Genomic DNA, 56297 nt, shown 5'->3' on the forward strand with positions numbered 1-56297 from the left:
GCTCGACGACGGCAGCCGCCAGATCCTCCGCTTCCTCTATGCCGGCGACATGCTGGCGGTCTCGGCGCTGGTCTATCGCGATTCGCCCGAGACGGTGGTCGCGCTGACCGACTGCACGGTGTGTTCGTTCGATCGCTCGGCGATGACCGGGCTGGTCACCGATCATCCGCGGCTGTCGGCGCTCATCATGGTGATGAACCAGATGGAGAAGGTCGCGCTGACCGACCGTCTCGCCGCACTCGGCCGGACCTCGGCCAAGGCGCGGATCGCGGCGTTGCTGCTCGAAATGCGCAACCGCCTGCGGATGCGCGATCGCGCGATGGGCAACAGCTTCACGCTCGGGCTGACGCAGGAGGAGATCGGCGACGCCACCGGGCTCACCGCGGTCCACGTCAACCGCATGCTGCGCCAGTTGGAAGAGGACGGCCTGATCCGCCGCGAAATGGGCCGCGTCACGCTGCTCAACGAGGTGCAGTTGGCGCAGGCGGCGAACTACATCGACCGTTTCGAAGGGCTCGACCTGCGCTGGCTGCCCCCAGCGCGGTAACTCTCAATCCTTCCCGCCAGAGGGAGACGGCTGGCTCTTGCCAGACGGAGGGGAGGATACGAAGCAGAGGTGGCGCGTGCCTCCCCCTCCGTCACCTTCGGTGCCACCTCCCCCTCGCGGTGGAGGATTAGCTCAAAGTCTTAGGCTCAAGCCTTCTCCAGCGTGCACTGTAGCGGATGCTGGTTCTGCTTGGCGAAATCCATCACCTGGCTGACCTTGGTCTCCGCCACCTCGTAGCTGAAGGTCCCACATACCCCGACACCCTTCTGGTGGACGTGCAGCATCACGCGAGTCGCGGCCTCCATGTCCATGCGGAAGAAGCGCTGGAGACACAGCACGACGAACTCCATCGGGGTATAGTCGTCGTTGAGCATCAGCACGCGGTACGGCGTCGGCTGCTTTGTCTTCGCGCGCGTCTTGGTCGCGATGCCGGCGCCGGTACCGCCCCCGGTGCCATCATGGCCGTCCTCGCCATTATCGTCGCGGCGCTCGGCCATCTGCTCGCCCGTCCGCTGGGGAGTCGTCATTTCGTGGGTCAAAAGCATGCTGCCAAAATATGGCATGCCGGGGGGCAAGGGCAAGGGGGCGCCGGCAAACGTCGCGCGAAAACCGCAAACGCAAAAGGGGCGACCGTCTCGTGACGGCCGCCCCTTTCGTAACGCACTGCCCGAAGGCGGCGCGCTGTCGACTTAGGCCGAGATCTTCATCTTGTCGGTCGCGACCGCAACGCGGTTCGAGATCGGCTGTGCGAACTCGCCGAACATCTTGAGCATCCGCTCGGTCGAGCGCGAACCCTCGGCGATCATCGTGTCGAACGCGGTGCGCGCATAATCGCCCTGGAGCTTCATGAACTCGGTTGGCGACTTGGCGGCTGCGAGCGTCTTGGCGGCTTCGGTCGCGCTCTCGAACGAGGTCTTGGCGTAGTCGGCCGCTTCCTGGCCGAGCGCCTCGACGTTCTTCGCGGCGATCTTCGACGACTCGACGAGCGCCTCGATGTTGCCCTTGCCGAATGCGACGAAATCTTCCGCCATCTTCGCGGACTTCTCCATCGCGCCCTTGGCCTGCTCGTTGAACTCGGCGGTGTTCGAACCGCTGAAGAGGGCCTTGGTCTTCTCGGTGATGCTCTGGATCGTGTCCATCGTGGCGTCCTTTGTTTCGCTGGCAGGGATCCCCGTTGGCGCAACGGCCTGGATCGGGGCGGGAATGTCCGTGTGCGGCGATACAAAAGCAGCCGCGAGAGGTTGAGGTGCCGGCGTCTTGGCGATCGGCTCAGGTGCCGGTTTCGCCGGCTTGGCGACGGTCCGAGGAGCCTTCGCGGTGGCGGCAGGCTTCGAAACGACCTTGGCCGTTCGTTTCACGATATCCACCATCCACGCACCTCTCTTCGGAGTTATGTCGCGGTCTTCATACACCAATTCTCGCGCCGCACAATAAAATTGTGCACTGCACCATGACGCGTACGTAAGGTAGCGCTATCGGCTCTTCACATACTCGCCCGGCGCCTCGCCGAGCGCCTTCAGAGCCCCCTCACCCGGCAGCCGCGCACCGTCCGCGGCCACCGTCTCGGCACCAAGCGCGCGCAACCATTCGACCCAATCCGGCCACCAGCTGCCCTTTGTCTCCGTCGCCCCGGAAACGAAGTCGTCGAGCGACGTATGCGCGCCCGGATTGGTCCAGTATTGATACTTCCCCGCAGCCGGCGGGTTGACCACACCAGCGATATGCCCCGACCCGGCCAGTACGAACTTCAGCGGCCCGGCAAACAATTGCGTGAGTTTCCAGACGCTTTCGGCCGGCGCGATATGATCCTCGCGCCCCGCCTGGACATAGCTCGGCGTCACGACCTTAGTGAGGTCGATCGGTGTCCCGTCCACCGTCATCGTGCCCGTCACCAGCAGATTGTCGCGGTACAGGTCGGTCAGATAGCTCAGATGCCATTTCGCCGGCAGGTTGGTGGTGTCGCCGTTCCAGTGCAGCAGGTCGAACGGCACGTAATCCTGCCCCAGCAGGTAATTCTGCGTGACGTAGTTCCAGATCAGATCGCGCCCACGCAACAGGTTGAACGTCGTCGCCATGTACCGCCCGTCGAGGAACCCCTCGGGTGACAACGACGCGACCATCTTCAGCTGCTCATCATCAATGAAATGCTGCAGTTCGCCAGCCTGCGCGAAATCGACCTGCGCGGTGAAAAACGTTGCGCTTGCCACCTTTGCGGCCTCACCCCGCGCCACCAGCAGCGCCAGCGTCGCAGCCAGCGTCGTCCCCGCCACGCAATATCCGATCGTATGCACCGCCGGCACCTCGAGCGCAGCGCGAACCGTGTCGATCGCGTCGACCTGCGCCCCGACATAGTCGTCCCAGACCACGTCCTTCATGCTCGAATCGGCCGACTTCCACGAAACCATGAACACGGTGATACCCTGCTCGACCGCCCAGCGGATGAAGCTCTTCTCGGGCGTCAGGTCGAGGATGTAGAACCGGTTGATCCAAGGCGGGAAGATCAGGAGCGGCGTCGCCAGCACCTTGTCGGTGGTCGGGCTGTACTGGATCAGTTCGTAGAGCGGCGTGCGTTTCACCACCTTGCCCGGCGTCATCGCCAGGTTGCGCCCGAGTTCGAACGCGCCATCGGGCGTATGCGTCACCTGCCCGCGGGCAAGATCCGCCATCATGTTCTGGAGACCTTTGAGTAAATTCTCGCCGCGCGTCTCGATCGTCTTCTCGATCACCTGCGGGTTGGTCAGCGCAAAATTGGTCGGGCTCATCGCATCGACGAGACCCTTGGTGGCGAAGCGCAATTGCTGCTTCTGCTTCGGGTCGAGACCGTCGACCGCCTCGACGCCGCGGAGCATGTGGTCTCCGATCAGTTGATAACTCTGCCGGATCAGGTCGAACACCGGCTCGCGCCATTGCGGCGCCTTGAAGCGCTTGTCAGTGACGGGCGCGGCCTCGGGCGCCTTGGCCGGATCGAGAAACCGCTGCCACAAAGTCAGGCTCTCGGCCCAGAAATCGCGCGCGCGCTCCAGTGTCGCGGGGTCGGTGAAGCCGGGGATCGCGGGAATACCCTCGGGCTTGGCCTGCATCGCCGCGAGCCCCTGCTCCATCATCATCTGCTGCGCGCGGCCCATCACCCAGGTCCAATGCTGGAGATCGGGGAGGGTCGGCGTGGAGGCGTCGGGAGGAGTATCGGCCATGGCATCCTCTGCTTTTTCGGGAGCTTAACGCAGGCGCGGACCAAGCGGAAGCGTCACCGCATTGACAGTATCGACACCGAGACCTGACGATCCTCCCCCGCCAGGGGAGGTGGCTGGCCCTTGCCAGACGGAGGGGGAGGACATGGAGCAGAGGTTGCGCCTGCCTCCCCCTCCGTCACCTTCGGTGCCACCTCCCCCTTGCGGGGGAGGATAGACTGAATACCCCAGCTTTCGCCCCCGCGACGAATGAGGCGGATGACGCCTCCCCTCACCTGCGGTACAGCACCCGCTCCTCCAGCTTGAGGCTGATCATGTCCGAAGACTTCTACCGCATCAAACGCTTACCCCCCTATGTCATCGCCGAAGTAAACGCGATGCGGGCGGCGGCGCGCGCGGGCGGGGAGGACATCATCGATCTCGGCATGGGCAACCCCGACCTGCCGCCCCCCGAGCACGTCATCGAGAAGCTCGTCGAAGTCGCGCGCAAGCCCAGCGCGCACGGCTATTCGCAGTCGAAGGGCATCCCCGGGCTCCGGAAAGCCCAGGCGAATTATTACGGCCGCCGCTTCGGAGTTGATGTCGATCCCGAGACCGAGGTCGTCGTCACGATGGGCTCGAAGGAAGGCCTCGCCAGCCTCGCCACCGCGATCACCGCGCCCGGCGACGTCGTGCTCGCGCCCAACCCGTCCTATCCGATCCACACCTTCGGGTTCATCATCGCCGGCGCGACGATCCGCGCGGTGCCGACCACGCCCAACGAGGCGTATTTCGAGAGCCTCGAGCGCGCGATGGCGTTCACCGTCCCCGCGCCGTCGGTGCTGGTGATGGGCTATCCGTCGAACCCGACCGCCGAAGTCGTCGACCTCGCCTTCTACGAGCGCGTCGTCGAATTCGCGAAGAAGCACAAGCTGTGGGTAATCTCCGATCTCGCCTATTCGGAACTGTATTTCGACGGCAAGCCAACCCCCTCGATTCTCCAGGTGCCCGGCGCGAAGGACGTCGCGATCGAGTTCACCTCGCTCAGCAAGACCTATTCGATGGCCGGCTGGAGGATGGGCTTCGGGGTCGGCAACAAGACGCTGATCGCGGCGATGACGCGCGTGAAGTCGTACCTTGATTACGGCGCGTTCACGCCGATCCAGGCCGCCGCCTGCGCCGCGCTGAACGGCCCGCAGGACATCGTCGAGCGAAACCGCCAGCTCTACCACAAGCGCCGCGACGTTCTGGTCGAGAGCTTCGGTCGCGCCGGCTGGGACATACCGAGCCCCCGCGCGAGCATGTTCGCCTGGGCACCGCTGCCGCCCGCGCTCGCGCACTTAGGTAGCCTTGAGTTTACCAAACAATTGCTGACTCACGCGCACGTCGCAGTGGCCCCAGGGGTTGGCTACGGCGAAAACGGCGAGGGTTATGTGAGGATCGCGATGGTCGAGAACGAACAGCGACTCCGCCAGGCGGCGCGCAACGTGAAGAAATATCTCCAGTCGATGGGCGTCAACACGCCCGCGCGTGGCGCCGGCTAACCCGCCAGCGTGGATATCAATCCGTTATATTCGGTGGCCGGCGTGCTCGTCGGCCTCATCGTCGGGCTGACGGGTGTCGGCGGCGGGTCGCTGATGACGCCGCTGCTGGTGCTCGTCTTCGGCTTCCACCCCGCCACTGCGGTCGGCACCGACCTGCTCTACGCGTCCGCGACCAAGACGGTCGGGACGACGGTGCATGGCTGGCGCGGCACGGTCGACTGGCAGGTCGTACGTCGGCTCGCGACCGGCAGCGTCCCCGCGGCGATCACGACGTTGCTCGTGCTCAACCATCTCGGCGAGAAATCGTCCGACACCGGCCACGCGATCACCGCCGTGCTCGGCGTCACGCTGATCCTCTCGGCAGTCGCGACCTTCTTCCGCGGCAAGATCGTCGCGTGGCTGACCCCGCGCATCGGCACGGTCGGCGGCGAGCGCCAGGCGATGCTCACGATCCTGCTCGGCGCGGTCCTCGGCGTGCTCGTCTCGCTGACCTCGGTCGGCGCCGGCGCGCTGGGCATGACTGCGCTGCTGATCCTGTACCCGACGCTGCCGATCAACCGGCTGGTCGGCTCCGACATCGCTCACGCGGTGCCGCTGACTCTGCTCGGCGGGATCGGCCACTGGATCCTCGGCTCGGTCGACGTAGACCTACTGGTGTCGCTGCTGATCGGCTCGATTCCCGGCATCATCGTAGGCAGCCTTATCGCCACGCGCGTCTCCGACCGCGTGCTGGTCCCCGTGCTCGCGACCGTGCTGGCGCTGGTCGGCGTGAAGCTGATTCTCTGACATGCGGCCAGGCTTTGCCTTCTCGACCAGGTTCCGCGTGCGCTATGCCGAGATCGACGGCCAGCGCATCGTCTTCAACTCGCGCTATCTCGAATATGCCGACGTCGCGGTGACCGAGTTCTGGGAATGGACCGGGATCGCGGAGGCTCTGCCAGACCTCTGGCCGACCACCGAGTTCAACGTCCGCCGTACCGAGATCGATTACCTCAAGCCGTTCCGCCTCGGGGATACGGTCGAGGCGTTCGTGCGGATCGATAAGCTCGGTACGACGAGCCTGACGAAGCGGTTCGAACTTGCACATGCGGAGACGGGGGAATTGCACACGGCGATCACGATGGTCAGCGTGCACGTCGACCTAGAGACGGGGCGGCCGGTGGCGCTTCCGGATGCCATCCGAGCGGTGCTGGAGTCGCTACCCAACGGCTAACGCAACGGTCCCCCCTCCCTGGAAGGGAGGGGTAGGAGCGTCTCCGCGGTCATCACTTCGGCAACGGGTCCGAAGGCGACGACCTCCGCCGCCTCGGCCTCAGCCTCAACCCCATCCCCAGCGACCTCCCCAGGCAGCGCCCAGATAAGATCCCCCTTCCCCAGCACGCGCCCGTCATGCGACCGCACCGACACCGGCTGCAACGGCCGCCGATCGCGTTCGTCCACCAGGATCGGAAACGCCGGCACGCACGTCTCCCATCGCTCGCCCCATTGCCGCAGCGCGATCATCGTCGGCAGCAGCGCGAATCCCTTGTCGGTCAGACCGTAGGCGATCTTGCGCCGATCCTCCGGGATAGGTTGCCGCTCCAGGATCCCATGCTCGACCAGCCGCGCCAGCCGGTTCGCCAGGATATTACGCGCAATCCCCAGTTCCGACTGGAACTCCTCGAAATGATGCAGGCCGTTGAACGACGCGCGCAGGATCAGGAACGACCAGCGTTCGCCCATCGCCTCCAGTGCGGCGGGCAGGCTGCATTCGAGCAGGGGTTCGCGCAATTTTCCCACGGCGTCTTCCTTATTGGACAGCAACGGTACCGCATAAAAGGCCGAAGCGAAATGCTCCTCCGATTTCAGTTGCAACTCGCAACTAATCGGAATAGGTCTCGATTAGAAACCTTTTAGGAGTCTACCGATGTCCGTCATCACCCGCGCGCTTCTGACCGCCGTTCCCGCCCTGACGACGGGGTTCGCCGCACTGGTCGCGACACCGGCATCGGCCCAGACGCCCATCAATTATTATGTAGCCGTCCCTGCCGCCGCGCCCACTTCCACCCGGCTGATCACCAACGGCACGCCGTGGCGCTGGGAGAATGCGGCGTTCGTCTCCAGCAAGGCACCGCAACGCGACGTGATCCTCTGTGCCGCGGTCGCCAAGCGCGTCGGGCCGCTCGCCAGTTTCACGGTCGCGGGCAAGGCCTATGACGCCGACGCGCTGGCCGCGTGCAACAACCACGCGAAATAACGAGGAATTTGTTGCAATGCATCGCAACCCGGCCCCATCTATAAGCCGTGTTGCGCCAATATGAACTGGTCGATCGCGTCCTCGACTACGATCCCGATGCCGATGAGGCGCTGCTGAACCGCGCCTATGTCTTCTCGATGCAGGCCCACGGGAGCCAGAAGCGCGCGAGCGGCGATCCGTATTTCAGTCACCCGATCGAGGTGGCGGGTATTCTCACCGACCTCCACCTCGATGCGGAGACGATCGCCACCGCGATTCTCCACGACACGATCGAGGATACCGTCGCCACCCCCGAGGAGATCGAGCGGCTGTTCGGCGCCTCCGTCGCGCGTCTGGTCGACGGCGTGACGAAGCTCAGCAAGATCGAAGCGCAGACCGAGAACGAACGCGCCGCCGAGAATCTGCGCAAATTCCTCCTCGCGATGTCCGACGACATCCGCGTGCTGCTGGTCAAGCTCGCCGACCGGCTGCACAACATGCGGACGCTCCACCACATCGCCAAGCCGGAGAAGCGCCGTCGCATCGCCAAGGAGACGATGGACATCTACGCGCCGCTTGCCGAGCGGATCGGCATGTACGAGTTCATGCGCGAGATGCAGTCGCTTGCGTTCGAACAGCTCGAGCCCGAGGCCTCCGAATCGATCAACCGCCGCCTAGAACAACTGAAGAAGGGCGACGGCGACCGCATCGCCAAGATCGCCTCCGGGCTCAAACTGGTCCTGTCGCGCGCCGGGGTCGAGGCGGATATCTCGGGCCGCGAAAAGCACCCCTATTCGATCTTCCGCAAGATGTCCGAACGCCACATCAGCTTCGAACAACTCTCCGATGTAATGGCCTTCCGCGCGATCGTCCCGACCGAGGAGGATTGCTACCGGGTGCTCGGGATCATCCACCAGCGCTGGCCGATGGTGCCGGGCCGGTTCAAGGATTACATCTCGACGCCCAAGCGCAACGGCTATCGCTCGCTGCACACCTCGGTGATCCACGCCGACAGCGCGCGGATCGAGATCCAGATCCGTACCGCCGACATGCACGCACAGGCAGAGTTCGGGCTGGCGGCGCACTGGGCGTACAAGCAGCAGATCAACGGCAGCGACCGCCAGGTCAGCTGGATCCGCGACCTGGTCGAGATCCTCGATACCGCCGAGAGCCCTGAAGAGCTGCTCGAACACACGCGGATGGCGATGTACACCGATCGCATCTTCGCGTTCACGCCGAAGGGCGAGCTGATCCAGCTCCCCAAGGGCGCGACCTCGATCGATTTCGCGTACGCGGTGCACACAGATCTCGGTGACCAGGCGGTCGGCGCCAAGGTCAACGGCCGCGTGGTGCCGCTGTCGACGGTGATCGAGAATGGCGACCAGGTGCAGATCCTCCGCTCGAAGGGCCAGTCGCCGCAGCCGCAATGGCTCAACGTCGCGACCACTGGCAAGGCGCTCGCCGCGATCCGCCGGCACCTGCGCCAGAAGGAGCGCGTCGAGCAGATAGCGCTCGGCCGCACGCTGTACGACGACATCGTCACGCGGTTGCCTGCGCAGATCGGGACGGATGCATTGAGCCACGCGCTGAAGCGGCTGAAGCTCCCCGACGATTCGTCGCTGATGGTCGCGATCGCGCGGCGAACGCTGTCTGATGCTGCGGTGATGGAGGCGCTGATGCCCGGCTCGGCCGGCGCCGACGTCACGCATGCGCTGGCGCCGCAATCAAGCGCGATCTCGATCAAGGGGCTGACCCCGGGCGTGGCGTACGATCTCGCGACATGCTGCCATCCAGTGCCGGGCGACCGGATCGTCGGGTTGCGCCGGCCGGATGCGGGGATCGAGGTCCATGCGATCGACTGCCGCGTGCTGGGCGAACTCGCCGAACGCTCGGAGAACGAGACCGACTGGGTCGATGTCGCCTGGGGGGACGAGACCGAGGGTGCCGTCGCGCGCATATCCGTGATGGTGAAGAACGAGCCAGGCTCGCTAGGCATCGTCTCGTCGATCATCGGCGGCCACAAGGCGAACATCATCAACCTGCGGCTCGATACGCGCGACAAGAGCTTCCACACCAACGAGATCGACGTCGAGGTGCACGACGTGCAGCAGTTGATGCGGCTGATGGCGGGGCTGCGCGCAGCCGATGCGGTGCACACCGTAGAGCGGGTGTAGCATTTGATGATTATTGCTGCCTACAACTCCCATTGACGCTAAACGGCGCGGATGAACCGTCCCGCGTTATCGATCGTCGTCCCCTGCTATAACGAGGCGGCGTGCCTCGACATCCTGCACGCGCGCATTTCCGGCGCCGCGAAGGTCGCGGTCGGCGACGATTACGAGATCGTCCTGATCAACGACGGCTCGCGTGACGACAGCTGGCCGGTGATGCATCGCCTCGCCGCCGCCGACCCGCGGCTGGTCGCGATCAACCTGTCGCGCAACCACGGCCACCAGCTGGCGTTGACCGCCGGTCTCGATCTTTGCGCAGGCGAACAGATCCTGATCATCGACGCCGACCTTCAGGATCCGCCCGAGCTGCTGTCCGACATGCGCGCGGCGATGGCGGCAAGCCAGGCCGACGTCGTCTATGCCGTCCGCCGCCAGCGCGCCGGCGAAACCGTCTTCAAGAAAGCCACCGCCGCCGCCTTCTACCGCCTGCTGACGCGGATGACCGAGACGCCGATCCCGCTCGATACCGGCGACTTTCGCCTGATGAGCCGGCGGGCATTGGACGCGTTCCTGTCGCTCCCCGAACAGGCCCGCTTCATCCGCGGCATGGTCGCCTGGATCGGCTTCAAGCAGGTCCCCTTCCCCTACGACCGCGCCGAGCGGCTCGCTGGAGAGACGAACTACCCGCTGGCGAAGATGATCCGCCTCGCGTTCGACGCCGTCACCGGCTTCTCGACCGCGCCGTTGCGCTTTGCCAGCCACGCCGGGCTCGCGCTGACAGGCGTATCGCTGCTCCTGTTCGTCTACATCGCGATCGGCTGGCTCTCGGGCAGCGCGGTGCAAGGCTGGACCTCGACGATGCTCGTCACGGTGTTCCTGGGTGCGGTGCAGATGTTCGTGCTGGGGATGATCGGCGAGTATCTCGGACGGCTGTACGTCGAGTCCAAGCGGCGGCCATTGTATATCGTCGCCGACGTTGCGGGGCCGATCCAGGGGAAGGCCACCTTGGGGTTCCGTGCGGAGCCGGTCGAAGTGGTGCGGTTGCCTGACGGCTCCCTTCCCTTCCACCCCGAATAACGAACGCGCCTGCCGATCGCAACACCACCCCGGCGGAGGCCGGGGCCCAGTTGGAAAGGTCGCAGTAACGAAGCGCACCCGAAGTTATCGACGTTCCCCAACTGGGCCCCGGCCTTCGCCGGGGTGGTAGTTGCTTGATGCTTGCTGGCCAATTCGAGAAGGTGCGCCGCCCCCTACGCCGTTCGTGCCGAGTAGAGACCGAGTAGCTCCGTAAGGAGCGTATCGAGGGCTCGTATCGAGGTATGGGCCCCGCGCGCCAACCTATCCCTCGATACGCCATCTCGATACGTGGCTTCGCCACTACTCGACGGCTACTCGGGACGAACGGAAGTAGGCCGCGCAGATACCTCGATCGTTACCGCGGCACCGCCAGCGTCACGATCGAAACCCCCGGCGTCATCGGCACGCGCCCGACCAGATGCCGTTCCAGCCGAAAGATCTTCTCGAACAGCGCATTCACTAGCTTAGGCGGCGGCGAATCGTCGCTGTCGTCACGCCCGGTCATCCGCCCGGCGATCCGCGCCGCCGCCGCCAGTGGAAACAGCAGCGAGTTGAAATACCCCAGCTTCTCCGGCTTCAGCCCGGCCGTCTTGATCGCCGACTGCAACGTCGCCTTCGAGTACCGCCGATGGTGATGGTTCACCACGTCGTGCGCGCTCCACAGCCACGCATGCGCCGGCACCGCGATCAGGATCTTGCCACCCGGAGCAAGGCAATCCGCCATCGCCTTCAGCGCGGCGACGTCGTCCTCGATATGCTCGACCACATCAAGCACCGCGATCAGGTCGTAATGCGCGCGGGGAACGCCCGGCAGTTCGGGTAAAGGCGCGCCCCCCACCGGCTTGCCGAGCCGCTCGCTCGCGATCTCTCGCGCGGCGGGGTCGATCTCGATCGCGTCGATCTCGCCGAACTCGGCCAACATCGGCAGATTATGCCCGGTGCCGCAACCGATCTCGAGGATCTTCGCATCCTTCGGCAATGCGCCGTAGCGTGTCAGGTAATCCGCCAGGATGTCGCGGCGGGCGCGGTACCACCAGTGCGTGGAATCGTGGGCGGCCATCCGGTCGTAGACGATGCGGTCCATTACTTGTCGACCCTGCGGTTGAAATTCATGTCAGTTGAAAACCCAGAAACGGTTGAGCACGAACGTCACGATCGCGGCAAGAAAGACGGCGGGGATCAGCGGGATCCAAGGATGCAGATGGAGCAGCGCGGTACCGATCCAGGTGATGACCGCATTGAGCGCGAGCCCCGAGCCCTGGACGATCACGAACTTCACATGCCGCCCCGCCCCCGGTTCCTTCGCATGCCCCTTGAAGCTCCAGCGGCTGTGCAGGAAGAACCCGACCACCACCGCGACGGCAAACGCGAACGGCACCGCCGCCACCGCCTGGCGTGGCGGGAAGACGTAGGCGGTCAGCGGCAGGTAGACGAGCGAATAGACGACGCTGGAAATCCCGCCGGCGATGCCGAAGCGCACGAGCTGGCCGAGCACGCCGCTCGCCCGCATCTGCTCCACCTGTCGCCAAATCGCCTGCATGCCCGCCTTGTTCTTTACCCGCACCGCGATAGAGCGGCCGCGAAGACAAGCCCGCGCATCTAGAGTGCGTGCGGGCCGGAGGAAAGCGTTTTGGATCAGGCACCACTTCAGCGGCGGACGTTGCTGGACGAACTCGATCGGCATTGGATCGCGCTGACGTTGCTCGCCTGGGTAGCGGTGGCGGCGTGGTCAATGGTTGATCGCTGGGGCCAGATCCGCTGGCTGTCGCTCGGCGATACCGACGACAACATGCGCCTGATGCAGGTCCGCGCGCTGCTCGACGGGCAGGGTTGGTACGATCTACGCAACTACCGGATGAACCCGCCGGTCGGCTTCGATATCCACTGGAGCCGGATCGTCGACCTGCCGATCGCCGGCCTTATCCTGTTCTTCCGCCTGTTCACCAGCAACAGCTGGGCCGAACGGCTCGCCTGCGGGATCGCGCCGTTGCTGCCGTTGTCGATTGCGATGCTCGGCATTGGCGCGACCGTGCGACGACTGATCAGCCCATATGCATGGCCGCTTGCGGTTGTGTTCATGGTCGGCGCTACGGCCACGATGCTGATGTTCATGCCCGAGCGGATCGATCACCACGGCTGGCAGCTGGCTATGCTGAGCCTGACAGTCGCGGGGCTGTGCGATACGAACGGGCGTCGTGGCGGCGCGATGGTGGGGATCGCGAGCGCGGTGTCGCTGTCGATCGGGCTCGAACTGTTGCCCTACGCGGCGATGGCGGGCGCGATCATCGCGCTGCGCTGGGTGTGGGACCGGTCGGAAGCCGAGCGGCTGTCGATCTACGCGCTGACGTTGGGTGGTGGCAGCACGCTCGGGTTCGCGCTGTTCGCGTCGAACGCCAACCAGGCGATGCGCTGCGACGCGCTGACGCCGGTATGGCTGAGCGTGATGATCGCGGCGGGGATGCTGCTGTTCCTGCTGGCGCGGTTTGGGCCGGCGTCGCGGGGGGCTCGGCTGGCTCTGGCAGTGGTGGCGGGCGCGGCGATCGTTGCCGGATTCGCGCTGGTGTTCCCGCAGTGCCTGGGGCGGCCCGAGGGCATCTCACCCGAGCTGCAGCGCAACTGGCTGGACAATGTCCGCGAGGCCAAGCCGATCTACAAGCATAGTTTCCGCGTCGGGTTCGCGCTCGCGACGCTACCGATCATCGGCTTGATCGGGGCGGCGATCGCAGCGTGGCGTGCGCGTCGCGAACCGAGCGCAGTCGGCTGGGCGGCGGTCGCGCTGTTCACCGCGTTCGCCTGCGCGATGCTGTTGTGGCAGGTCCGCGCCGGACCCGCCGCGCAGATGCTGGCGATCCCTGGAGCGACCGCGCTGGCCTGGCTGATCATCCCCCGATTGCTCGGCAACCGATCGATCGCGGTGCGCGTGCTGGGGACGACTGCTGCGTTCCTGATCGTGTCGGGCATGTTCGCCGGGATGGTGCTCAAATACCTGCCGATCGACCGGCCGAAGCCGTATGAAAAGCGCGTCAACATGGCGACCGGCGACTGCCTGCGCACGACCGTACTCCTCGCGCTCAACAAATACCCCGCGCAGACGATCTTCACCTTCGTCGACATGGGCCCGCGGCTGATCACGATCACGCATCACGACGCGATCGCAGGGCCTTATCATCGGAACGGCGACGCGATCCTCGACGTGCAGCACGCGTTCGGACGGTCTGCGGACGAGGCGCATGCGATCATCAAGCGCCACGGCGCGACGATGCTGCTGCTCTGTCCGAACGCGGCGGAATCGACTAACTACAAGGCGCGTAGTCCGAAGGGGTTCTACGCCGAACTCGCGAAGAATGAGGTCCCCACGTGGCTGACCCCGCTCCCGCTACCCGCGATGTCGCCGCTTCGGTTGTTCAAGGTCGACTGACCACCACCCTCCGGTTCTCCTGCGAGCGCAGGAGCCCAGGGTAACGAAAGACAACGTCTGTAATCCCGGTTCTCCTGCGTTCGCAGGAGAACCGGGATTAGCGCAGCACTACCGACAAACCATCGAGCACGAACTGCACCGCCAGCGCGGCGAGCAGCACGCCGAGCAACCGGGTAATCACCGCCTCGATCTTCGCGCCGAGGATTCGCATGATCGGCCCCGCCGCGAGCAGCGCGACTAGCGTCAGCAGCAGGATCGTCACCATCGCGCCGAGCACCACAAGCGAGCGTTCGATCCCGCTGTTGCGGCTCATCAACAGCATCACCGATGCGATCGAGCCGGGGCCGGCGATCATCGGCATTGCCATCGGGAAGATCGAGACGTCCTCGACCTCGGGATCGCTCGCCACCTTGGCGGCACGGTCCTCGCGGCGTTCGGTGCGCTTTTCGAACACCATTTCGAGCGCGATCAAGAACAGCATGATGCCGCCGGCAATGCGGAAGCTCGCCAGGCTGATGCCGAGCCCCTTCAACAACGCCTCGCCGAACAGCGCGAACACGAACAGGATCGCCGCCGCGACACCGACAGCGCGCATCGCCATCGCACGCTTCTGCAGCGTCGACGCGCCCGCAGACAGCCCGGCATAGATCGGCGCGCAACCGGGCGGATCGATTACGACGAAGAACGTGATCAGCGACGAGATGTAGAGTTCGATCACAGGCTTGCCTCATCGATCGCGACGCCTTCGCGACGTCCTGCCGAGACCAAGGTGTTGCGCAAGAGGCAGGCGATCGTCATCGGCCCGACGCCCCCCGGCACCGGCGTGATCGCACCCGCGACCTCGACTGCGCTGGCGAAATCGACGTCGCCGACGAGGCCGGCATCGGTACGGTTGATGCCGACGTCGATGACGGTCGCGCCGGGCTTGAGCCAGTCGCCCTTTATCATCTGCGGAATACCGACCGCAGCAACGACGATGTCCGCGCGACCAATGTGCGCGGGAACGTCCTTGGTGCGACTATGCACGACGGTCACGGTGCAGCTCTCACGGAGCAGCAGCTGCGCCATTGGTTTGCCAACGATGTTGGAGCGACCGACGACGACCGCCTCGAGCCCGCTGAGGGTCGGCAGCACGCTTTTCAGCAGCATCACACAGCCGAATGGTGTGCAGGGCACGAACCCGGGCAGGCCGGTTGCGAGACGCCCGGCGTTGATCGGGTGGAAACCGTCGACGTCCTTGTCGGGATCGATCGCGGAAATGACCGCCTGCTCGTTGATATGCTTCGGCAGGGGCAACTGGACCAGGATACCGTCGATCGCCGGGTCTGCGTTCAGCGTCGCGACCAAGGCCAGCAGATCTTCAGCAGCCACGTCGGCGGGGAGGCGGTGCTCGATGCTCTCCATTCCGGCCTCCCGCGTCGCCCTGCCCTTCGAGCGGACATAGACGTTAGACGCGGGATCCTCGCCGACCAGAACTACGGCAAGGCCGGGCGCACGGCCCGCCTCGGCGCGAAAGGCGGTGACGCCGTTTGCGATACGGGCCCGGAGGCCGGCGGCGAAGGCCTTGCCGTCGATGATGGTCGCGCTCATGCCCGCGGCTCATAGAGCGCGGACGCAATTTCCGCCAGCGTAGTGGCGTTGCCGGCGATGTGCAGGCGCTTCAAGCGGGCGGTTTCGCCAGCGACGATCGTCACGGCACGCTTGGGTACGCCAAAGGTCTTCGCGACGAGCGCCACCAACCCAGCATTCGCGGCACCGTCCACCGGCGCCGCCGCCAACCTCGCGACGAAATGCTCTTCGGTCCCGGTGGTCAGCGCATCGCGACCCCCGCGCGGCGTTACCCGAACGGCGATCGCCAAGCCGTCAGCCAGCGCTCGCCAAGCGGCCTTCCCGCTCAATAGGTCGCGACGAGATAGTTCTGTGCGATGTTCGGAATGACGATGTTGCTAAGGATGTAGAGGATCAGCAGCACGACCAGCGGCGACAGGTCGAGCGCGCCGAAATCGGGAAGCACGCGGCGGATCGGGCGGTACATCGGCTCGGTCATGCGCTGCAGCGCGGTCCACACGGTGCGGACGAAATCACTGTGCGTATTGATGACGTTGAACGCGATCAGCCACGACAGGATCGCCTGCACGACGATGATCCACCAGATGACGGTGAGCAGCAACTGGACGATCTGAAGAAGGGCGATCAAGGCGTAGGTCTCCGCTGGTGTGTTGCCGATATAAGGTGGCGGGGGGAGAACGAGAAGCCCTGTGGTGTCGGGAGGTGTACCAACTCTATTCTACCGACGGACCGTCATCACATATGCCCGCCCCGAGCGATCCTCCCCCGCCAGGGGGAGGTGGCCCCGAAGGCGACGGAGGGGGAGGATACGGAACGGAGGTTAGCGCGTGCCTCCCCCTCCGTCTGGCAAGTGCCAGCCACCTCCCCCTTGCGGGGGAGGATCGTTGGGTTGGCCAGGGCTACCCCCTTTACCGCGAGCGCCCGTTCGCGCTCACCAGCGTCCCCGCGCCCTGCTTGGTGAAGATCTCCAGCAGCATCGCGTGGGGCACGCGGCCGTCGATGATCACCGCGGCGTCGACCCCCGATTCGACCGCTGCGACGCAAGTGTCGAGCTTCGGGATCATGCCGCCGGTGACCGTGCCGTCGGCGCGGAGTTCGGCGATCCGCGCGGGGTCGAGGTCCGTCAGCAGTTCGCCTTCCTTGTCGAGCACACCGACGATATCGGTCAGCAGAAAGAAGCGCGCCGCGCCCATCGCAGCCGCAATCGCGCCCGCCATCGTGTCGGCGTTGATGTTGTAGGTGTGGCCGTCGGCACCAATGCCGATCGGCGCGATCACCGGGATGATGTCGGCGGCGATCAGCGTGTCGAGAATCGTCCGGTCGACCGCGATCGGCTCGCCGACGAAGCCGAGATCGACGTGCCGCTCGATCCCCTGCAGCTTGTCCGGCTCGCGCCCGTGGCCGACTTTCTGCGCGAGGACGAGGCCGGCGTCCTTGCCCGAGATGCCGACCGCACGGCCGCCGGCCTGGCCGATCCAGCCGACGATTTCCTTGTTGATCGAGCCGGCTAGGACCATCTCGGCGATCTGCGCGGTCTCCGCATCGGTGACGCGCAGACCGTCGACGAAGCGCGATTCGACGCCGAGCCGCTTTAACATCGCGCCGATCTGCGGGCCGCCGCCGTGGACGACGACCGGGTTGATGCCGACCGCCTTGAGCAGCACCATGTCCTCGGCGAAATCGCGCTGCAGCTCGGGGTCGCCCATCGCGTGGCCGCCATATTTCACGACGAACGTCTTGCCGGCATAGCGCTGCAGGTACGGCAGCGCCTCGGTGAGCGTTTCCGCCTTGGCGAGCAGGGCGGGATCGGGCGTGTGATCGGTCAACTAAACTTCCGTTCGTCTCGAGTAGCCATCGAGCGCTTGTCGAGATGGCGTATCGAGAGACCTGTACCTCGATACGAGCCCTCGACAGGCTCGGTCTCTACTCGGCACGAACGGAAAAATCTAACATTATGCCCGGTCCAGCCGGCGCCCCAGTCGCACGAAGAACGTGATCATGAACGGCACCAGCACGATCGACAGCACGACCTTGGTCAGCATCTGCCCCTCCATCAACGCGACGATCGGCCGCTCACCCAGGAACGAGATGGTGATGAACAGGATCGTGTCGATGATCTGCGAGATGATGCTCGCGATCATCCCGCGCAGCCACACCAGCTTGCCCTCGCCACTGCCGACCTGTCCCGACAGCTTCGAGAAGATCAGCACGTTGAGCGTCTGCGAGATTCCGTACGAGATCAGCCCCGCGATCATCATCCGCGAGCTCTGCCCGACCACGACCGGGAACGCGTCGACCGCGCGCGGGTACATCCCCGGATCGTGCGGCAGCGCCAGCACCAGGTGGATCAACGCCGCGGACACCAGCAGCGGGATGAACCCCAGGCGCACCAGGAACGTCGCGGTCTTCTGGCCGTGCAGCTCGGCGATCGCGCTGCTCAATACCACCAGCAGCAGGAAGCCGAAGATCCCCGCCTCGACCGCGAGCGGGCCGAGCGCGACCTGCTTTACCCCCAACACGCCGGCGATGCACACCATGCCACCGTACAGGACCGAGAAAACGAAGAGCGAACGCGGGAACGCGGCGGCATGATTGCTAGGGGGTGGCTTATCCATCGCCGGGGACGCTAGCGAAAACGCGCGCGCCGTCAAATGACTAGCGCGCTTCAAATAACTGGCGAGCGCGGCGCTCGCGTGTCATGTCGGTCGCTTGCGCAGCCGGGGGGCGGCGCGTGTCATCGCAAGAAAACGCAGGGCGTCCATGGAAAGACTCTTCATCGGTTTGGCGGGCATCGCCGTCATCCTGGGCATTGCCGTGCTGTTGTCGAGCGACCGCCGTGCGATCCGCTTGCGTATCGTCGGCGCTGCGTTCGCATTGCAGGCCGGGATCGCCGTGCTCGTGCTGTATTCCAGCTTCGGCAAGGTCGTGCTCGGCGAGATGTCCGGCGGCGTCGCCAACCTGCTCGGTTATTCGCAGAAGGGCACCGAATTCCTGTTCGGCAAGATGGCGACGCCCGAGATCGGCGGACAGAGCTTCGCGATCGCCGCGCTGCCGGTGATCATTTTCTTCGCCAGCCTCGTCTCGATCCTCTATTATCTCGGCATCATGCAGTTCGTGGTGCGCTGGGTCGGCGGCGGGATCGAGAAGGTCATCGGCGTCTCGAAGGTCGAATCGCTGTGCGCGGCAGCGAACATCTTCGTCGGCCAGAGCGAATCGCCGCTCGTCATCCGGCCGTATCTCGCGGGCCTTACACCGGCGCAGCTCTTTACCGTGATGACCAGCGGCATGGCCGGCGTCGCGGGCACGATCCTCGCGGCGTATGCGTCGATGGGGATCCGTATCGATTATCTGCTGGCGGCAAGCTTCATGGCCGCACCGGGCGGTATCCTGATGGCCAAGATCATCATGCCCGACCGCGTCACGCCGCCGGAAGGCGAACTCGCACTTGGCGATCTGCCGGGTGAATCGTCGGCGGGCGAACCGATGCCGCAGGCGACGCACGATGAGGAAAAACCCGCCAATCTGATCATGGCCGCCGCCCAGGGTGCGCAGACCGGCGTGCGCCTGGCCGTCGCGGTCGGCGCGATGGTGCTGGCGTTCGTCGCGCTCGTGGCGCTCGCGAACGGTCTGCTCGGCGGGCTCGGCAACATGATCGGACTGCCGGGGCTGAGCTTCCAGGGGCTGCTCGGCTATGTCTTCGCGCCGATCATGTTCCTGTTGAACGTGCCGTGGAGCGAGGCGGGGATCGCCGGCGGGCTGTTCGGGCAGAAGATCGTGCTGAACGAGTTCGTCGCCTACATCTCGCTCGGTACGCAGCAGGGGCTGAGCCCGCGGACGATCGCGGTCATCACCTTCTCGCTGTGTGGGTTCGCGAACTTCTCGTCGATCGCGATCCAGATGGCGGTGACCGGCAGCCTCGCACCGAACCAGCGCCCGATGATCGCCAAGCTCGGCCTCCGCGCGCTTGCCGCGGGAAGTCTGGCGAACCTGATGTCGGCCGCACTCGCGGGCCTGTTGATCGGCTGAATTCCATTGTCGTGCGGTTATCCCCGCCGAACAGGTAACCGTCATTCCCGCGCAGGCGGGAACCCATACTGGCAAACCTCACAATGTAATCGCGACAGTTCGAGCGTCTGGGTCCCCGCCTCCGCGGGGATGACTAAGCGTTGCATGTCGGAGAGGATGCCCGCCCTCCGTCAAGTCGACGGAGGTTGGAACGGAGCCGAGACTACAAAGCACCCTAACGCAATCGGGCCCGCCGCCTTTCGGCAACGGGCCCGACGCAAACTACCTCGCGGGGGGAAAGCGAGGCAGCTATCTCGCGGAATCGCCGATTACGGCAGCATCACCGTGTCGACGACGTGGATCACGCCATTCGACTGCATGACGTTGGCGATCAAGATCCGGCCCTTGTGGCCCTTGCCATCCATGATGCCCCAGCCGCTGCCGACCTTCTTGAACATCAGCGGCTCGCCCTGCACGGTGGTGTAGGTCGCGGTGCCGCCGTTCGCCTTCGCCTTGGCGGCGATGTCGGCGGCGGTGATCGTGCCGGGGACGACGTGATAGGTCAGGACGCTGGCGAGCTGCGCCTTGTTCTCGGGCTTGAGCAGCGTGTCGACGGTGCCGGCCGGCAGCTTCTTGAACGCGGCGTTAGTCGGCGCGAACACGGTGAACGGACCCGGGCCCGACAGCGTCTCGACCAGGCCGGCGGCCTTGACCGCGGCGACCAGCGTCGTGTGATCCTTCGAATTGACGGCGTTCTCGACGATCGTCTTGGTCGGATACATAGCGGCGCCGCCAACCATCGGGTTGGTCTGCGCTGCGACGATGGCGCTGCCGCTGACGGCAACGGCGGCCGCGACGATCGCGGTACGAATGACGTGGTTCATGGCTTCTCTCCTGCGTGCGGAGCCGGTGGGCGGCGCCACTGCGGGGAGATACGCGCACGCCGGAATAAGGACGCAGCCGGCGTTCAGATCGCCGCGAGAAGCCCCGCCCAGGCCGCGATCTCATCGTCATGCCGTCGCGTGACGACCAGATCGCTAGCGATCGCCGTGTCGAGATCGACCTCGACCGAGCCGGTCCATTCGAACGTCGCATTGCCCGACAGCGTCACCATCGCCGCCTCGCTCGCCTCGGCACGGACCAGACCGCCCTTGTTGAAGACAGTCGTCGGCGTGTCGTACGCGATCCGCCCGGTCAGGCACGCGGCATAGGTCGACGCCGCCATCGCGCTGCCGCAACTGTCGGTCAGCCCGACCCCGCGCTCGAACGTTCGTACGAACAGGTCGCGTCCACGGACCTCGACGAAACTGACGTTCGCCCGATTGGGCAACCAGTCGGGTGCCGCCTCGCAAGCCTCGCCGACGCGGACGAGTTCGGCCTCGTCGATGGCATTTACGAACGTCACGAGATGAGGGTTCGGCATCGCCACCGCCGTGAAGGCGCGGTCCGTCGGCAGATTCGCGATCGGCGCATCGATGAAGCGATCGGTCCCGACGGCCATCGGCCACGCCGCGACATCGAGAGACGCAGGCCCCGCGATCTCGCGCACGGTGAACACACCATCGGCGATATCGGCGTCGCGCTCGACGGCCGCGTCGCTGATTTTCAGCAGCGCCGACGCGGACTCAGAGCCAGTAGCCGCGAACCCCGCGCGCGCGACGCAGCGCAGGCCGTTCAAACACGTTTCCGACTCGCTACCGTCGGAATTAAACATCCGCATGCCGAACGCATGGGTGTCATCGCCGGCGGTCAGCAGCAGGAGCCCATCGCCACCAACCGGCCCCTCGCGATCCGCCAGCGCCCGCGCAACGGCCGCCCAAGCCGCATCGCCAAGCGTCGACGCGCGCGCGTCGATCAGCGGAAAGTCGTTACCGGAGCCGTGGCATTTGATGAGGTCGAAGCGCATGCCAGCCACTTAGTCACGCCCGCGCACCAATGCGAGCGCCTAACCAATCCCGTAATGCGCAGCCAGCCGATCGAGCGCGAGCGTCAGCACGACCCGCCCCGCGCGTGCCGGCCACTGCAACGCCTTCTCCGCGACCGGCAGCCCCTCCCCCGCACAGACCACGCGCCACAGAATATCCGCTAGCCCGGGCCCCGCCGCCGCTAGCGCCACGTCGAACCGACGCTTCGCCGCGATCTGCGCCGATGTCGGATCGAGCCCGTCGCCACCTCCCCCATCGACCCGCTCGACCCAGCGCATCGTCACGCTCGGCGCGATCGACGCGCGTTCGTAATCCGCCCGCAGCCGCTCCCCCGCCTCGAACTGTCTCACGTCGATCAACGCGCGCGACCGCAACCACCCGAGCGGCGACTCGGCGAGGTTCACGGTGACCGTACGACCACGACGCATGGCCGCCGGTTGTGGAACACCCTCCGAATCGATCGTCCGCTCTACCAGTTCGCGCATCCGCCATCTCCCGTTGCGCTTGGCGGTTGCCATAGCTCCACCGTTGTAGGACAGGAGAATAACCTATCTGGTTTGGAGCCGTTCGATGATAACCGCCATTCGCGATGTCCGACGTGCCAAGGGATTGACACTGGAGGACGTCGCCAGGCGTTGCGATCCACCGACCACCGCGCAGACGATCGGGCGGTTGGAGACCGGCACGCGCACCGTCTCGATCGGCTGGCTCAACCGGATCGCCACCGCACTGGGCGTAGAGGCAAGCGATCTCGTGACACTGCCGGATCGCACCGACCTGCACGTCGCCGCGATCCTAGATGGACGCGAAGCTCACGCCCCGCGGCGAACTACTACGGCACCACCGCCCCAGGTCGCGCCAGGCCAGATTGCAATTTCCGTCGCGAATGGCACCGGCGACTACCGCGCAGGCGATGTAATCTGGGCGGCGATCCTCGCTCCCCAAAATTTCGCAACCGCCCTCAACCGCGACGCCCTCGTCCCGCAAGCGGCAGGAAAGTTCGCGTTCGGACGGCTCACGCAATGCAACGGCGACGTCACTGTCCTGCCGCCGGGCACCGGCACGCGGTCGCTCACCATCGCCGACCCCGCCTGGATCGCGGTCGCGGTGCGGTTGGTTCGCGAACTGTAGAAGATGGCGGATAACGGTGGACAATGACGGGCTCGAACCGCCGACATTCTCGGTGTAAACGAGACGCTCTACCAACTGAGATAATCGCCCCTCTCGGGTGCACGTCCGATGCCAAAGCCGGGCGGCCGGGGCAAGCTAAAAGGGCACGGACCGTCACGGAATGCGGAGGTCGGCGCCCTTGGTGGCCACGATATACCCACGCATCGCCTCGCTCGCGCGATCGGAAAGCACCATGAAGGCGCGGCGTCGGTCGAGCAGGTCGGGGCGGCGTTCGAACAATCCGGTGTCGGTCATCCGCGCGATCCAGCGCAGCGCAGTCGTCGGTGCGACCGCGGCGGCGATGCACAGGCTCGACACCGAAACACGGCCCCGCTCCAGTTCGGCGGCGTAGAGATCGAGCAGCATGTCCCAGCCGGGATCCTCGAACAATGTCGCGCCGAAGAACTGGTCGCGCAATCGGCGCGCGCGGATTGCTCGACGGACATCCGCCGCGCTCGGCTCGACCAAGGCAGGCGGTGCGCCATAGCGATTGGTGCGGTCGCCGACGATCGGCGCGGCAGGTGCGTCGCCCTCGATCTCGGCTCGCGTCAGTCGGGCGAGCGCCTCGGCGATCCGCGCGACCTCGGTGTTCAGCCGCTCGAGCCGCGTGCCGTCGGTCTCGCGGTGGAAATCGAACACGCCCGCCGGCATGCGCGCAGCTTCCGCCGCGACCACGATCGCCGCGACGCAATCGCCGACGGTGGGATCGACCAGCAACCGCGTGCTGCCGCCCAGCGTCGCCGCGGCAACGACGTCGATCTCACCGAGGCCCATGGCCACGACCAGTCCCGCCTGCATTTTGACGGCCTGATCGACGATACCTGGCAGATGTTCGGCTATTATCGCTGGATCGACTCCGCCGGCCTCGACGACGATCACCTGCGGCGTCGCATGATCGACGAAGCCTGCCTGCCAATCGAGTCGGGCAACGATCCGACCCTGCAGCGCGGCAAGGGCAACGGTCAACCGGTCCGGTGCGCCCGGCGCGGCGATCAGGACCGCGTCGATCCCCGTGTCGTAATTCGCCGCGTCAGGCGGGCCGTCCGGTCGAGTCATCAAGGTCTCCGCTGTGATGCGGAGACTAACCTGCGTCAGGTGAGGAGTTACACCCGAACTGGATCGAGTTCCGTTGCAGTTGGGAACCCTATGCGAAGAACTCAGTCGAGCGCCTTGACGATATCCTCGACCATCTTCTTCGCATCGGCCAGCAGCATCATCGTATTGTCGCGGTAGAACAGCTCGTTATCGACGCCTGCATAGCCGACGCCGCCCATCGAACGCTTGATGAACAGCACGGTCTTGGCCTTTTCGACATCAAGCACGGGCATGCCGTAGATCGGCGAGGACTTGTCGGTCTTTGCGGCAGGGTTGGTCACGTCGTTCGCGCCGATCACGAACGCGACGTCGGTCTGCGCGAACTCGCTGTTGATGTCCTCCAGCTCGAACACATCGTCATACGGCACGTTCGCCTCCGCCAGCAGGACGTTCATGTGCCCCGGCATGCGCCCCGCGACGGGGTGGATGGCATATTTCACGCGGACGCCCTCGGCCTTCAGCTTGTCGCCCATCTCGCGCAGGACGTGCTGTGCCTGCGCGACCGCCATGCCGTAGCCGGGGACGATGATGACCTGTTCGGCCTGGCTCATCAGGAACGCGGCATCCTCCGCCGAGCCGCGCTTCCACGGCCGATCGACGGCTGAGCCGCCACTTCCCGCGCCTGCATCGCTCGTACCGAAGCCGCCGGCGATCACGCTGATGAAGCTGCGGTTCATCGCGCGGCACATGATGTAGCTGAGGATCGCGCCCGAGCTGCCGACCAGCGCCCCGGTGATGATCATCGCGCTGTTGTGGAGCGTGAAGCCCATCGCAGCGGCCGCCCAGCCCGAATAGGAATTGAGCATGCTGACCACCACCGGCATGTCCGCGCCGCCGATCGGGACGATCAGCAGGAAGCCAATGACGAAGCTCAAGACCGTGATCGTCCAGAAGATCCATACCGACTGGTCGGTGACGAAATACGCGATCAGCCCTAGGATGGCGGCGAGCAGCGCAAGGTTGATGACGTGGCGCCCAGGCAGCATGATCGGCTTGCCGCCCATGTTACCGTTGAGCTTCAGGAACGCGATGACCGAGCCGGAGAAGGTGATCGCACCGATCGCCACGCCGAGGCCGAGTTCGATCCGGCTGACGGTGTGGATCACCGCGAACGGCTGGCCGATCAGCGGGATGACGAGGTCGGAGATCCCGAACGCCTGCGGGTTGAGATACGCAGCGACGCCGACTAGTACCGCAGCGAGCCCGACGAGGCTGTGGAATGCGGCGACGAGTTGCGGCATCGCGGTCATGGCAATCCGGCGGGCGGTGACGAGGCCGATCGCCGCGCCGACGCCGATTGCCGCAAGAATTTCGACGACCGTGGTCCAGTCGATAGCGCGCACGGCTATCGTAGATCCGGTGTCGGAAACGAGAAGGTGCTGAACGAATGGCACATGCGTCACCAGTGTCGTCACGACCGCGATCGTCATGCCGATGATGCCGAACCGATTGCCGCGTTGGCTTGACGCCGGGCTCGACAGCCCACGCAGCGCGAGGATGAAGCACACCCCCGCCACCAGATAGGCGAGCGATGCCCAGGGGCTGACCGTCAGTTCATGCATCGCGCGTCCCCTTCACGTCCGTATCGCTCACTTGCTCGTGGCAGGCGCGACCGGCCGTTCCTTTTTCTTGTACATCGCCAGCATCCGCGCGGTGACCGCGAAGCCGCCGAAGATGTTGATGCTCGCCAGCACCACCGCCAGCAACCCGAGCGCCTTGGCCACGCCCGATCCTGCACCAATGCCAGCGGCGGCCGCAGCAATCAGCGCGCCGACGATGATGACCGAGGAGATCGCATTGGTCACCGCCATCAACGGCGTGTGCAGTGCAGGCGTCACCGCCCAAACCACGAAATACCCGACGAAACACGCCAGCACGAAGATCGACAGGATCGCGATAAAGTCCATGCTATTCCTCCTGTGCGGCGAACCGCTCGACTGCAACAGCTACGATTCCACGAACCATGGCGTCGCAATCGTGAAAAATCTCGGCCGCCGGAATCCGCAGAACGGCAATGCCGCGCTCGCCAAACCAGCAATCCCGAGCGGCATCCCGCGCTGGACGATCACCAAAATCATGCGCTTTCCCATCAACTTCGATGATCAAACGCTGCATGACCGTAGAAGTCCGCGACATACGGACCCGCCGGATGCTGCCGGCGAAACTTGAAACCGCCCGGTCGCTCACGCAATGCAATCCATAGAGCCAATTCCGGTGGCGACATCGCCCCGCGACGCTGCTTCGCCAGAGCTCCGGTCGCCCCGTCCCCTGCAACATCTCTAGATCCTCCCCTTGCAGGGGAGGATAGAAGATCATGCCAGCAGCCTTGGGTTCACGATCTTGCCGCCCTGCGTCAGCCGGATCGCATCGCCGATCTCGGCATCGAGCACGGGTCGCCCGGCGTCTTTGTCCCAGAAGGCGTTGAGAAAGTTGAACAGGTTGCGCGAGAACAGCGCGCTCGCGTCCGCCGCCAACCGCGACGGCACGTTGCGGTGACCGACGATCTTCACACCGTTCACCACGACGACTTCACCCGCGACCGAGCCCTCGACGTTGCCGCCCTGCTCGACCGCAAGATCGACGATCACCGAGCCAGGCTTCATGCTCGCAACCTGCGCCGCCGAGATCAGCCGCGGTGCAGCACGTCCCGGGATCAGCGCGGTCGTAATCACAATATCCTGCTTGGCAATATGCCCCGACACGAGCTCCGCCTGCGCCGCCTGGTATTCGGGCGACATCTCGCCGGCATACCCACCCGTCCCCTCGCCTTCGATCCCCGCGACGTTCTCGACGAAGATCGGTTTAGCTCCGAGCGACTGGATCTGCTCGCGAGTCGCCGCGCGCACGTCGGTCGCCGACACCTGAGCCCCGAGCCGCCGCGCAGTCGCAATCGCCTGGAGCCCCGCCACGCCGACGCCCATCACGAATGCCTTGGCCGCCGAGATCGTCCCCGCCGCGGTCATCATCATCGGAAACGCGCGGCCATATTCGGCCGCCGCGTCGAGCACCGCCTTGTACCCCGACAGGTTGGACTGCGACGACAGGATGTCCATCGACTGCGCCCGCGTGATGCGCGGCATGAACTCCATCGCCAGCGCTTCGTAGCCCGCCGCGGCATACGCCTCGATCCGCGCACGCTCGGCAAAGGGATTGAGGCTGGCGACGATCCACGCCCCGGTCGTCACGCCATTTAGCGAAGCAGGATCAGGCCCCTGCACGCCGAGCACGATATCCGCCCCCGCCAGCGTCGCCGCACGGTCGCCCACCGACGCGCCCGCATCCGAATACGCTGCGTCGGCGATCGAGGCGGTCTCACCCGCCCCCGCTTCCACGGCCAGCGTAGCCCCTAGCGCAATGAATTTCTTGACCGTTTCCGGCGTCGCGGATACCCGCCGCTCGCCGTCCGCTTGCTCTTTCAGGACGGCGATCTTCATGGCGTTACGAGATCAGCCAGATCACGAGCGCGACGACCAGCGCACACCCGACTGCGCCCCATTTCATCATTCCCGTCACGCTCGAATAGGTCGCGACGTGCGCCTTCATGTCCCCGTTGCCGGCCATGGTTCGTGCCCCAATCCTGTCAGTGCCATCCTCTATGGCCGAGACCTTATCGCGCGTATCCTGGAACGCCAAGCAGGACATTTAAGTCGCTCTTTACTTGCGCTAGCTATTGCACGTGCCGGAACGGGACAGGATTCGCCATGACGCGCAATGGCCAGCGCCTATTATTGCTGATCGACGACGAGCCCACGCAGCGGCGGCTGGTGGCCGCACTCGCGGCGCGCGGCGGCTGGCGCGCGGTGTTCGCCGCGGACGACGAGACCGCGATCGCCACGCTCGGCACGCAGGACGGCATGCAGCTCGACGCGATCGTGATCGATCACTGGGCGCCCGACGAGGATGCGACCACCCTGATCGCGACCCTGCGCGAGCGGCGTCCGGCGCTGCCGATCCTAGTCATCACGGCGAACGGATCGGTCGCGCACGCGGTCAGCGCGATGCGCGCCGGCGCCACCGATTTCCTGGTCAAGCCGCTCGCACCCGATCGCCTGCTCGCCGCGCTGGACTCGGCAGTGGCCGGCAAATCGTCGGGCGAGCTCCGCCCGCTGACCGAGAAGATCCCCGCCCTGCTCGCGTTCGACGAGATCGTCGGCTCCTCCCCCGATTTCCGCGCCGCCCTCGCGATCGCCGCGAAAGCCGCTCGCGCCCGCGTCGCGATCCTGCTCGAAGGCGAGATCGGCGTCGGCAAGGACGTCATCGCCGAGGCGATCCATGCCGCCTCCCCGCGCGCGAAGAAGCCGATGATCAGCGTCAATTGCGGCGCGATCCCCGCCAATCTCATCGAATCGGAAGTGTTCGGTCACGAGAAGGGCGCGTTCACCGGCGCCTTCGAGCGCAAGATCGGCCGGTTCCACGATGCCGATGGCGGCACGCTGTTCCTCGACGAGGTCGGCGAGATGCCGCTCGAGGCGCAGGCTAAGCTGTTGCACGTCCTGCAAACCGGCGAAGTCCTCGCGATCGGCGCCCGCCACCCGCGCGAAGTCGACGTCCGCGTGATCGCCGCGACCAATACCAAACTGCTGGACGAGGTCGAGGCGGGGCGCTTCCGCGAAGACCTGTACTACCGTCTCAACGCCGTCCAGGTGACGATCCCGCCGTTGCGCGAACGCACCGGCGACATTCCCGCGCTCGCCCGCCACCTGCTCGCACGGATCGCCGAACAGCCGGGGTTGCGACCGCTCGGCATCACCGATTCCGCGCTCGCGTTGTTGGTCCAGTACGACTGGCCCGGCAACGTCCGCCAGTTGCAGAACGCGCTCTTCCGCGCCGCCGTGCTGTGCGAGGACACCGCGCTGACCGAAGAGGATTTCCCGGAGATCGCCGCGCTCGGCACGCGCGAGCGCCCACCTGCTCCGGCAGCGATTGGTGGCGGTGGCGTCACGCTGTTCCGCCCCGACGGCAACCTCCGCGCGCTCGAGGAGATCGAAGCCGACGTCATCCGCCTAGCGATCGGCCACTACCGCGGCCGCATGACCGAAGTCGCCCGCCGCCTCGGCATCGGCCGCTCGACGCTGTACCGCAAGCTCGGCGAACTCGGGATCGACAACGCGGCGTGATGTAGCGGCTGGGTTGGGTAGGAAAGCGGACTGTCTGCTTTGGGGGCCACATCCCAGCAAACCGACCACTGATCGGTTATCCCAGACGCATCAGTATTCTGCATCGCTGGAGCCCTCTGTCTCCTGCTGTTTTTGCGCTGATGCGAAACTCGTGAGTTTCGCATCACTCACGCGAGATGGTGGAGGTTAACTGCCGTTCGCTCATCCGCCGACTGGATGACGATCCAGCCAGATATCGTTCTGCCAATCCTCATAGCCGAGCAACATTCCGAAGCTGCGCTCGTGGTCGTTGGTCCATCCGCCATAGTGGGTAATCAGCTCTGACATGGCATCAATGCGCCACGCTTCACCCGGCAGGGTGTAAAAGATGCGACGAGATTGCCAATCTGGACGAAGCGGGACTGGCTCATCGATGATTCGCCGTTCGAAGCGACCCGCATCAACATGGCGGTCGAACAAGCGCAGATACCGAAGCACGCACTCTGGCTCTCTGCCGACGATGTCGCTGAACATCGTCATCGGCTTGATACCCCTCAGCATGAGTCCAAGCTCCCGGTTTGTATGGACGAGGTAGGGTAGCGCTCGGAGGCTTTCGGGCAACATTGGACCCACTTACGCTAGCGCGGCAACGTCCGCTATTGCGGCGACCACAGGCGCTAATCTCGCTAATGCAAAACTTTTGATTTTTGTATTAGCGATAGTGGCGATGAACGGATGTCCGCTTTCGAGACTGCCAGTTGCCAACCGGAACCGTCCGCTATTGGGCGAAAACGGAATGGCTGAGATGGAGAGGAGGGAGGAAGTTCCCATTATCGCCGCAGCGACTTACTATCAACGGTACGCAAACGTTATTGGCTGAGGTGCAAGCCGTTCATCGCCGCAAATGTGCGGACGAGATCGTCGCACGCTCTCTTGGAAGCTTCGCACAACACGCTCATCTCAATCTTTGAGCCGACCGCTCGGGAAATGACCTGTCGTTTCACGACGGCGGGGTAAGCCGCATACCCTTTCGGTGAGAATGACCAAATCGTGTAATCCGCCTCGCTTGTGGCGATCAGCCAACCGTTCTCCGTCGTAAAAACTACATTTCGGTTTGAGCGAAGATCGGCCATCGCAGCGGCCACTGTGTCATATCCAACCTGAGATCGAGTGGTCTCAGGAACCTCGGTGTGCACGGTCTGGCTGGCGGAAGTTGGCTGTGCGGTTCCGAAAAGAAGGGCAAGAACAGGACCAAGGCGGTACGCGCGGGCGGAGTGAGTCATACCTCACCGTAACTGAACTTCGAGAGTGCGCAACGTCCGCTTATGGGCAAGCGCAGTCGACCAATGCTGATCGGCAACTACGAAGCGGCGTCCGAATGACCGCGTTACTTACCCCCGCACCCGATCGATCAACGCCATCGCCGCATGGGGTGCGCGAACCTTCGCGCCGTTGATGAAGAACACGAACGTCTCTCGCGGCGTCTTCGTCGGCGCGGCATCCTCGACATAGGGCAAGCCCTCGGGCCGTCCCCCCGCCGCCCAGGTCTTCGCCTTGTCCGCCCACTCGTCCAGCGCGGTCGGCGCGTAGCCGGCGACAAAGCGCTCCTCGGCATCCTCCAGTCGCGCATAGACGAAGTCGCCGGTCACGTCGGCGATCGCGGGATACTCGGCCGATTGCGCGAAGACGATCGCGACGCCCGCATCGCGGCACATCGAGACGAACTCCGGCACCGCGAAACTCTCATGCCGGACTTGTATCGCATGACGCAGCGCGAGCCCGTCCTGCTTGGCAGGCAACAGCTTGAGGAACGCGGCGAAATCGTCGGCGTCGAATTTCTTGGTCGCCATGAACTGCCATAGGATCGGCCCGAGCCGATCGCCGAGCTCGACGATCCCCTGCCCGGTGAACTTGGCGATCGACTCCCCCGCCTCGGCCAGCACCTTCCGGTTGGTGCAATAGCGCGACGCCTTTAGCGAGAAGACGAACCCGTCCGGCACCGCCTTCGCCCAGGATGCGAACGTCGCGGGCTTCTGGCTGCCGTAATAGGTGCCGTTGATCTCGATCGCGGTGACGTGTTCGGCGGCATAGTCGAGCTCGCGCTTCTGCGCCCATTTCTCCGGATAGAAGGTCCCGCGCCACGGCTCGTAGGTCCAGCCGCCAATACCGATTCTGATGGTCATGGGCGGGAGTGTAGCGCGCGGGAGAAGGGCTTGGCGATGCCCTATTCGGTGATGACGCCGCGCAGCCCCGGCAGGTCGAGAATACGGACCTGCGCATAAGCCACCGCGACCAGGCCATCGCGCTCGAACCGCTTCAGATGCCGGTTGAGCGTCTGGCGCGCGATGCCGACGACGCCGGCGAGCTCCTCCTGACGGATCGTGATCCGACCATCCCCCGCCTGCGACGCACGCATCAGCGCCTGCGCCAGTCGCACACGGATCGACTGCCCGACGCTCTGCGCGATGAACCGCAAGGCGGTGCGTTGGTGCGCGCACACGAGCAGTCCGAGATCGCGGTAAAGCTCGGGGTCCGCCGCCGCCGCCCGCGCGAACGCCGCCACCGGCACATGCAGCAGTCGCGCCGTGCCGAACGCCGTCGCGTCATGCGGCCTGGGATGGCCATCAAGCGTCGACAATTCACCGAACCACGTTCCCGACCGCACGATCAGCGCGAGCAGTTCGGCACCATTGGCGGACAAGCCCTTCAACCGGACCTGTCCGTCCAGAACCGCCCACAACCCGTTCGGCGGATCGCCGGAGCCGTAGATCCGCGCGCCGTTCTCCAGCACCTCGACTCGCGCCTCCTGCAACAGGCGCTCGCGACGGCCCGCCGGTATCGCGCCGAACCAGCTATCGGTCGCCAGTATCGCGTGATCCGGATCGTGCATCGCGCAAGGCTAGGCGAAATTTCGAGATTGTCACTATCGAGACAAAGTTTGTTGAAGGCCGGTCGTACAAGGGATCAAACATAAGGAGGCGGATGATGGCAACGGCACTGAAGGCGATGGAACCGACGGCGGCGGAAACGACGATCAAGGACCAGGTATCGGCCGAGGAATGGGCGTTGCGCGTCGATCTCGCCGCTGCATACCGACTGGTCGCGCTCTACGGCTGGGACGATCTGATCTTCACGCATCTGTCCGCGCGCGTCCCCGGACCCGAGCATCATTTCCTGATCAACCCGTACACGCACATGTTCGAGGAGATCACCGCATCGTCGCTGGTCAAGATCGACGTCGACGGCAACAAGGTCATGGACACCCCTGCCCCGGTCAACCGCGCAGGCTTCGTGATCCACTCGGCGGTCCACGCCGCGCGCCACGACGCGGTGGCAGTGCTGCATCTCCATACCCCGCACGGCCAGGCGGTGTCGGCGATGGCCGAAGGGCTGCTCCCGCATACGCAGACGGCGATGATTGCCGGGCACGACGTCGCCTATCACGACTTCGAGGGCATCGCGACGGAACTGGAGGAACGCGAGCGGCTGGTGCAGGATCTCGGCACCAAAAATGCGATGATCCTGCGCAATCACGGCACGCTGACGGTCGGTGAATCGGTGCCGCAGGCGTTCCTCCGGATGTATTTCCTCGAACGCGCCTGCGAAGCCCAGGTTCTGATGCTCAGCGCCGGTCGCGAGAATCTGAACAATCCGAACCAAGGCGTTGCGGAGAAGGTCGAGGGGCAATCAAGTTCGACGGGCATGCGCATGCTCGCCGACGGGCTCGCCTGGCCGGCGTTGCTACGCAAGCTCGACCGCGTCAATCCGGGCTATCGGGACTGATCGCGACCAGCTTCGGAGGGCAACGCATGCCGCATTACGGCGATTACCAGAACGAGATCTATTTCGCCGGCCTTGCCGGTGTCGTCCCGAAGTTGCCGGTCGATTTCGCATCGCTCGAGGCTCGGGCGGCAGCGGCCTTGCCACCGTCGGTGCTCGGCTACCTGCAGGGTGGATGCGGCGACGAATTCACCCAACGCCAGAATGCCGACGCGTTCCGGCATTGGGGCATGACCCCGCGGATGATGGTCGATGCCACGCGCCGCGACCTGTCGATCGACCTGTTCGGGATGACGCTGCCCAGCCCGATCTTCATGAGCCCGGTCGGGATCAACGGGATGTCCACGCAGGACGGCCACGGCGATCTCGCCGCCGCGCGGGCGGCCGCGCTGACCGGCGTCCCGCTGGTCCAGTCGACGCTGTCGAACGATCCGCTCGAAAGCGTCGCCGCTGCGATGGGCGACGTGCCCGGCTTCTTCCAGCTCTACACGCCCAAGGACAAGCCGCTCGCCGAGAGCCTCGTCCACCGTGCCGAGGCGGCCGGATACAAGGCGATCGTCGTCACGCTCGACACCTGGGTCACCGGCTGGCGCCCGCGCGACCTGAACGTCGCGAACTTTCCGCAACTGCGCGGCCATGTGCTGGAGAATTACTTCAGCGACCCCGTCTTCCGCGCGATGCTTGCCAAGCCACCGCGCGAGGACCTGCCCGCGGCGGTGCGGCAGTGGGCCGGGACGTTCGGCAAGGTGCTGACGTGGGACGACATGCCGTGGCTGCGGTCGATGACCAAGCTGCCGATCGTCCTTAAGGGGATCTGCCATCCCGACGACGCGCGGCGCGCGATCGATCTGGGGGCGGACGCGATCTATTGCTCGAACCACGGCGGACGCCAGGCGAATGGCGGGATCGCCGCGATCGACATGCTGCCCGCGGTGGTCGAGGCGAGCGGGGCCGTGCCGGTGCTGTTCGACTCCGGCGTGCGGTCGGGGAGCGACGTGGTCAAGGCACTCGCACTCGGCGCCACCGCGGTCGGGATCGGCCGGCCCTACACCTACGGCCTCGCGCTCGACGGCGCGAACGGCGCGGCGCATGTGCTGAAATGCATCCTCGCCGAAGCCGACCTACTGATGGCCGTAAACGGCTACCCGACGCTCGCCGCAGTCCGGGAGGCCGGAGCGACACGGACGGGGTACTGAAACGAGACGATCAGCCGGCGGTCTCGTCGAGTCGGCGTGCTTCCTCGACCAGCATCACCGGCACGCCGTCGCGAATCGGGTAAGCGAGCCCGGCAGCGTCCGAAATCAGTTCCTGCGTGGCCTCGTCATAGCGAAGCGGCGTGCGCGTCATCGGGCAGACGAGGCGTTCGAGCAGCCAGGGATCCAGGGTTTTCATCGTCAAACTCCTTCGCCCCGTGACGGCGGCGCCGCGGCGGCCTGGGCAATGCGACCGGACTCGCTGCCGATCCGTCGCTGCGTCGCAACGTGTTCGATCGCGGTAATCTTCTTGGGATCGAAGAGGTTGGCGAAGAACATGCCGATCATCATCACGGCGCCATGCGCGCGCCCCTTGCTGGGCGACTTCATTGCAACGTCACCGATTCGTCACCGTCGTGTCGCCCGAAGAACTGCATCAGCTGGATGATCAATTCGGCACGCTGCTCGATATCCGGCGCTTCGAGCAACGCCTGCTTTGCGGCTGCGTCGAACGGTGCGATCTGCGCGATGCCGTTGACCAGGCTCTCGTCATCGAGCCGTCCGACCGCATCCCAATCGACCGCATAGCCCTGCATGTCCGCGAACCGGCGCGATTCCAGTTCCAGCGAAGAGCGCCGGCCGAGCGACAACGCGTCGTCCTCGATCAACGGCAACAACTCCGCCTCGACCTGGCGGAACGCGGTCGTCACGTCGAGCTCGCGGACGATCCGGAACAGCGCGATGCCCTCCAGCACGACGTTGTAGCGCCCGTCGTCGAGCGCCTCGACTTCGGCGATCTTGCCGACGCAGCCGATGTCGTACAGCGCGTCCGCGTCGTCATGTGGTCCACCCCGCGGCTGGATCATCCCAATCCGCCGGTCGCGCGCCATCGCATCGCTGATCATCGCCCGATAGCGCGGCTCGAACATGTGCAGCGGCAGGTGCATGCCGGGGAACAGCAGCGCCCCCGGCAACGGGAAGATCGACAGTCGCGTGGTGGCGCGCGGGGGGGCGGACTCGGTGGTCATCCGAACAGGATCGCAGACAGGCGGCGTCGCTGTCCAGACACCCACGGGTCTTCAAGCCCGACGACCTCGAACAATTTCAGCAACTGCGTCCGAGCCGCGCCCTCGTTCCAGTCGCGCTCGGTGGCGATGATGCCAAGGAACGTGTCCGCCGCCGCATCACGGTCGTTCGCCGCCATCTGGCCGTTGGCGAGCGCGAACCGGGCCTGCAGGTCGTCGGGGTTCGCCTCGACCGCAGCGAGCAATGGCGACAGATCCTCAACCGGCGGGGCCGACTGCGCAAGCGCAAGCGCCGCCTGTGCGCGGGTAATCGCCGAGTCCTTGGCGATCGCCGGATCGAGGTTCGCCAGCCAGTCCGTCGCTTCGTCGAGCTGCCCGGTCGCGACCAGCGCGCGGACGAAGCCGGCATGGACTTGCGGATGCTCGGGTGCGATCTCGGCGATTTCGCGGAAAATCCCGAGCGCGCGCTCGCCGTCATTGGCCGCCAGCGCCTCTTCGCCGATCGCGATCAATGGCTCGACGTCGGGCACCGCGTCGGTTGCGCCTGCTTCGATCGGCAGCTGCTTCAGCAACTGGTCGAGGATCACCCGCAGCTGCGATTCGGTCCGCGCGCTGGTCATGTCGGCGACCAGCTGGCCCTGGAACATCGCATAGATGGTCGGGATCGACTTGATCTGGAATTGCGCGGCGATGAACTGGTTCTTGTCGGTATCGACCTTCGCCAGCACGACGCCCTTGTCGGCGTAATCCTCCGCGACCTTCTCCAGCGTCGGCGTCAGCGCCTTGCACGGCCCGCACCATTCCGCCCAGAAATCGATGATCACGAGGCTCGTCATCGACGGTTCGACGACATCGCGGCGGAACGCCTCGACGGCGTCCTTCTCCGCGGGGGACATTCCAAGCGTGGCCAAGTTCAACTCCCGTGTAATCCAGACGCGCTATCTGGGGCGCGCCCGCGGCGAATGCCACCTCTAGGATGGATAGGCATGCACGACAAACGTGCCTTGGCATTCGGCTCGCGGCGTCGAGGCCTCATTTGTCTTGCTTGCGGTTCCGACATCCATGGGTGCGCATGGGCATAGATACGACCTTGCAAGACGGTGCCCCCGAATTGGCCAGCATTTCCATCTTCAGACAAGCCACCTCCCCGGCGAAGGGCGGGGTCCAGTTGGAAAGGTCGCAGTTACGGAGCGCAGCCTTTATCAGCAGCGTTTCCCAACTGGACCCCGGCCTCTGCCGGGGAGAGGCCTCTATTCGGAGGGGGTAGGCGCCAAACCGGTCCGGGTGACAGAGCGTTCGGCGATGTTGGGCACCACACCGACAAGCGCCGATAAACCTCAATGAAAGTCCCGCGACTTGGGAAGGACCCGCACATCGCGAGGATGCGTCGCCCGCGGATGGTGCGCACGAGCATCGGGACTCCGCGTGAGGACCGGCCGGATCACCTCGTCCACGCGCGCGAGCGGCGGCTCCAGCGCGTGATCCTCCGACAACAGCCGCAGCATCTCGGTGCGGTCCTGCACGCGCGACGTCATCAGGTGCGTCACGCCTTCCTCGCTGCGCTGGATCACGCCCTCCAGCACCATCAGCCGCGAGGCCATCACCGCGCGGCGGTTCGCCTCGAAATCGCGCGCCCACATCAGCCCGTTGGTGATCCCGGTCTCGTCCTCGATCGTCACGAAGATCGCATTGCCCTTGCCCGGCCGCTGGCGGACCAACACCACCCCCGCCACCTTCGCACGACGCCCGTCCTTGGTCGCATTGGCCTGCGCGCTCGACAGGATCCCCTCGGCGGCAAAACGCGCGCGGAGGAATTGCATCGGATGCGCCTTCAACGACAGCCGCGTCGTCTGGTAATCCGCCGCAACCTGTTCCGACAGCGGCATCGCCGGCAGATGCGCATCGGGCTCCACGCCAAGCTCGGGCACCTCTGCCGCCGCGAACAGCGCAAGCTGCTTGGGCGGCGTCCGACGGACGTCCCACAAAGCGTCGCGCCGCTCCTTCGCCACCGACCGGAACGCATCCGCATCGGCCAGCAGGTTCATCGCCCGCTGCGGCAGGTTCGCCCGACGCGCAAGGTCCTCGATACTAGCGAACGGCGTGGTCCGAACGCGAACGATCTCGTCGGCCCAATCCTTCCGAAACCCATCCACCTGCCGAAACCCAAGCCGCAAATCCTCCCCGGCACGGGGAGGGGGACCATCCGCAGGATGGTGGAGGGGGGGCGCCGCAGACGCTCCGCTGGGAAAAGTGGCATCCGCAAACGCGCCGCCGGTAACAGTGACTCCCGCAAGCGATACGTCCGCGGAAGCCCCCCTCCACCCCGCTTCGCGCGGTCCACCTCCCCGTACCGGGGAGGACAAGCTGTTATCCCACCCGCTCGCATTCACATCGACCGGCAGCACGGTCACCCCGTGCTCGACCGCATCGCGCACCAACTGCGCCGGCGCATAAAACCCCATCGGCTGCGAATTGAGCAACGCACAACAGAACACCGCCGGATGGAAGCATTTGATCCACGACGACACATACACCAGCCGTGCGAACGACAGGGCATGGCTCTCCGGGAATCCGTACGACCCAAACCCCTCGATCTGCTTGAAACAGCGCTCCGCAAACTCGGCCTGGTACCCCCGGCCGACCATCCCGCCGATCAGCTTGGCGTGGAAATTGTCCATGCCGCCGACCTTGCGGAACGTCGCCATCGACTTGCGCAACTGGTTCGCCTCGTTCGGCGTGAACCCGGCCGCGACGATAGCCAGCTTCATCGCCTGCTCCTGGAACAGCGGTACGCCATAGGTGAAGCGGAGCAGTTGCTTGAGTTCGTCGGCCGGCCCGAACTTCGGATCGGGCGAGGGATATTCGGCCACCTCCTTGCCGCTGCGTCGCCGCAGATACGGATGCACCATGTCGCCCTCGATCGGCCCGGGCCGGACGATCGCGACCTGCACCACCAGATCGTACAGCTCGCGGGGACGCAACCGCGGCAGCATGTTGATCTGCGCCCGACTCTCGACCTGGAACACGCCGATACTGTCGCCCTTGCAGAGCATGTCGTAAACTCGTGGGTCCTCGGCCACCGCGATCGTATCGAGCAGGTGATCGCCGAGCCCGTGAAGACGCATCAGGTCGAAGCTCTTGCGGATGCACGTCAGCATCCCGAGCGCGAGGATATCGACCTTCATCAGCCCGAGCGCGTCGATATCGTCCTTGTCCCATTCGATGAAAGTGCGCTCCTCCATCGCGCCGTTATGGATCGGCACCATCTCGTCGAGCCGCCCCTGCGTCAGCACGAACCCGCCGACATGCTGCGACAGATGCCGTGGAAATTCGAGCAGCCGGTCGACCATCTCGCGCAACCGCGCGATCTCCGGATTGTCGACGTCGAAGCCGGTTTCGGCAAAGCGCTGTTCCTGGAACCGGCTCGAGAAACTGCCCCAGACCGTGCTCGTCAGCCGTTGCGTCACGTCCTCGGTCAGCCCGAGCGCCTTGCCGACCTCGCGCACCGTGCTCTTGGGCCGATAATGGATGACGGTCGCGGCGATCGCGGCGCGGTCGCGGCCATAGCGGCGATAGATGTACTGCATCACCTCCTCGCGCCGCTCATGCTCGAAATCGACATCGATATCCGGCGGTTCGTCGCGCTCGCTCGACACGAACCGCGAGAACAGCAGGTCGTATTTCATCGGATCTACCGACGTGACGCCAAGCAGATAGCACACCACCGAGTTGGCGGCGGACCCGCGCCCCTGGCACAGGATCGGCGGATCCTGCGCGCGCGCGAACCGGACGATGTCGTGCACGGTCAGGAAATAATAGGCGTATTTGCGCTCACGGATCAGCGCGAATTCCTCGTGGAGCAGGGCCCGCATCTTTTCCGGCACGCGGTAGTCATAGCGTTCCAGCGCGAGCTGCCAGACATGATGCTCGAGCCAATCCTGTGCCTCCCAGCCTGCAGGAATGGGTTCGTGCGGATATTCGTATTTGAGATCGTCGAGAGAGAACGCGATCCGCGACAGCAACCGCGCGCTCTGCGCCACCGCATCGGGGCGATCGCGAAACAGCCGAGCGATCTCCTCCTCGGGTTTCAGATGCCGCTCGCCGTTCGCGGCCAGCAGGCGCCCGGCCTTATGGATCGTCGTGCGCTCGCGAATGCAGGTGACGACATCGTGCAGGTCGCGGTCGTCGGTATAGGCGTAGAGAGCATCGGTGGTCGCAAGCACGGGAACGCCCGCCGCGTCGGCAATCCGCCCCAACCGCGCCAGCCGCCGCCGATCGCGACCGCCCCGCGGCATCGTCACGCCCAGCCAGATCGAGTCCGGCCCCAGTCGCTTCACCGCCTTCAGGATCGTCCGCAGCTCGCGCTCGCCTCGTTCGGGCAAGGCGTCGCCGTCGGGCAAAGGCGATACCGGCACGGCGCCGCGGGCGCTGCTTTCGGGCATGACCACCAGCATCATGTCGGCATGATGTGCGATCAGGTCGCCCAACCCGAGGATACATCCGCCCTTTTCGGCGCGCCTGTTGCCGACCGTCAGCAACCGGGTCAGTCGTCCCCAGCCGCGTCGTGTCGAAGGGTAGGCGACGATGTCGGGCGTGCCGTCCTCGAACACCAGCCGCGCACCGACCACCAGTCGGAAATCGATCGGCGGCATCGCCATGCCGAGCAGGCCGTCGCGTGCCTTCTTCAACGCCTGGTGTGCGCGGACGACGCCCGCGACGGTGTTGCGATCGGCGATACCGATACCGCCAAGCCCCAGTTCCACCGCGCGCCCGACCATCGCGCCCGCATCGCTCGCCCCGTCGAGGAACGAGAAATTGGTCGCGGCGACGAGTTCGGCAAACCCGGTCATGGCGCCGCGCCGTTCACGCGAAGACGCCGTGGAGGTACCAGCGCGGCGCCTCCATCTCGGAATACAGGCCGTGGCGGAAGATCCAGAAGCGGCGGCCGCGGCGGTCTTCGATGCGGTAGTAATCGCGCGTCGGGATGTCCTGCCGCCGCCACCATTCGCCGGCGATACGCTCGGGGCCTTCGCTGTGCGCCACGTCGTGGACGGTACGGCGCCAGCGGAAACGGTGCGGCGGCCCGTCGGGAACCTCGGCCATCATCGATTCGATCGGTTGCGGCGGATCGAACAGGTAGATCGGACGCAGCGGCGGCTCGCCCGTCTCCGGCGCAGTCCAAGGCGTCGGGGCGGGCGCCTCGGCGGCAGGCAGCATCAGCTCCGCCTGTTCGGGGATATGGCTGTCGCGTGCGGAGAACCGGCGCACGCGCGCCCGGCCCAGCCGCGTGCCGAGCTGATCGACGAGCTGCGCGACCTCACCCTTCTGCGCCTCGCCGCCCTCCAGCTTCAACTGCGACGCATCGAGCTTCTCCGCGAGCGCAACGTCGAGCCGGACCAGATCGTATCCGAAACCGGGATCGAGCGGGTCGGCGAGGCTGTCGATCCGCTCGCGGAACAGCCGCATCAACAGCGCCACGTCGCGCGTCGGCTGGCCGGTCTCGATCCGCAGCCGCTGGACGAGGCCGTCCGCACGGAAGAGGCGCGCCTCCCACCGCCGGCCGCCTTCATGACGGTCGGCAAGCTGGGCCGCAGCTTCGGTGGCGAGTTCGGCGAGCATCTCCAGCGCGTATTCAGTGCGCGCGATCGGTTCGGCGAAGCGGCGTTCGACACCGATCTTGGCCACGGTGCGTCGCGCGACGATCGGTCCCTTCACCGACCCGTCGAGCCGGCGGATCATCATCGCCGCCTCCTCCCCGAACCGCGCCGCGATCGTCGCGAGCGGCCGTGCCATCACGTCGCCCACCGTCTTCAGCCCGGCACGCGACAAGGCGGTCGTCGCATCCTCATCCAAGCCCAACGCCGCCACCGGCAACCGCTTCACCGCGCGCTTTTCATCCGGAGCCGGCGCCCCCGCATACCGCGCCAACGCGCGCGCCGTATCGGGGGTGTCGCCGAACGCATGGCGTACCAGCAGCCCCCGGCGTGCAAGGCGCTCCTCCAGATCTGCCGCCAATCGCCGCTCGCCTTCGAACTCGTGCACGCACCCGGCGATGTCGAGGATCAGCCCATCGGGTTCGTCTAGTGCGACCGAGGGCGTATACCGCTGGCACCCGTCCGCAAGCCGCTCGAGCCATTCGTGATCGGCATGCGCGTCATCCTCGTACACTTCCAGTTCCGGAACCCGTGCCCGCGCATCCGCCAGCGTCAGCCCCGGCTGGAGCCCCGCCCGCACCGCCTCGCGGTCGAGCGCCTTCAGCCGGACTCCACCCGAGACCGTCTCGACGAACGCGATCGGCGTCTCAGCCCGTCCGACGAACAAATGCGGCCGCATCGTCCGCAGCCGCTCGATCGGCAGCCACGGGAACACCAGCGCCAGGTAGCGCCGGGGAATCACCAGAGGCGAAGGCGGTTTGGTCGAAGATATGCGCGTCACGGTCCCACTCCACGCGCCAGCGAAGCCCGGCCTGGCCTCCGCGTCGACGCAGTAATTCGATATCGAAGGCAGGTTTGCCCGGTGCGTCGGCTTCCAGCGGTCGCGACCGACACGCGGCAACCTGCCAACGCGACGCCGCCGCGCTCGGCACCGACTCGGCACCGATGCGCAGGCTGAGTATCGTCACGCCCGAAGCTTCGGCCGCCAGCATCAGCCGCCGCGTCGCGGTAAGATCGATCTTCGGCGCGCGCCCCCAGGACTCGATCAAAAGCGTGCCGAGCCCGTGGCACCGCGCGGCATCGGCGGCGGCCCGCAGCAGGCTCGCCTCGTCCTCGACCAGCCCCAGCACCAGCGACGTCACGTCGAGCCCCATCTCGACCAGCCCGGTCGCATGCAGCCGCCCGCCCTGGCGCTCGCTCGCCTCGGTCCGCAGCCACATCACCGGCGCCGCCTTTGCCGCCAACACCGAAGCGATCGCGAACCCCGCGCCACTCGCAGAATCGTCGACCGTTGCGAAAATCTCGTGGAGTTGCGCCTTCGCCATCCCCTGCGTCAGCCACGCATCGTCCGCACGGCCATCACCCTGAGTCGGCATCCCCGTCGTGGCAATCCGCTTCAGGCGGGCTATCAAGGCAAGCGACTCGTTCACAATTGTTCTTGTAATGTTCTAGTGCCGGAGTCGCCAAGCGGAATCTTGTTTGCGTCGAATTTCACGCGAAAGTCGAAAAGGCGCTTGCCGTCCCGGAAACACCGGGCTAACAGCGCGCCTCACCCAGTCACCGTGTCGCTTTCGACCGGAGACATAGGCGCCAGAGCGGGCGTAGCTCAGGGGTAGAGCACAACCTTGCCAAGGTTGGGGTCGAGGGTTCGAATCCCTTCGCCCGCTCCAGTTTTCCCAGGAAAACAGCGGTCCAGTGCGAGGCGACAGAGCCTCAGCCTTCCGATCCACCATCTTCATCACCGTCACTTCGCATGGCATTTCCCATGCGCTCGCCTTACGCTCGTCGCATGGCAATCCCTCGGCGCGCGCGTCACCCGTTGATCCTGTCGGCCCTGCTGCTGGCCGCCCCCTCCTCGGCCACTACTGTCTCGGCCCCCGTTTCGGTCGCCACCGACATGCGGCGATGGCAGGCGCAGGCCAAGCGCGTGACTATCACCCGCGACGACTGGGGCATCCCGCACATCAAGGGCCGGTCGGATGCCGATGCGGTGTTCGGGATGATCTATGCGCAGGCGGAGGACGATTTCCCGCGGATCGAGGCGAATTACCTGACCGCGCTCGGCCGGACCGCCGAGGCGGCCGGCCCTGACGTGGGCGAGGATGCTGTCTGGGCAGACCTTCGCCAGCGCCTGTTCGTCGATCCGCCCACGTTGAAGGCGGACTATGCCGCGAGCCCGGCATGGTTGCGCACGCTGATGCAGGCCTGGGCGGACGGGCTGAACTATTATCTCGCGACGCACTCGCAGGTGAAGCCCCGCGTGCTGACCCGGTTCGAGCCGTGGATGGCGCTCAGCTTCACCGAAGGCAGCATCGGCGGCGATATCGAGCGGATATCGCTCAGCGACCTGAAGACTTTCTACGGCCGGCCGACCCCACCGACGCCGGAAGAACTGGGGATGATCCCGCGCGAACCGTCGGGGTCCAACGGCATCGCCATCGCGCCCCGGCTGACCGCGAACGGCCAGGCGCTGCTGCTCATCAATCCGCACACCAGCTTCTATTTCCGCTCCGAGGCGCAGATGACCAGCGACGACGGGCTAAACGCGTATGGCGCCAGCACCTGGGGCCAGTTCTTCGTATACCAGGGCTTCAATCCGAGGGCCGGGTGGATGCACACGTCGGCGACGGTCGACAACGTCGACGAGTTCGCCGAACGGATCACGCGGCGTGGCGGCGGCTATGCCTATCGCTACGGAACGGCCAGCCGGCCGGTCGTTGCGAACACCGTTACGCTGCGAGTCCGCCAGCCCGATGGGACGATGGCCGAGCGCCGTTTCACCACCTACCGCACGCATCACGGCCCGATCGTCGCCACCAAGGCCGGCAAATGGATCGCCACCGCGCTGATGTGGCGCCCGGTGCCGGCGCTCGAGCAAAGCTACCTGCGGACCAAGGCGACCGATCTCGCAGGATACATGAAGGTCGCGGCGTTGAAGGCGAATTCGTCGAACGACACGCTGTTCGCGGACAGCAAGGGCGAGATCGCGTTCCTGATGCCGCAGTTCATGCCGATCCGCGACGATCGCTTCGACTATACCCGCCCGGTCGACGGCAGCGACCCCGCGACCGACTGGCATGGCCTGCATATGCTCCCCAGCCTGCCGAGCGTGCTCAATCCTCGCATAGGGTGGGCGCACAACACCAACGACTGGCCGTGGAGCGCGGCGGGCCCGGACAGCCCCAAGGCGGTGGACTATCCGCGCTACATGGACCAGGTCGGCGGCAATGCGCGGGGCGTCCATGCCGACCTGTTGCTGACGGGGAAGACCGGCTGGACACCCGACACGCTGCGGGCCGCCGCGTTCGATCCCCATCTCCCCGCCTTTGCGCGATTGCTGCCCGGACTGGTCGCCGCGTGGGAGGCACTTCCCGCCAGCGATCCGCGTCGCCCTGCGCTTGCCGCACCGATCGCGCTGCTCAAGGGCTGGGACCATCGCTGGGCCTATGATTCCACCGCGACCAGCCTCGCGGTCTTCTGGGGCGACCAATTGTGGCGTGAGGTCGGCAGCTTCGCGCAGGCCGAGCGCCTGAACGTGCCCGACTATATCGCCACGCGAGTCGGCCCTGATACGAAGCTCGCCGCGCTGAGCACGGCCGTCACTCGGCTCAAGCAGGATTTCGGCGATTGGCGGACGCCGTGGAAGGACATCAACCGCTTCCAGCGGCTCGACGATTCGATCGCGCCGCATTTCGACGACGCCCGCGCCTCGACCCCAGTGCCGTTCACCTCGGCGCAGTGGGGCAGCCTCGCATCGTTCGGCGCGAAACCGTGGCCGGGGACGAAGCGCTATTACGGCACCAGCGGCAACAGCTTCGTCGCGGTGGTCGAGTTCGGCGCGCGGGTGAAGGCGATGGCGGTGATGGCCGGCGGCCAGAGCGGCGACGTCCGATCGCCGCATTTTGTCGACCAGGTATCGCGCTATGCCGAGGGACGGTTGCGGCCGGTCTATTTCCATCCCGACGAACTCACGGGGCACGTCGAACGAACCTATCGACCGGGTTACTGATCTACCGCATATCCCGCGATGTCGGTGCTTGCGGCGCCACCCAGGCTATTGCACGGACTGGACATGCCTGACGCCCCTCCCCTTCTCGCGGTCCGTGCGCTCGGTAAGTCGGTACCGGGGCCGCGGCGGCTGTTCCGGCATCTGGATCTGGAGGTCGGCGCGGGCGAACTGGTCGCGATCATCGGCGAATCGGGGGTCGGCAAATCGACTTTGCTCAACATCCTCGCCGGGCTGGACGAGGCGGACGAGGGCAGCGTGGCGATCGACGGCATCGACCTCGGTACGCTCGACGAGACCGCGCGGACGCGGTTGCGGCGCGAACGGATCGGCTTCGTGTTCCAGGCCTTCCACATCCTTCCCTATCTGACGCTGCGCCAGAACGTCGCGCTGCCGCTGGCGCTCGTTTCGCCGGACAATGCCGCGGCATCGACGCGCGCGGAAGAGATGCTCAATGCGGTCGGGCTGGATGGTCGCGGCGACGGCTATGCGCGGGATCTGTCGGGGGGCGAGTTGCAGCGCGTGGCGATCGCCCGTGCGCTCGTCCACCGCCCCGCGCTGATCCTTGCGGACGAACCGACCGGCAACCTCGATCCGGAGACCGCGGCGCGCGTGCTGTCGCTGTTCGCCGACGCGGTGCGCGGCAATGGTGCGGCGGGCGTGATGGTGACGCATTCGGATGCGAGCGCGGCGATCGCCGACCGCGTACTGACGCTGGGCGCCGAGGGACTGGTGGAGCGGCGTGGCGCCTGAGATCGGCCTGACGTCCGGGTCCGGGCTCTGGTCGGGACGGCTGGGACTCCGCTGGCTGATCGCGGGCGAGTGGCGGTTCCACCCTGCCCGCTTCCTGTTGACGGCGGTCGCGATCGCGGTCGGCGTGGCGCTTGGCTTCGCGGTGCATCTGGTCAACGGTTCGGCGCTGGCGTCGTTCGACGGCGCGATGCGCGGCGTCAGCGGTGCCGCCGAACTGTCGGTCCGCGCGACCAGCCCGCTCGGCTTCGACGAACGCCTCTATCCCCGCGTCGCACGAGCCGATGGCGTCGGCGATGCCAGCCCGGTGCTGCGCCTCGATGCGCGGATCGGCAAGGCGCGGCTGACGCTGCTGGGCGTCGACGTGATCCGGGCCGCCACGGTGACGCCGTCGCTGATCGGCATCCGCCCGCGTGGTCCCGATACCGGCAACGATACGGCGTTCGACGAGTCCGCGCTGTTCCTGTCGCGCGCGGCACTGACCCAGGTCGGTGCGAAGATCGGCACGCGATTGGTTGTCGTCGCCAACGGCCGGTCGGTGCCGCTGCGGGTCGCGGGCACGCTGCCGGCGACGGACGAATCGACCGCGGTCGGCGTCATGGATATCGCCGCGGCGCAGTGGCGGTTCGGGCGTCTCGGGCGGATCGATCGTCTCGACCTCGCGCTGTCGGATCGCTCAATCGCGGAGCCGGCGTTGCGCGCGATCCTGCCCGCGGACGCTATCCTGTCGACCGCCGAAACGCAGAACGCGCAGGGCGATGCCCTGTCGCGCGCGTACCGTGTCAATCTCGACATGCTGGCGCTGGTCGCGCTGCTGACCGGCGGTTTCCTCGTCTATTCGGCGCAGTCGCTGTCGGTGGTGCGGCGGCAACGTGCGTTCGCCCTGCTCCGGACATTGGGCATGCCACGCGCCGGGATCATCGCTGCGGTCGTGATCGAGGGGCTCGCGATCGGACTGGTCGGCGCCGCGGCAGGATTGGCGGCTGGGTATGGCCTGGCATGGGCGGCACTCCACTGGTTCGGCGGCGACCTCGGTGCGGGCTATTTCGGCGGCAGCACCGCGCGCGTCGTGATTCAGCCCGGCGCCGCGATCGGGTTCTTCGCGCTCGGCCTGCTCGCCGCGATCCTCGGCAGCGCGTTGCCCGCCCGCGTCGCGGCGCGGGCTGCACCGGCGGCAGCGCTCAAGAACGCCGGCGACGTACTCGATCCGCGGCGGCCGATAGCGTGGTGGCCTGCCGCCGCGTTGCTCGTCGCAGGAGGCGCCGCGTCGCTGTTGCCCGCGATCGCCGGACTGCCGCTGTTCGGTTTCCTGGGGATGGCGCTGATGCTCGCGGGCGGTGTCGCGGGTGTGCCGTGGTTCGCGCGCACCCTGCTGACCCCGCTGGCGCGGCGGACGCGAGGCAGCGTGCCCGGGCTGCTCGCGGTCCGCCACCTCCACGGCGCGCCCGGCGAAGCGGCGACCGCATTATGCGGGATCGTCGCGTCGACCGCGCTGATGATCGCGATGGCGACGATGGTGACCAGCTTCCGCGGCGCGGTCGACGAGTGGCTCAACCAAGTGCTCGGCGCGGACCTGTATCTGCGCACCACCGCCGGTGCGACGTTCGATCCGGCGACCCGCACGCGTATCGCAGGCACGCCGGGTATCGCCCGCCTCGCCTTCAGCCGCCAGATCCCGCTGACCGTTGCCGCGGATCGCCCACCGGTCAGTCTGATCGCGCGACCCGAGCGTGGTGGCCGCGATCCATTGCTGGTGCTGATCGATAGTGGGCCACCGGTGCCGAAGAACGCGCTGCCGATATGGGTCTCCGAGCCTGCGCAACGGCTTTACGGCTGGAATCCGGGCGAGCGCATCACGCTGCCGATCGCCGGCCGCACGCAGTTCACCGTCGCCGGCATATGGCGTGACTACGGACGCCAGGCGGGCGCGGTGCTGATCGATGAGGGCGACTACCAGCGCCTGACGGGCGACGATCGCCGCGACGAGATTTCCGCGACGATCCTGCCCGGTGCGGATCCGGCCAAGGTCGCGCGCGCGATGACCGATCGCCTGCCCGCCGACCTGCGCCCCCAGGTCGAAGTCGGCCAGCCGGCGACGCTGCGGAAACTCGCGCTGACGCTGTTCGATCGCAGTTTCGCGGTCACCTATCTGCTGGAGGCGGTGGCGATCCTGGTCGGGCTGGCGGGCGTGGCGGCGACGATGTCGGCGCAGACGATCGCGCGCGAACGCGAGTTCGGAATGCTCCGGCATCTCGGCCTCACCCGCGGCCAGCTCACCAGGATGCTCGCCACCGAGGGTGCGATCGTCGGGCTCACCGGCGCGCTCGCGGGGATCGGGCTCGGCCTGGTCCTGTCGCAAGTGCTGATCCACGTCATCAACCCGCAGTCGTTCAACTGGACGATGACCACCCGCATCCCGCTCGGCACGCTGATCGGCGTCGCGACCGCGCTGACGGGCGCGGCGGCGGCGACCGCGATGCTGGCGGGGCGGCGCGCGACGGCGAAGAGCGCGGTACAGTCGGTGCGGGAGGATTGGTGATGCTGCGACCTTGGGCCCTGCTCGGCTGGATCGCCGCGATCGGTGTCGCCGCGCCAGCCGCCACGCCGCCCGCCCCCTATCCGGTCGTGCGGCCGGGGATCAGCTTGCGCTTCCCCGCGGATCACGGCGCGCACCCGGCGTTTCGCACCGAATGGTGGTACGTCACCGGCTGGCTGCGGACCGAGGATGGCAAGGATCTCGGTTTCCAGGTGACGTTCTTCCGCACGCGCCCGCCGGTCGATCCACGCAACCCGAGCCGGTTCGCCGCACGCCAGGTCCTGTTCGCGCACGCCGCGCTGTCCGATCCGACCACGGGCAAGCTGCTCCACGGCGAGCAGGCGGCACGCCAAGGCTTCGGTCTCGCCCAGGCGCGCACCGGCGATGCCGACGTCGCGATCCGCGACTGGCGGTTGCGCCGTGCAGGCAATGGCCGCTGGACGACGCGTGTAAACGCGGACGGCTTCGGCCTCGCGCTCGACTTCCAGCCGACGCAGCCTCCCCTGCCGCAGGGAATCGGAGGCTATAGCCGCAAGGGACCACGCCCCGAGGAAGCGAGCTATTATTACTCGGTGCCGCATCTCCGCGTGACCGGCCGCGTCCGCAAAGGTGGCGGAACAGTCGCAGTAACCGGCGAGGCGTGGCTCGATCGCGAATGGTCGTCCAACTACCTCGCCCCCGCCGCGCAAGGCTGGGACTGGACCGGGCTCAATTTCGACGACGGTTCCGCGCTAATGGCGTTCCGCATCCGGCGCAAGGGCGGCGGGACGGTCTGGACGGGCGGTTCACTCCGCCGCGCCGACGGCAGCATGACGGTGTTCGGCCCCAACGACGTCGCCTTCCGCCCGCTCGCGACATGGCGGAGCAAGGCGACCGGCGCGCTCTACCCGGTCTCGCAGGAACTGAGCGTGCGCATAGCCGGCGGCATCCAGCGCTGGCGCCTCGTACCGATGTTCGCCGCACAGGAGCTCGACGCCCGCCGCAGCGGCCTGCCGGTCTATTGGGAGGGCGCGGTCCGCACCCGCGGCGGTCGCGGCTATCTCGAACTCACCGGGTATGAGCGCGCGCTGGAGATGTGAGCGCGCAAAATTTGCGGCGGCAGCGGACGAAACGCGTGCCAGCGCGTTGAGGTCGCTCGAACCGAAACGGGAGAGGACCGGGTTTGCCGCATTTTCTGGTTGCCGAAAGCGAGACCGCGGACGAGCGCGAGGCGCGTCGTCGCCATGCCGGCAAAAGCTCGGGCGAAACCTATGCGTCGACGCTTCGTCAGCTCCGTCCCGATGCCGAGATCACGATCGTCGCACCCGCCGACGACGATGCGCAGGTCTACGAGGCCAACGCCCTGAGCCTGTTCGACGCGGTGTTCATCACCGGATCGCCGCTCCACGTCTATGACGACAGCCCGGAGGTCCGACGCCAGTTGACCTTCATGCGATCGGTATTCGCATCGGGCACGCCGTCGTTCGGATCCTGCGCCGGATTGCAGCTCGCGGTCGCCGCTGCCGGAGGGAAAGTGCGCAAGATGCCGCAGCGGATGGAGGCCGGGATCGCCCGCCGCATCACGCCGACCGACGCCGGCCGCGATCACCCGCTGCTCGCCGGCCGCGCTCCCAGCTGGGACGCCCCCGCGATCCACGGCGATGAGGTCGAGACGCTTCCCGCAGACGCGACCCTGCTCGCGAGCAACGCCGTCACGACGACTCAGGCCGCCGAGATCCGCCACGACGGCGGGATTTTCTGGGGCGTGCAATATCACCCTGAACTCGCGCTCGGCGAAATCGCGGTCGCGTTGCGCCGCCAAGCCGAGGACATCGTCGAAGCCGGACTCGCGGAGACGACCGACGACGTCGAGCACCGCGCGGACCAACTCGACGCGCTCCACGACGATCCCGATCGCCGCTCGCTGCTATGGGCGCTCGGCGTCGATGACGAGTTCGCCGACGAGGCGCGCCGCCGCACCGAACTGACCAATTTCCTCGATCACCTCGCGGACATCGACGCCAGCGATCGCGCACACGCCGCATCGCCCGATCTGTGTCCCGCCTGACTCTTTTACCCGCAACAAGGAGCGACCAATGTCCACCACTCTCAAGGCAAAGTTCGATACCCGCCGCGAAGCCGAGATGACCGTCGAGCGCCTGGTCCAGGAGCAGGGCATCGAGCGGACCGACATCTTCATCACCACCGACGGCGCGGACAACAGCGTCGGCGACGAGAAGGCCGGTTCGGATACCGAAGGCAAGAACCCGACGCCGGAATCACGCGACGATGCGGCGCTGGAAGGCAAGATCGTAGTGTCCGTCGACATCGCGGACGATGCCCGCGCCGCCGAGGTGAAGGCCGCGTTCAAGGAATTCGACGCGAGCGACATCCAGGGCTGATAGCCGATCGAGGTACGGCGCTAACCACGCCGTACCTCCTACTCATCAATGCGGGGCGAGTCTCCGGAACGTTTCCAGGACCACGGCCTCCATGATCGGCTTGTCGAGCACTTCGGCGGGCGGATCGCAAGGCACGCAGGCTTCGGGCGTTCCGGTGATGAACATGACGGGTATGTTGCCGTGCGCGGCAATGATCCTTTGTACCGCAAGCGGCCCGGTTCCCTCGCGAAGTCGGACGTCGGAAACGATCATATCCGGGATGTGCGCCCCTGCGGCCACGACCGCGTCGGTCTCGCAATCCGCCTGATCATAGGATGTCGCGCCGGCCTGCTGAATCAGGCTGATGATATGGTCTGCGATCAGCCAGTCGTCTTCGATCACAAGTACGTGGCACATTTGGGTTTCCCGGTAAACTCAGGGTCCCTCAACGCGCCGGATGCCAGTCGGGCCCAGTCTTCACATAGATTAAGTTAAATCACTTAACTTTGTTTTGGTGTACTCTCACCGTCATCCACCGTCGCAAACCAGTCCGCATAGGGTGTCGTGCGCGCCATGTGCCGGTTGAGATCGGGCGCGCCATCGGTCCACCATACCGGCCCCCGCTCGCCCAGACAGTGCTTCGCGGCATCCACCGCGGCCCGCGCAGCCGCCTCCGCTGCGCCATCGCCATCCCGCTTCGCCGCGGCCACGCCTCGCCGCCCGTCCATCAACGCCGCAACCAGTCGCACGCGGTCGTCTTCGGCCAAACCGGGGTTCGCAGTCCGCCAGAGCCGCCCGCGCACCACGATATAGCGTCCGTCGGGGGTCGTCAGCGGGGATGGTTTCGGCATCGACGCAAGCGAGCCTAGAGCGGTGCATCGATCGTGAAGACGACGCCGGTGTCGCGATACTCGATCCGGGCGGTGCCGCGCATGTGCTGTGCGAGCACGCGTTCGATCATCCGCGATCCGAAACCGGTGCGCGTCGGCGGGGTGACCACCGGGCCGCCGGTCTCCTCCCACATGAAGGCCAGCCGGCGTCCGCCTTCACCGATGCCGACGCTCCATGAAATCGTGACATGCCCGCCCGCGACGTGGAGCGCGCCATATTTGGCGGCGTTGGTCGCCAGTTCGTGAAGCGCCATCGACAAGGCGAGCGTCACGCGCGGCTCGAGCCGGACATGCGGCCCCTCGACCGAGAACAGGCGACCGCCGCCATCATCGAACGGCGCCATCACCCCGGTCACGATATCCGCGATCGTCGCACCCTCGACCTCGTCGCGCAGCAACAGGTCGTGCGCGACCGCCAGCGATCCGATCCGCGCACCGATCGTGTCGCGCGCCTCGGACATGGACGCGGCATCGCGCAACGTCTGGTTGACGATCGCGCTGACCGTCGCGAGCGTGTTCTTGACCCGGTGCGTCAGTTCGCCCGCCAGCAGCGCGCGATGTTCCTCGGTCCGCTTGCGCTCGGTTATGTCGGTCGAGAAGCCGGTCATCGACAGCGCCGTGCCATCCGCGCGCGTCAGCAATTCGCCGCGGATCGCGACCCAGCGAACCTCGCCCGTCGGCGTCACGATGCGGTATTCGATGTCGTAGTCGCATCCCGTCGCGATCGTCTCCTGGATCGCTTCGACGACGCGCGGGCGATCCTCCGGATGGATCGTTTCGAGGAACTCGGGATAACCGAACGCCGCGCCCGGATCATAGTCGAAGACGATCTTGCAGCCATCCGATGCGTCGAGATGCTGGCTGGCGGGATCGAAGGTCCACGCGCCCAGCCGCCCCGCCTTCAACGCGAATTGCAGCCGCGCGGCGCTGTCCGCGAGCCGAACCTGAGTCTCCGCGGCGGACGCCTCGAGCTCGCGCTGCTCGGCCTCCAGCAGCGCGAGCGTTTCGCGTTCGAGCGTCACGTCGTGCTGGGACGCGACGTAATAGCGCAGATGCCGGCTGCGATCGAACACCGGCGCGACCAGCAGCCGGTTCCAGAACGGCGTCCCGTCCTTGCGGTGGTTGAGCAGGTCGATCTCGAGCCGCTCGGACCGCCCGATCGCATCCCGCAGCCGCGACACGTCCTCGGGATACGTCTCCGGCCCTTGCAGGAACCGACAATTCCGCCCGACCACCTCGTCGCGGGCATAGCCGGTCAAGCGCTCGAACGCCGCGTTCACGTGAATGATCGGGTTGTCGGGAAGCGTCGGATCGCTGATCGCCATAGGCAGGATCGCTTCGTTGAATCCGACCACGAAAGGATCCGCCGCGTCGAGCGAACGGCCGAATGCCGCCAGGATCAGCGTATGATCGGCATCCTCGTCCCGCAAGGACGTCTGGTTCTTACTCTGTTCCAAGCAAGTATTTGCTACCCAAAGTCTCGCGCGTCGACAATAGCATACCGTCATTGCGCCGAAGCATTTCCACCGCCGGGGTGCGTGGCGGGAGAACGCACGAACGCGACGCGATCGCGCCACGCATCTGCCGATACGCCGTCAGGCGGCGATCCGCGCAACGGCGGCCGCCTCTCCGCCGATCGGGCTCGAACCCATGCCCACCGCCGCTGGCACGAGGGTGTCGACCGCATCGGTGAACGGCACGACCGGTCGCCCGACCAGATAGCCCTGCACCGCGTCGCACCCGATCGAGCGCAGCAATTCGAGCTGTTCGCGCGTCTCGACCCCCTCCGCATGCGTGAGGACGCCGAGTTCCTGGCCGATCGCGACGGTCGCGCGCAGCACCGCCATGCACCGCGCGTCGGAGCCCGCCTCGATCACGAAGCTCCGGTCGATCTTGATCCGGTCGAACTGGAAATCGCGAAGATGCGCGAGCGACGACTGGCCGGTGCCGAAATCGTCGAGCGCGACCTTGATCCCGGTCCTGCGGATCCGCGCCAGCATCGCCGCCGTGCGCGCGGCATCGTCGATCAGCGCGGTCTCGGTGATCTCGACCTCGACCCGCTCCGCCGCGACACCGTGGACCAGGATCGCCTGCGTCAGGTGGTGCAGCAGCGCGTCCGACTTCAGCTGTCCCGCCGACACGTTGATCGCGACGTGGAGGTGGGAGGACCAGCCCGCCAGCTGGCGGCACGCTTCCATGATCACCCACCGGCCGATTTCCTCGATCAGGCCGCAATCCTCGGCGATCGGGATGAAGGTATCGGGCGAGATCCAGCCGCGCGTCGGGTGGTTCCAGCGGATCAGCGCCTCGTATCCCGTCGTGATGCCCGACGACAGCGCCACCACCGGCTGGAACGCGAGCGAGAAGCCGCCATTCTGCACCGCCTCGTACAGGTCGTCGGTGATGTGCTGCCGTTCGACCAGGCGTTCGGCAAGGCCCGAGACATAGGGTTGCGCACGCCGGCGCCCGCGTCGCTTCGCCTCGTACAGCGCCATGTCGGCACGCTTCATCAGTTCGTCGGGGGTCAGGTCGTTGGCGAACCCGGCGATGCCGATGCTGCACCCGGGCAGCAGCCGGCGTTCGTCGATGATCACCGGCGCGCTCAGCCGGACGACGATCGTGTCGGCCAGCGCGGTCGCCGCATCGCCGAGCTGCGTGGCGATGATCGCGATCTCGTCGCCGCCCATCCGCGCGACGAAGCTGTCGTCGGGCAACAGGCTCGTCAGCTCGGCCGCGACATGGATCAGCAACGTATCGCCGACCGCATGGCCATACGCATCGTTGATCCGCTTGAAATCGTCGAGATCGATCAACAGCAGCGAGAACGGCTTGCCCAGACCGATCCGCGCCTCCTTCTCCTCGCGCAGCGCGCGGCGGTTGCGCAGTCCGGTCAGCGGGTCGTGATAGGCGAGATGCGTGAGGTTATCGAGCGCACGGCGTTCGGCGCTGACGTCGTTGAACGTCAGCACGATGCCCTGTCGCGGGATCGACCGGCACTGCATCTGATACGTGCGGCCATCCTCCATCTCGCACTCGCGGTCGAAGTCGTCGTCGAGCTGCACCCACTGCTTCATCGCGCCCCCGACCAGCGTACGCTTCTCCGCCGCCCAGCCGCGGCATGTCGCGATGACGTCGAGGAACTGGTCGATCGTCAGCCCTGGGCCGATCGCGTCGACCGGCGTGTTGAACAGGTCGAGGAAACGCCGGTTGAAATGACGCAGGCGGCCTTCGCGGTCGATGAACACCAGCCCGTCGGACATGCTCTCCATCACCGACTTCAGCGTCTGCGCCTCTTCCTCGCGCGTCGTCTTGAAGCGCGCGAAGGTCAGCAGGCTGCCGAGGCACGTGACCGACACCGCGAACGTCATGCAGGCCGCGACCAGCCCAGGCGACAACACGCTGCCGGGCACGTCGTTGATGCTGCCGAGGACGAGGTCGCCCGACAGCGACAGGAAATGCGTGACGCAGATCGACAGCGCGAACACCAGGCACCCGATCGGCCGCGAGCGCGACCAGCCACGGTTGATCTGCCACGACGACAGCAGCAGCGTCCCCATCACCAGCCCGGCGACATTGGTCGGCCACGAAAAGACGTGGATGCAGTCGGTCATGCCGGTGATGCCGACCGCGTGCATGCACCAGATCCCCGCCCCCGCCGCACCCGCGGCGACGATCCGCCCCTTGTGCGATCGCAACCGCGTGATCGCGACGATCGGCACGCCGACGGTCAGTATCCCGACCAGCGCCGACACCGTCGTCACGAACGGGTCGTAGCGCAGCAGCAGGTCGGGCCGGTATGCGAGGATGGCGATGAAGTGCGTCGCCCACACCCCCAGCCCGGCGGCCAGCGCCAGCGCACCGTGCCGCCAGCCGAACGGCTCGCGCTGCGGGGCGTTGGCCATGTCGGTGGTCAGCAGCGACACCGACCAGCTCGCGGTCAGGCAGATGCCGATCGCGACGACGACCAGATAGCCCGAATGCTGGAAATGGAGATTAAAGAGAGTGGGTAGCATGGTCGCTCGGTCGTTTTTTCCCGAGTGACACGAACACCTTAACGAAAAGGCACGCGCCGCTGCCCGCCTGTCGAGCCGCGTTGATGCAGGTTACTCGTTCGCGTGAAAGAACCGCAGGATCACGCTCGTGCCACTGGCCACCTCGCCGAACGCCACGGTCGCGTTGAGGCGAGTCGCTGCCGACCGCACGATCGCCAGGCCGAGGCCGCTTCCCTCCGGACTCCCAGTCGCGCCGAGCCGGACGAACCGGTCGAACGCCATCTCGCGCTGGTCGATCGGTATCCCCGGCCCATCGTCGACCACCGCGATCGTCGTTTCCGACGGCGTCGTCCGGAGCCTCACCGACACGGTGCCGCCGCGCCGGTTGTAGCGGATGCCGTTGTCGATCAGGTTCGATACGATCTCGAAGATCAGCGTGCGGTGGCCGGGAACGACGTGGCTGACCTCGGGGTCGCCCTCGATCGTCAGGTCGATGCCGGCTTCGATCGCGCGGTTGATCTGTCGCGTGATGACCGCCACCGCCACTTCGCGCAGATCGACCGCCTCGAGGGGCGCGGACACCCCGGCCTCCTCGGCGCGCGCCAGCGCCAGCAACTGCGTCACCAGGCGTTCGAGGCGCACCACCGCGTCGGCGATCTCGTCGAGCGCGACGCTGCGCTCGGGACCCGAGCCGCGACGAGCGAGTGCGACCTGGACCTTCAGCACCGACAGGGGCGTGCGCATCTGGTGCGATGCGTCGGCGGTGAAGCGGCGGACGCCGACGGTCGCGGTGTCGAGCTGCGCCAGCAGGCGGTCGAACGCACCGGCGAGCGGGCGGAGTTCGCTCGGGAGCGGACCGGTATCGAGCGGCGAGAAATCGGGGCGAGCGCGTCCATCACGTGCTTCGACGGCACCGCGGAGGCGGGCGAGCGGGCGGAGGCTCCAGCCTAACGCAGGCCGGATGAGCAGTGCCGCCGCGCCCACGAGAACGCATTCGCCGATCAGCAACGCCAGCATGAGGCGGCGGGTGAGCGCACCACGGTTGTCGAGAGTCTCGGCGATCTGCACGATCACGGGCTTGTCGATCCGGGGGAGCGAGCGGCGGACCTCGG

Annotated in this window: 55 protein-coding genes, 2 tRNA genes and 1 pseudogene (2 of these 58 running past the window's edge); 20 read left to right on the top strand and 38 right to left on the bottom strand. The window is 66.2% G+C overall.

All coding sequences use genetic code 11. The features are described from left to right. Positions 1-547: the 3' portion of a Crp/Fnr family transcriptional regulator gene (locus ASE69_RS13210; RefSeq protein WP_056488277.1), read on the top strand. Its footprint begins 137 nt before the window's first position; 547 of the gene's 684 nt are visible here — the last part of the coding sequence; the start codon falls outside the window, past its left edge; it ends in the stop codon at positions 545-547. Between the two features lie 146 nt (positions 548-693). Here ASE69_RS13210 and clpS read toward each other — a convergent pair whose 3' ends face one another. From clpS to ASE69_RS13225, 3 genes are all read right to left on the bottom strand, one after another. Continuing rightward, positions 694-1044, bottom strand: a complete 351-nt coding sequence (clpS, locus tag ASE69_RS13215; RefSeq protein WP_056066412.1) for an ATP-dependent Clp protease adapter ClpS — start codon at positions 1042-1044, stop codon at positions 694-696. Positions 1045-1236: 192 nt separating this feature from the next. Beyond that, positions 1237-1917 carry a phasin family protein gene (gene phaP, locus ASE69_RS13220; RefSeq protein WP_056487415.1) on the bottom strand — a complete coding sequence of 227 codons (681 nt, stop codon included), beginning with the start codon at positions 1915-1917 and terminating at the stop codon, positions 1237-1239. Positions 1918-2019: 102 nt separating this feature from the next. Beyond that, positions 2020-3738, bottom strand: a complete 1719-nt coding sequence (locus ASE69_RS13225; RefSeq protein WP_056487418.1) for a PHA/PHB synthase family protein — start codon at positions 3736-3738, stop codon at positions 2020-2022. A 311-nt stretch (positions 3739-4049) separates the two neighbouring features. Here ASE69_RS13225 and ASE69_RS13230 point away from each other — a divergent pair, with 311 nt between their 5' ends. The 3 genes from ASE69_RS13230 to ASE69_RS13240 are packed head-to-tail and all read left to right on the top strand — an operon-like array spanning position 4050 to position 6471. Then, entirely contained in the window at positions 4050-5258 is a 1209-nt protein-coding gene (locus tag ASE69_RS13230; RefSeq protein WP_056487421.1) for an LL-diaminopimelate aminotransferase, read from the top strand. A 9-nt stretch (positions 5259-5267) separates the two neighbouring features. After that, entirely contained in the window at positions 5268-6044 is a 777-nt protein-coding gene (locus tag ASE69_RS13235; protein ID WP_056487426.1) for a sulfite exporter TauE/SafE family protein, read from the top strand. A gap of 1 nt (position 6045) precedes the next feature. Further along, the gene (locus ASE69_RS13240; RefSeq protein ID WP_056487428.1) at positions 6046-6471 is read left to right on the top strand and encodes an acyl-CoA thioesterase; all 426 of its coding nucleotides are present in this window, start codon (positions 6046-6048) and stop codon (positions 6469-6471) included. Here ASE69_RS13240 and ASE69_RS13245 read toward each other — a convergent pair. Continuing rightward, entirely contained in the window at positions 6468-6980 is a 513-nt protein-coding gene (locus tag ASE69_RS13245) for a winged helix-turn-helix transcriptional regulator (RefSeq protein WP_082453145.1), read from the bottom strand. The genes ASE69_RS13240 and ASE69_RS13245 overlap by 4 nt on opposite strands. 184 nt (positions 6981-7164) lie before the next feature. Here ASE69_RS13245 and ASE69_RS13250 point away from each other — a divergent pair, with 184 nt between their 5' ends. From ASE69_RS13250 to ASE69_RS13260, 3 genes are read left to right on the top strand one after another with little or no spacing between them, the layout of a single operon-like run. Beyond that, on the top strand, positions 7165-7494 hold the full coding sequence (locus ASE69_RS13250) for a CC_3452 family protein (protein ID WP_056487431.1): 330 nt from the start codon (positions 7165-7167) through the stop codon (positions 7492-7494). Between the two features lie 47 nt (positions 7495-7541). After that, positions 7542-9647, top strand: a complete 2106-nt coding sequence (locus ASE69_RS13255; RefSeq protein ID WP_056487434.1) for a RelA/SpoT family protein — start codon at positions 7542-7544, stop codon at positions 9645-9647. 51 nt (positions 9648-9698) lie between these two features. Continuing rightward, entirely contained in the window at positions 9699-10721 is a 1023-nt protein-coding gene (locus tag ASE69_RS13260) for a glycosyltransferase family 2 protein (RefSeq protein ID WP_056487437.1), read from the top strand. A 355-nt stretch (positions 10722-11076) separates the two neighbouring features. Here ASE69_RS13260 and ASE69_RS13265 read toward each other — a convergent pair whose 3' ends face one another. Together ASE69_RS13265 and ASE69_RS13270 are read right to left on the bottom strand one after the other, a co-directional pair. Beyond that, positions 11077-11805 carry a class I SAM-dependent methyltransferase gene (locus tag ASE69_RS13265; protein ID WP_056487440.1) on the bottom strand — a complete coding sequence of 243 codons (729 nt, stop codon included), beginning with the start codon at positions 11803-11805 and terminating at the stop codon, positions 11077-11079. A gap of 30 nt (positions 11806-11835) precedes the next feature. After that, a complete protein-coding gene (locus tag ASE69_RS13270; RefSeq protein WP_414883089.1) occupies positions 11836-12285 on the bottom strand; it encodes a GtrA family protein in 450 nt (149 codons plus the stop codon). 66 nt (positions 12286-12351) lie between these two features. Between ASE69_RS13270 and ASE69_RS13275 the strand changes: the two genes are divergently transcribed. Continuing rightward, on the top strand, positions 12352-14139 hold the full coding sequence (locus tag ASE69_RS13275; RefSeq protein ID WP_056487443.1) for a hypothetical protein: 1788 nt from the start codon (positions 12352-12354) through the stop codon (positions 14137-14139). A gap of 97 nt (positions 14140-14236) precedes the next feature. Here the strand turns inward: ASE69_RS13275 and ASE69_RS13280 are convergent, their stop codons facing one another. From ASE69_RS13280 to ASE69_RS13305, 6 genes are all read right to left on the bottom strand, one after another. Next, a complete protein-coding gene (locus tag ASE69_RS13280) occupies positions 14237-14857 on the bottom strand; it encodes a MarC family protein (protein WP_056487445.1) in 621 nt (206 codons plus the stop codon). Continuing rightward, the gene (folD, locus tag ASE69_RS13285; protein WP_056487448.1) at positions 14854-15729 is read right to left on the bottom strand and encodes a bifunctional methylenetetrahydrofolate dehydrogenase/methenyltetrahydrofolate cyclohydrolase FolD; all 876 of its coding nucleotides are present in this window, start codon (positions 15727-15729) and stop codon (positions 14854-14856) included. Before folD ends, ASE69_RS13280 begins: the two co-directional genes overlap by 4 nt. Next, a complete protein-coding gene (locus ASE69_RS13290) occupies positions 15726-15998 on the bottom strand; it encodes a DUF167 domain-containing protein (RefSeq protein ID WP_235518743.1) in 273 nt (90 codons plus the stop codon). The genes folD and ASE69_RS13290 overlap by 4 nt, the downstream gene beginning before the upstream one ends. Before the next feature lie 35 nt (positions 15999-16033). After that, entirely contained in the window at positions 16034-16336 is a 303-nt protein-coding gene (locus ASE69_RS13295) for a YggT family protein (protein WP_056066456.1), read from the bottom strand. Between the two features lie 280 nt (positions 16337-16616). Further along, positions 16617-17534: an acetylglutamate kinase gene (gene argB / locus ASE69_RS13300; protein ID WP_056053472.1), complete on the bottom strand. Its 918-nt coding sequence runs from the start codon at positions 17532-17534 to the stop codon at positions 16617-16619. Between the two features lie 126 nt (positions 17535-17660). Further along, positions 17661-18323 carry a queuosine precursor transporter gene (locus ASE69_RS13305; RefSeq protein WP_056487454.1) on the bottom strand — a complete coding sequence of 221 codons (663 nt, stop codon included), beginning with the start codon at positions 18321-18323 and terminating at the stop codon, positions 17661-17663. Positions 18324-18468: 145 nt separating this feature from the next. Here ASE69_RS13305 and ASE69_RS13310 point away from each other — a divergent pair, with 145 nt between their 5' ends. Next, positions 18469-19734 carry a NupC/NupG family nucleoside CNT transporter gene (locus ASE69_RS13310; RefSeq protein ID WP_056487457.1) on the top strand — a complete coding sequence of 422 codons (1266 nt, stop codon included), beginning with the start codon at positions 18469-18471 and terminating at the stop codon, positions 19732-19734. A gap of 308 nt (positions 19735-20042) precedes the next feature. On the opposite strand, the gene ASE69_RS13315 is transcribed toward ASE69_RS13310, so the two are convergent. The 3 genes from ASE69_RS13315 to ASE69_RS13325 all read right to left on the bottom strand — a co-directional run bounded on the left by ASE69_RS13315 (position 20043) and on the right by ASE69_RS13325 (position 22123). Next, entirely contained in the window at positions 20043-20597 is a 555-nt protein-coding gene (locus tag ASE69_RS13315; RefSeq protein ID WP_056487460.1) for a fasciclin domain-containing protein, read from the bottom strand. A gap of 83 nt (positions 20598-20680) precedes the next feature. Then, complete coding sequence (dapF, locus tag ASE69_RS13320; RefSeq protein ID WP_056487464.1) at positions 20681-21619, bottom strand: diaminopimelate epimerase; 939 nt, start codon at positions 21617-21619, stop codon at positions 20681-20683. 39 nt (positions 21620-21658) lie between these two features. Then, positions 21659-22123 carry a DUF6456 domain-containing protein gene (locus ASE69_RS13325; protein WP_056488286.1) on the bottom strand — a complete coding sequence of 155 codons (465 nt, stop codon included), beginning with the start codon at positions 22121-22123 and terminating at the stop codon, positions 21659-21661. 85 nt (positions 22124-22208) lie between these two features. Here ASE69_RS13325 and ASE69_RS13330 point away from each other — a divergent pair, with 85 nt between their 5' ends. Continuing rightward, positions 22209-22769 (top strand): helix-turn-helix domain-containing protein, encoded by a 561-nt coding sequence (locus ASE69_RS13330; RefSeq protein WP_056487467.1) that lies wholly within the window; start codon positions 22209-22211, stop codon positions 22767-22769. A 17-nt stretch (positions 22770-22786) separates the two neighbouring features. On the opposite strand, the gene ASE69_RS13335 is transcribed toward ASE69_RS13330, so the two are convergent. The 7 genes and pseudogenes from ASE69_RS13335 to ASE69_RS21495 form a co-directional block, all read right to left on the bottom strand. After that, a tRNA-Val gene (locus ASE69_RS13335) sits at positions 22787-22859 on the bottom strand. Between the two features lie 63 nt (positions 22860-22922). Further along, positions 22923-23864, bottom strand: a complete 942-nt coding sequence (locus ASE69_RS13340; RefSeq protein ID WP_056487469.1) for a hypothetical protein — start codon at positions 23862-23864, stop codon at positions 22923-22925. A 101-nt stretch (positions 23865-23965) separates the two neighbouring features. Beyond that, on the bottom strand, positions 23966-25465 hold the full coding sequence (locus ASE69_RS13345; protein ID WP_056487472.1) for an NAD(P)(+) transhydrogenase (Re/Si-specific) subunit beta: 1500 nt from the start codon (positions 25463-25465) through the stop codon (positions 23966-23968). A gap of 27 nt (positions 25466-25492) precedes the next feature. Continuing rightward, positions 25493-25810 carry an NAD(P) transhydrogenase subunit alpha gene (locus ASE69_RS13350; RefSeq protein WP_056487475.1) on the bottom strand — a complete coding sequence of 106 codons (318 nt, stop codon included), beginning with the start codon at positions 25808-25810 and terminating at the stop codon, positions 25493-25495. A 1-nt stretch (position 25811) separates the two neighbouring features. Next, positions 25812-26127, bottom strand: a pseudogene (locus ASE69_RS21490) (endonuclease domain-containing protein). A gap of 88 nt (positions 26128-26215) precedes the next feature. Further along, a complete protein-coding gene (locus ASE69_RS13360; protein WP_056487481.1) occupies positions 26216-27337 on the bottom strand; it encodes an NAD(P) transhydrogenase subunit alpha in 1122 nt (373 codons plus the stop codon). A 4-nt stretch (positions 27338-27341) separates the two neighbouring features. Continuing rightward, positions 27342-27464, bottom strand: coding sequence for an aa3-type cytochrome c oxidase subunit IV (locus ASE69_RS21495; protein WP_082441508.1), 123 nt, complete (start codon positions 27462-27464; stop codon positions 27342-27344). A 140-nt stretch (positions 27465-27604) separates the two neighbouring features. On the opposite strand from ASE69_RS21495, the gene ASE69_RS13365 reads away from it, so the two are divergent. After that, entirely contained in the window at positions 27605-29020 is a 1416-nt protein-coding gene (locus ASE69_RS13365; protein ID WP_056487484.1) for a sigma-54-dependent transcriptional regulator, read from the top strand. Positions 29021-29221: 201 nt separating this feature from the next. On the opposite strand, the gene ASE69_RS13370 is transcribed toward ASE69_RS13365, so the two are convergent. From ASE69_RS13370 to ASE69_RS13385, 4 genes are all read right to left on the bottom strand, one after another. Beyond that, positions 29222-29539, bottom strand: coding sequence for a hypothetical protein (locus ASE69_RS13370; protein ID WP_235518750.1), 318 nt, complete (start codon positions 29537-29539; stop codon positions 29222-29224). Between the two features lie 329 nt (positions 29540-29868). Then, positions 29869-30144, bottom strand: coding sequence for a hypothetical protein (locus ASE69_RS13375; RefSeq protein WP_156362337.1), 276 nt, complete (start codon positions 30142-30144; stop codon positions 29869-29871). Between the two features lie 246 nt (positions 30145-30390). After that, complete coding sequence (locus tag ASE69_RS13380; RefSeq protein ID WP_056487492.1) at positions 30391-31182, bottom strand: DUF72 domain-containing protein; 792 nt, start codon at positions 31180-31182, stop codon at positions 30391-30393. 41 nt (positions 31183-31223) lie between these two features. Beyond that, entirely contained in the window at positions 31224-31889 is a 666-nt protein-coding gene (locus ASE69_RS13385; RefSeq protein WP_056487494.1) for a Crp/Fnr family transcriptional regulator, read from the bottom strand. 95 nt (positions 31890-31984) lie between these two features. Here ASE69_RS13385 and ASE69_RS13390 point away from each other — a divergent pair, with 95 nt between their 5' ends. Both ASE69_RS13390 and ASE69_RS13395 read left to right on the top strand, forming a co-directional pair. Continuing rightward, positions 31985-32782 (top strand): class II aldolase/adducin family protein, encoded by a 798-nt coding sequence (locus tag ASE69_RS13390; RefSeq protein ID WP_056488290.1) that lies wholly within the window; start codon positions 31985-31987, stop codon positions 32780-32782. A gap of 26 nt (positions 32783-32808) precedes the next feature. Further along, positions 32809-33975 (top strand): alpha-hydroxy-acid oxidizing protein, encoded by a 1167-nt coding sequence (locus ASE69_RS13395; protein WP_056487497.1) that lies wholly within the window; start codon positions 32809-32811, stop codon positions 33973-33975. A gap of 10 nt (positions 33976-33985) precedes the next feature. Here ASE69_RS13395 and ASE69_RS13400 read toward each other — a convergent pair whose 3' ends face one another. The 7 genes from ASE69_RS13400 to ASE69_RS13435 form a co-directional block, all read right to left on the bottom strand. After that, positions 33986-34171 (bottom strand): Trm112 family protein, encoded by a 186-nt coding sequence (locus ASE69_RS13400; RefSeq protein ID WP_056487500.1) that lies wholly within the window; start codon positions 34169-34171, stop codon positions 33986-33988. Positions 34172-34173: 2 nt separating this feature from the next. Continuing rightward, a complete protein-coding gene (locus ASE69_RS13405) occupies positions 34174-34362 on the bottom strand; it encodes a hypothetical protein (protein WP_056487503.1) in 189 nt (62 codons plus the stop codon). After that, the gene (locus ASE69_RS13410; RefSeq protein ID WP_056064511.1) at positions 34359-35000 is read right to left on the bottom strand and encodes an LON peptidase substrate-binding domain-containing protein; all 642 of its coding nucleotides are present in this window, start codon (positions 34998-35000) and stop codon (positions 34359-34361) included. The genes ASE69_RS13405 and ASE69_RS13410 overlap by 4 nt, the downstream gene beginning before the upstream one ends. After that, positions 34997-35893: a tetratricopeptide repeat protein gene (locus ASE69_RS13415; RefSeq protein ID WP_056487506.1), complete on the bottom strand. Its 897-nt coding sequence runs from the start codon at positions 35891-35893 to the stop codon at positions 34997-34999. Before ASE69_RS13415 ends, ASE69_RS13410 begins: the two co-directional genes overlap by 4 nt. Positions 35894-36334: 441 nt before the next feature. Next, positions 36335-39847 carry an error-prone DNA polymerase gene (locus ASE69_RS13425; protein ID WP_056487512.1) on the bottom strand — a complete coding sequence of 1171 codons (3513 nt, stop codon included), beginning with the start codon at positions 39845-39847 and terminating at the stop codon, positions 36335-36337. Positions 39848-39860: 13 nt separating this feature from the next. Further along, positions 39861-41330, bottom strand: coding sequence for a Y-family DNA polymerase (locus ASE69_RS13430; RefSeq protein ID WP_235518820.1), 1470 nt, complete (start codon positions 41328-41330; stop codon positions 39861-39863). Beyond that, on the bottom strand, positions 41299-42081 hold the full coding sequence (locus ASE69_RS13435; RefSeq protein ID WP_056487515.1) for an ImuA family protein: 783 nt from the start codon (positions 42079-42081) through the stop codon (positions 41299-41301). Before ASE69_RS13435 ends, ASE69_RS13430 begins: the two co-directional genes overlap by 32 nt. A 165-nt stretch (positions 42082-42246) precedes the next feature. Here ASE69_RS13435 and ASE69_RS13440 point away from each other — a divergent pair. From ASE69_RS13440 to ASE69_RS13470, 7 genes are all read left to right on the top strand, one after another. After that, positions 42247-42321 (top strand) — tRNA-Gly (locus ASE69_RS13440). A gap of 119 nt (positions 42322-42440) precedes the next feature. Continuing rightward, positions 42441-44660 (top strand): penicillin acylase family protein, encoded by a 2220-nt coding sequence (locus ASE69_RS13445; protein WP_056487517.1) that lies wholly within the window; start codon positions 42441-42443, stop codon positions 44658-44660. A gap of 63 nt (positions 44661-44723) precedes the next feature. After that, positions 44724-45410, top strand: coding sequence for an ABC transporter ATP-binding protein (locus tag ASE69_RS13450; RefSeq protein WP_235518766.1), 687 nt, complete (start codon positions 44724-44726; stop codon positions 45408-45410). Continuing rightward, on the top strand, positions 45400-47946 hold the full coding sequence (locus ASE69_RS13455; RefSeq protein ID WP_056487523.1) for an FtsX-like permease family protein: 2547 nt from the start codon (positions 45400-45402) through the stop codon (positions 47944-47946). Before ASE69_RS13450 ends, ASE69_RS13455 begins: the two co-directional genes overlap by 11 nt. Beyond that, a complete protein-coding gene (locus tag ASE69_RS13460; protein WP_056487526.1) occupies positions 47946-49022 on the top strand; it encodes a lipocalin-like domain-containing protein in 1077 nt (358 codons plus the stop codon). Before ASE69_RS13455 ends, ASE69_RS13460 begins: the two co-directional genes overlap by 1 nt. A gap of 83 nt (positions 49023-49105) precedes the next feature. Further along, positions 49106-49990, top strand: coding sequence for a type 1 glutamine amidotransferase (locus ASE69_RS13465; RefSeq protein ID WP_056487528.1), 885 nt, complete (start codon positions 49106-49108; stop codon positions 49988-49990). Positions 49991-50018: 28 nt separating this feature from the next. Further along, positions 50019-50324 (top strand): hypothetical protein, encoded by a 306-nt coding sequence (locus tag ASE69_RS13470; RefSeq protein WP_056064484.1) that lies wholly within the window; start codon positions 50019-50021, stop codon positions 50322-50324. Between the two features lie 45 nt (positions 50325-50369). Here ASE69_RS13470 and ASE69_RS13475 read toward each other — a convergent pair whose 3' ends face one another. The 5 genes from ASE69_RS13475 to ASE69_RS13495 form a co-directional block, all read right to left on the bottom strand. Then, positions 50370-50705, bottom strand: a complete 336-nt coding sequence (locus ASE69_RS13475) for a response regulator (protein ID WP_235518769.1) — start codon at positions 50703-50705, stop codon at positions 50370-50372. Positions 50706-50803: 98 nt separating this feature from the next. Further along, a complete protein-coding gene (locus ASE69_RS13480) occupies positions 50804-51154 on the bottom strand; it encodes a hypothetical protein (protein ID WP_056487533.1) in 351 nt (116 codons plus the stop codon). A 14-nt stretch (positions 51155-51168) separates the two neighbouring features. Next, entirely contained in the window at positions 51169-52650 is a 1482-nt protein-coding gene (locus ASE69_RS13485; protein ID WP_235518770.1) for a PAS domain-containing protein, read from the bottom strand. A 138-nt stretch (positions 52651-52788) separates the two neighbouring features. After that, positions 52789-55206 (bottom strand): EAL domain-containing protein, encoded by a 2418-nt coding sequence (locus ASE69_RS13490; RefSeq protein ID WP_056487536.1) that lies wholly within the window; start codon positions 55204-55206, stop codon positions 52789-52791. Between the two features lie 90 nt (positions 55207-55296). After that, a protein-coding gene (locus ASE69_RS13495; protein WP_056487539.1) for a sensor histidine kinase crosses the window boundary here: on the bottom strand, positions 55297-56297 show its 3' portion. It continues 394 nt past the right edge of the window; only the last 1001 of its 1395 coding nucleotides appear in the window; its start codon lies beyond the right edge, outside the window — the gene reads right to left on this strand; its stop codon occupies positions 55297-55299.

This window comes from Sphingomonas sp. Leaf208, assembly GCF_001421415.1.
Classification (GTDB): Bacteria; Pseudomonadota; Alphaproteobacteria; order Sphingomonadales; family Sphingomonadaceae; genus Sphingomonas.

Excerpts from the sequence above, each read along its gene's own strand:
- ASE69_RS13380 (WP_056487492.1), bottom strand. The coding sequence starts at position 31,182 with ATGACCATCAGAATCGGTATTGGCGGCTGGACCTACGAGCCGTGGCGC.
- ASE69_RS13415 (WP_056487506.1), bottom strand. The coding sequence starts at position 35,893 with ATGTCCCCCGCGGAGAAGGACGCCGTCGAGGCGTTCCGCCGCGATGTC.
- ASE69_RS13395 (WP_056487497.1), top strand. The coding sequence starts at position 32,809 with ATGCCGCATTACGGCGATTACCAGAACGAGATCTATTTCGCCGGCCTT.
- ASE69_RS13450 (WP_235518766.1), top strand. The coding sequence starts at position 44,724 with ATGCCTGACGCCCCTCCCCTTCTCGCGGTCCGTGCGCTCGGTAAGTCG.
- ASE69_RS13460 (WP_056487526.1), top strand. The coding sequence starts at position 47,946 with ATGCTGCGACCTTGGGCCCTGCTCGGCTGGATCGCCGCGATCGGTGTC.
- ASE69_RS13240 (WP_056487428.1), top strand. The coding sequence starts at position 6,046 with ATGCGGCCAGGCTTTGCCTTCTCGACCAGGTTCCGCGTGCGCTATGCC.
- ASE69_RS13230 (WP_056487421.1), top strand. The coding sequence starts at position 4,050 with ATGTCCGAAGACTTCTACCGCATCAAACGCTTACCCCCCTATGTCATC.
- clpS (WP_056066412.1), bottom strand. The coding sequence starts at position 1,044 with ATGGCCGAGCGCCGCGACGATAATGGCGAGGACGGCCATGATGGCACC.
- ASE69_RS13365 (WP_056487484.1), top strand. The coding sequence starts at position 27,605 with ATGACGCGCAATGGCCAGCGCCTATTATTGCTGATCGACGACGAGCCC.
- ASE69_RS13405 (WP_056487503.1), bottom strand. The coding sequence starts at position 34,362 with ATGAAGTCGCCCAGCAAGGGGCGCGCGCATGGCGCCGTGATGATGATC.
- ASE69_RS13360 (WP_056487481.1), bottom strand. The coding sequence starts at position 27,337 with ATGAAGATCGCCGTCCTGAAAGAGCAAGCGGACGGCGAGCGGCGGGTA.
- ASE69_RS13390 (WP_056488290.1), top strand. The coding sequence starts at position 31,985 with ATGGCAACGGCACTGAAGGCGATGGAACCGACGGCGGCGGAAACGACG.
- ASE69_RS13385 (WP_056487494.1), bottom strand. The coding sequence starts at position 31,889 with ATGCACGATCCGGATCACGCGATACTGGCGACCGATAGCTGGTTCGGC.
- ASE69_RS13330 (WP_056487467.1), top strand. The coding sequence starts at position 22,209 with ATGATAACCGCCATTCGCGATGTCCGACGTGCCAAGGGATTGACACTG.
- ASE69_RS13260 (WP_056487437.1), top strand. The coding sequence starts at position 9,699 with ATGAACCGTCCCGCGTTATCGATCGTCGTCCCCTGCTATAACGAGGCG.
- ASE69_RS13340 (WP_056487469.1), bottom strand. The coding sequence starts at position 23,864 with ATGACTCGACCGGACGGCCCGCCTGACGCGGCGAATTACGACACGGGG.
- ASE69_RS13480 (WP_056487533.1), bottom strand. The coding sequence starts at position 51,154 with ATGCCGAAACCATCCCCGCTGACGACCCCCGACGGACGCTATATCGTG.
- ASE69_RS13265 (WP_056487440.1), bottom strand. The coding sequence starts at position 11,805 with ATGGACCGCATCGTCTACGACCGGATGGCCGCCCACGATTCCACGCAC.
- folD (WP_056487448.1), bottom strand. The coding sequence starts at position 15,729 with ATGAGCGCGACCATCATCGACGGCAAGGCCTTCGCCGCCGGCCTCCGG.
- ASE69_RS13490 (WP_056487536.1), bottom strand. The coding sequence starts at position 55,206 with ATGCTACCCACTCTCTTTAATCTCCATTTCCAGCATTCGGGCTATCTG.
- ASE69_RS13350 (WP_056487475.1), bottom strand. The coding sequence starts at position 25,810 with ATGGACTTTATCGCGATCCTGTCGATCTTCGTGCTGGCGTGTTTCGTC.
- ASE69_RS13245 (WP_082453145.1), bottom strand. The coding sequence starts at position 6,980 with ATGGGCGAACGCTGGTCGTTCCTGATCCTGCGCGCGTCGTTCAACGGC.
- ASE69_RS13325 (WP_056488286.1), bottom strand. The coding sequence starts at position 22,123 with ATGCGCGAACTGGTAGAGCGGACGATCGATTCGGAGGGTGTTCCACAA.
- phaP (WP_056487415.1), bottom strand. The coding sequence starts at position 1,917 with ATGGTGGATATCGTGAAACGAACGGCCAAGGTCGTTTCGAAGCCTGCC.
- ASE69_RS13445 (WP_056487517.1), top strand. The coding sequence starts at position 42,441 with ATGGCAATCCCTCGGCGCGCGCGTCACCCGTTGATCCTGTCGGCCCTG.
- ASE69_RS13225 (WP_056487418.1), bottom strand. The coding sequence starts at position 3,738 with ATGGCCGATACTCCTCCCGACGCCTCCACGCCGACCCTCCCCGATCTC.
- ASE69_RS13305 (WP_056487454.1), bottom strand. The coding sequence starts at position 18,323 with ATGGATAAGCCACCCCCTAGCAATCATGCCGCCGCGTTCCCGCGTTCG.
- ASE69_RS13430 (WP_235518820.1), bottom strand. The coding sequence starts at position 41,330 with ATGCGGCCGCATTTGTTCGTCGGACGGGCTGAGACGCCGATCGCGTTC.
- ASE69_RS13410 (WP_056064511.1), bottom strand. The coding sequence starts at position 35,000 with ATGACCACCGAGTCCGCCCCCCCGCGCGCCACCACGCGACTGTCGATC.
- ASE69_RS13315 (WP_056487460.1), bottom strand. The coding sequence starts at position 20,597 with ATGAACCACGTCATTCGTACCGCGATCGTCGCGGCCGCCGTTGCCGTC.
- ASE69_RS13470 (WP_056064484.1), top strand. The coding sequence starts at position 50,019 with ATGTCCACCACTCTCAAGGCAAAGTTCGATACCCGCCGCGAAGCCGAG.
- dapF (WP_056487464.1), bottom strand. The coding sequence starts at position 21,619 with ATGCGCTTCGACCTCATCAAATGCCACGGCTCCGGTAACGACTTTCCG.
- ASE69_RS13400 (WP_056487500.1), bottom strand. The coding sequence starts at position 34,171 with ATGAAAACCCTGGATCCCTGGCTGCTCGAACGCCTCGTCTGCCCGATG.
- ASE69_RS13345 (WP_056487472.1), bottom strand. The coding sequence starts at position 25,465 with ATGCATGAACTGACGGTCAGCCCCTGGGCATCGCTCGCCTATCTGGTG.
- ASE69_RS13250 (WP_056487431.1), top strand. The coding sequence starts at position 7,165 with ATGTCCGTCATCACCCGCGCGCTTCTGACCGCCGTTCCCGCCCTGACG.
- ASE69_RS13425 (WP_056487512.1), bottom strand. The coding sequence starts at position 39,847 with ATGACCGGGTTTGCCGAACTCGTCGCCGCGACCAATTTCTCGTTCCTC.
- ASE69_RS21495 (WP_082441508.1), bottom strand. The coding sequence starts at position 27,464 with ATGGCCGGCAACGGGGACATGAAGGCGCACGTCGCGACCTATTCGAGC.
- ASE69_RS13310 (WP_056487457.1), top strand. The coding sequence starts at position 18,469 with ATGGAAAGACTCTTCATCGGTTTGGCGGGCATCGCCGTCATCCTGGGC.
- ASE69_RS13370 (WP_235518750.1), bottom strand. The coding sequence starts at position 29,539 with ATGACGATGTTCAGCGACATCGTCGGCAGAGAGCCAGAGTGCGTGCTT.